This window comes from Gilliamella apicola (genome assembly GCF_003202915.1).
Classification (GTDB): domain Bacteria; phylum Pseudomonadota; class Gammaproteobacteria; order Enterobacterales; family Orbaceae; genus Gilliamella; species Gilliamella apicola_Q.
Genome location: NZ_QGLP01000005.1, coordinates 461,372 through 517,446, shown reverse-complemented (window position 1 = coordinate 517,446; position 56,075 = coordinate 461,372). Strand labels below are relative to the sequence as shown.

General features: G+C 35.3%; 71 protein-coding genes and 1 tRNA gene (2 of these 72 running past the window's edge). 44 read left to right on the top strand and 28 right to left on the bottom strand.

Annotated features, from left to right (window positions below; translation table 11 throughout):
• The 3 genes from DKK79_RS08605 to DKK79_RS08595 form a co-directional block, all read left to right on the top strand.
• A protein-coding gene (locus DKK79_RS08605; RefSeq protein ID WP_110423720.1) for a four-carbon acid sugar kinase family protein crosses the window boundary here: on the top strand, positions 1-1,295 show its 3' portion. It extends 4 nt beyond the left edge of the window; the window shows 1,295 of its 1,299 coding nt (coding positions 5-1,299); the start codon falls outside the window, past its left edge; the stop codon is at positions 1,293-1,295.
• A gap of 75 nt (positions 1,296-1,370) precedes the next feature.
• A complete protein-coding gene (gene pdxA, locus DKK79_RS08600; protein ID WP_065651908.1) occupies positions 1,371-2,372 on the top strand; it encodes a 4-hydroxythreonine-4-phosphate dehydrogenase PdxA in 1,002 nt (333 codons plus the stop codon).
• 205 nt (positions 2,373-2,577) lie between these two features.
• Positions 2,578-3,918, top strand: a complete 1,341-nt coding sequence (locus DKK79_RS08595; protein WP_375537977.1) for a GntP family permease — start codon at positions 2,578-2,580, stop codon at positions 3,916-3,918.
• A 51-nt stretch (positions 3,919-3,969) separates the two neighbouring features.
• Here DKK79_RS08595 and cmoM read toward each other — a convergent pair whose 3' ends face one another.
• Together cmoM and DKK79_RS08585 are read right to left on the bottom strand one after the other, a co-directional pair.
• On the bottom strand, positions 3,970-4,746 hold the full coding sequence (cmoM, locus tag DKK79_RS08590) for a tRNA uridine 5-oxyacetic acid(34) methyltransferase CmoM (protein ID WP_110423718.1): 777 nt from the start codon (positions 4,744-4,746) through the stop codon (positions 3,970-3,972).
• A 5-nt stretch (positions 4,747-4,751) separates the two neighbouring features.
• Complete coding sequence (locus DKK79_RS08585) at positions 4,752-5,480, bottom strand: 1-acylglycerol-3-phosphate O-acyltransferase (RefSeq protein WP_110423717.1); 729 nt, start codon at positions 5,478-5,480, stop codon at positions 4,752-4,754.
• 86 nt (positions 5,481-5,566) lie between these two features.
• Here DKK79_RS08585 and mnmD point away from each other — a divergent pair, with 86 nt between their 5' ends.
• Complete coding sequence (gene mnmD, locus DKK79_RS08580) at positions 5,567-6,280, top strand: tRNA (5-methylaminomethyl-2-thiouridine)(34)-methyltransferase MnmD (RefSeq protein ID WP_110423716.1); 714 nt, start codon at positions 5,567-5,569, stop codon at positions 6,278-6,280.
• A 42-nt stretch (positions 6,281-6,322) separates the two neighbouring features.
• On the opposite strand, the gene tamB is transcribed toward mnmD, so the two are convergent.
• The 6 genes from tamB to dapB all read right to left on the bottom strand — a co-directional run bounded on the left by tamB (position 6,323) and on the right by dapB (position 14,483).
• Complete coding sequence (tamB, locus tag DKK79_RS08575) at positions 6,323-10,126, bottom strand: autotransporter assembly complex protein TamB (protein ID WP_110423715.1); 3,804 nt, start codon at positions 10,124-10,126, stop codon at positions 6,323-6,325.
• Between the two features lies 1 nt (position 10,127).
• The gene (tamA, locus tag DKK79_RS08570; RefSeq protein WP_309146329.1) at positions 10,128-11,846 is read right to left on the bottom strand and encodes an autotransporter assembly complex protein TamA; all 1,719 of its coding nucleotides are present in this window, start codon (positions 11,844-11,846) and stop codon (positions 10,128-10,130) included.
• A 132-nt stretch (positions 11,847-11,978) separates the two neighbouring features.
• Entirely contained in the window at positions 11,979-12,431 is a 453-nt protein-coding gene (locus tag DKK79_RS08565) for a WapI family immunity protein (RefSeq protein WP_110423713.1), read from the bottom strand.
• Positions 12,432-12,481: 50 nt separating this feature from the next.
• Positions 12,482-13,021 carry a hypoxanthine phosphoribosyltransferase gene (gene hpt / locus DKK79_RS08560; protein ID WP_110423712.1) on the bottom strand — a complete coding sequence of 180 codons (540 nt, stop codon included), beginning with the start codon at positions 13,019-13,021 and terminating at the stop codon, positions 12,482-12,484.
• 133 nt (positions 13,022-13,154) lie between these two features.
• Entirely contained in the window at positions 13,155-13,652 is a 498-nt protein-coding gene (tadA, locus tag DKK79_RS08555; RefSeq protein ID WP_110423711.1) for a tRNA adenosine(34) deaminase TadA, read from the bottom strand.
• Between the two features lie 9 nt (positions 13,653-13,661).
• Positions 13,662-14,483 carry a 4-hydroxy-tetrahydrodipicolinate reductase gene (gene dapB, locus DKK79_RS08550; RefSeq protein ID WP_110423710.1) on the bottom strand — a complete coding sequence of 274 codons (822 nt, stop codon included), beginning with the start codon at positions 14,481-14,483 and terminating at the stop codon, positions 13,662-13,664.
• Between the two features lie 128 nt (positions 14,484-14,611).
• Here dapB and DKK79_RS08545 point away from each other — a divergent pair, with 128 nt between their 5' ends.
• A complete protein-coding gene (locus DKK79_RS08545; protein WP_220019123.1) occupies positions 14,612-15,805 on the top strand; it encodes an MFS transporter in 1,194 nt (397 codons plus the stop codon).
• Between the two features lie 36 nt (positions 15,806-15,841).
• Here the strand turns inward: DKK79_RS08545 and DKK79_RS08540 are convergent, their stop codons facing one another.
• On the bottom strand, positions 15,842-16,453 hold the full coding sequence (locus tag DKK79_RS08540; protein ID WP_110423709.1) for an FKBP-type peptidyl-prolyl cis-trans isomerase: 612 nt from the start codon (positions 16,451-16,453) through the stop codon (positions 15,842-15,844).
• 208 nt (positions 16,454-16,661) lie between these two features.
• On the opposite strand from DKK79_RS08540, the gene bamE reads away from it, so the two are divergent.
• A complete protein-coding gene (gene bamE / locus DKK79_RS08535; protein ID WP_110423708.1) occupies positions 16,662-17,081 on the top strand; it encodes an outer membrane protein assembly factor BamE in 420 nt (139 codons plus the stop codon).
• Between the two features lie 431 nt (positions 17,082-17,512).
• Positions 17,513-18,835, top strand: a complete 1,323-nt coding sequence (locus DKK79_RS08530; RefSeq protein WP_110423707.1) for an MBL fold metallo-hydrolase — start codon at positions 17,513-17,515, stop codon at positions 18,833-18,835.
• 221 nt (positions 18,836-19,056) lie between these two features.
• On the opposite strand, the gene DKK79_RS08525 is transcribed toward DKK79_RS08530, so the two are convergent.
• A complete protein-coding gene (locus DKK79_RS08525) occupies positions 19,057-19,356 on the bottom strand; it encodes a DUF5362 family protein (RefSeq protein ID WP_110423706.1) in 300 nt (99 codons plus the stop codon).
• 78 nt (positions 19,357-19,434) lie between these two features.
• On the opposite strand from DKK79_RS08525, the gene dusA reads away from it, so the two are divergent.
• The 4 genes from dusA to DKK79_RS08505 all read left to right on the top strand — a co-directional run bounded on the left by dusA (position 19,435) and on the right by DKK79_RS08505 (position 24,489).
• Positions 19,435-20,409, top strand: coding sequence for a tRNA dihydrouridine(20/20a) synthase DusA (gene dusA, locus DKK79_RS08520; RefSeq protein ID WP_258363441.1), 975 nt, complete (start codon positions 19,435-19,437; stop codon positions 20,407-20,409).
• Positions 20,410-20,506: 97 nt separating this feature from the next.
• On the top strand, positions 20,507-22,522 hold the full coding sequence (gene rep, locus DKK79_RS08515; RefSeq protein ID WP_110423705.1) for a DNA helicase Rep: 2,016 nt from the start codon (positions 20,507-20,509) through the stop codon (positions 22,520-22,522).
• Positions 22,523-23,074: 552 nt separating this feature from the next.
• Positions 23,075-23,151 (top strand) — tRNA-Arg (locus DKK79_RS08510).
• Positions 23,152-23,316: 165 nt separating this feature from the next.
• On the top strand, positions 23,317-24,489 hold the full coding sequence (locus DKK79_RS08505) for a tyrosine-type recombinase/integrase (protein ID WP_110423704.1): 1,173 nt from the start codon (positions 23,317-23,319) through the stop codon (positions 24,487-24,489).
• Here DKK79_RS08505 and DKK79_RS08500 read toward each other — a convergent pair.
• From DKK79_RS08500 to DKK79_RS08425, 16 genes are all read right to left on the bottom strand, one after another.
• Positions 24,478-24,696, bottom strand: a complete 219-nt coding sequence (locus tag DKK79_RS08500) for a helix-turn-helix transcriptional regulator (RefSeq protein WP_110423703.1) — start codon at positions 24,694-24,696, stop codon at positions 24,478-24,480. The genes DKK79_RS08505 and DKK79_RS08500 overlap by 12 nt on opposite strands.
• A 19-nt stretch (positions 24,697-24,715) precedes the next feature.
• Entirely contained in the window at positions 24,716-24,952 is a 237-nt protein-coding gene (locus DKK79_RS08495) for a hypothetical protein (RefSeq protein ID WP_110423702.1), read from the bottom strand.
• A 3-nt stretch (positions 24,953-24,955) separates the two neighbouring features.
• Positions 24,956-25,807: a phosphoadenosine phosphosulfate reductase domain-containing protein gene (locus DKK79_RS08490; RefSeq protein ID WP_110423701.1), complete on the bottom strand. Its 852-nt coding sequence runs from the start codon at positions 25,805-25,807 to the stop codon at positions 24,956-24,958.
• A gap of 32 nt (positions 25,808-25,839) precedes the next feature.
• A complete protein-coding gene (locus tag DKK79_RS08485; protein ID WP_146212010.1) occupies positions 25,840-26,046 on the bottom strand; it encodes a hypothetical protein in 207 nt (68 codons plus the stop codon).
• Positions 26,047-26,135: 89 nt separating this feature from the next.
• Positions 26,136-26,522: a single-stranded DNA-binding protein gene (locus DKK79_RS08480; RefSeq protein ID WP_110423699.1), complete on the bottom strand. Its 387-nt coding sequence runs from the start codon at positions 26,520-26,522 to the stop codon at positions 26,136-26,138.
• Positions 26,522-26,710, bottom strand: a complete 189-nt coding sequence (locus DKK79_RS08475) for a hypothetical protein (RefSeq protein WP_110423698.1) — start codon at positions 26,708-26,710, stop codon at positions 26,522-26,524. The genes DKK79_RS08480 and DKK79_RS08475 overlap by 1 nt, the downstream gene beginning before the upstream one ends.
• 304 nt (positions 26,711-27,014) lie before the next feature.
• Positions 27,015-27,182: a carbon storage regulator CsrA gene (gene csrA / locus DKK79_RS08470; RefSeq protein WP_110423697.1), complete on the bottom strand. Its 168-nt coding sequence runs from the start codon at positions 27,180-27,182 to the stop codon at positions 27,015-27,017.
• Between the two features lie 83 nt (positions 27,183-27,265).
• Complete coding sequence (locus tag DKK79_RS08465; protein ID WP_110423696.1) at positions 27,266-27,898, bottom strand: lambda exonuclease family protein; 633 nt, start codon at positions 27,896-27,898, stop codon at positions 27,266-27,268.
• The gene (bet, locus tag DKK79_RS14780; RefSeq protein WP_110423695.1) at positions 27,879-28,625 is read right to left on the bottom strand and encodes a phage recombination protein Bet; all 747 of its coding nucleotides are present in this window, start codon (positions 28,623-28,625) and stop codon (positions 27,879-27,881) included. Before bet ends, DKK79_RS08465 begins: the two co-directional genes overlap by 20 nt.
• A 10-nt stretch (positions 28,626-28,635) precedes the next feature.
• On the bottom strand, positions 28,636-29,409 hold the full coding sequence (locus DKK79_RS08455) for a hypothetical protein (protein ID WP_146212009.1): 774 nt from the start codon (positions 29,407-29,409) through the stop codon (positions 28,636-28,638).
• Positions 29,410-29,649: 240 nt separating this feature from the next.
• Complete coding sequence (locus tag DKK79_RS08450) at positions 29,650-29,922, bottom strand: hypothetical protein (RefSeq protein WP_110423693.1); 273 nt, start codon at positions 29,920-29,922, stop codon at positions 29,650-29,652.
• Positions 29,915-30,361, bottom strand: coding sequence for a pentapeptide repeat-containing protein (locus tag DKK79_RS08445; RefSeq protein WP_110423692.1), 447 nt, complete (start codon positions 30,359-30,361; stop codon positions 29,915-29,917). The genes DKK79_RS08450 and DKK79_RS08445 overlap by 8 nt, the downstream gene beginning before the upstream one ends.
• A 31-nt stretch (positions 30,362-30,392) precedes the next feature.
• A complete protein-coding gene (locus DKK79_RS08440) occupies positions 30,393-30,743 on the bottom strand; it encodes a hypothetical protein (RefSeq protein WP_110423691.1) in 351 nt (116 codons plus the stop codon).
• A gap of 148 nt (positions 30,744-30,891) precedes the next feature.
• Positions 30,892-31,206 (bottom strand): hypothetical protein, encoded by a 315-nt coding sequence (locus tag DKK79_RS08435; RefSeq protein ID WP_110423690.1) that lies wholly within the window; start codon positions 31,204-31,206, stop codon positions 30,892-30,894.
• A 488-nt stretch (positions 31,207-31,694) separates the two neighbouring features.
• A complete protein-coding gene (locus DKK79_RS08430) occupies positions 31,695-33,383 on the bottom strand; it encodes an AIPR family protein (RefSeq protein ID WP_110423689.1) in 1,689 nt (562 codons plus the stop codon).
• A 52-nt stretch (positions 33,384-33,435) separates the two neighbouring features.
• Positions 33,436-34,086 (bottom strand): XRE family transcriptional regulator, encoded by a 651-nt coding sequence (locus tag DKK79_RS08425; protein ID WP_110423688.1) that lies wholly within the window; start codon positions 34,084-34,086, stop codon positions 33,436-33,438.
• A 133-nt stretch (positions 34,087-34,219) separates the two neighbouring features.
• Here DKK79_RS08425 and DKK79_RS08420 point away from each other — a divergent pair, with 133 nt between their 5' ends.
• From DKK79_RS08420 to DKK79_RS08370, 12 genes are all read left to right on the top strand, one after another.
• Positions 34,220-34,438 (top strand): transcriptional regulator, encoded by a 219-nt coding sequence (locus DKK79_RS08420; protein ID WP_086365919.1) that lies wholly within the window; start codon positions 34,220-34,222, stop codon positions 34,436-34,438.
• 64 nt (positions 34,439-34,502) lie between these two features.
• On the top strand, positions 34,503-34,955 hold the full coding sequence (locus tag DKK79_RS08415; protein WP_110423687.1) for a YmfL family putative regulatory protein: 453 nt from the start codon (positions 34,503-34,505) through the stop codon (positions 34,953-34,955).
• Entirely contained in the window at positions 34,952-35,185 is a 234-nt protein-coding gene (locus tag DKK79_RS08410) for a helix-turn-helix domain-containing protein (RefSeq protein ID WP_110423686.1), read from the top strand. The genes DKK79_RS08415 and DKK79_RS08410 overlap by 4 nt, the downstream gene beginning before the upstream one ends.
• Positions 35,185-35,901, top strand: a complete 717-nt coding sequence (locus DKK79_RS08405; protein WP_110423685.1) for a replication protein — start codon at positions 35,185-35,187, stop codon at positions 35,899-35,901. Before DKK79_RS08410 ends, DKK79_RS08405 begins: the two co-directional genes overlap by 1 nt.
• Complete coding sequence (locus DKK79_RS08400) at positions 35,901-36,581, top strand: replication protein P (RefSeq protein WP_110423684.1); 681 nt, start codon at positions 35,901-35,903, stop codon at positions 36,579-36,581. Before DKK79_RS08405 ends, DKK79_RS08400 begins: the two co-directional genes overlap by 1 nt.
• Positions 36,582-36,939: 358 nt before the next feature.
• Complete coding sequence (locus tag DKK79_RS08390) at positions 36,940-37,200, top strand: DUF3310 domain-containing protein (protein WP_110423682.1); 261 nt, start codon at positions 36,940-36,942, stop codon at positions 37,198-37,200.
• 122 nt (positions 37,201-37,322) lie between these two features.
• Positions 37,323-37,769, top strand: coding sequence for a recombination protein NinB (locus tag DKK79_RS08385; protein WP_110423681.1), 447 nt, complete (start codon positions 37,323-37,325; stop codon positions 37,767-37,769).
• Positions 37,769-38,074, top strand: a complete 306-nt coding sequence (locus tag DKK79_RS08380; RefSeq protein WP_110423680.1) for a hypothetical protein — start codon at positions 37,769-37,771, stop codon at positions 38,072-38,074. Before DKK79_RS08385 ends, DKK79_RS08380 begins: the two co-directional genes overlap by 1 nt.
• A 10-nt stretch (positions 38,075-38,084) precedes the next feature.
• Complete coding sequence (locus DKK79_RS14505) at positions 38,085-38,255, top strand: hypothetical protein (protein ID WP_181415278.1); 171 nt, start codon at positions 38,085-38,087, stop codon at positions 38,253-38,255.
• A complete protein-coding gene (locus DKK79_RS14500; protein ID WP_181415277.1) occupies positions 38,218-38,397 on the top strand; it encodes a hypothetical protein in 180 nt (59 codons plus the stop codon). Before DKK79_RS14505 ends, DKK79_RS14500 begins: the two co-directional genes overlap by 38 nt.
• Positions 38,394-38,954 (top strand): recombination protein NinG, encoded by a 561-nt coding sequence (locus tag DKK79_RS08375; RefSeq protein WP_110423679.1) that lies wholly within the window; start codon positions 38,394-38,396, stop codon positions 38,952-38,954. Before DKK79_RS14500 ends, DKK79_RS08375 begins: the two co-directional genes overlap by 4 nt.
• Positions 38,954-39,307: an antiterminator Q family protein gene (locus DKK79_RS08370; RefSeq protein WP_110423678.1), complete on the top strand. Its 354-nt coding sequence runs from the start codon at positions 38,954-38,956 to the stop codon at positions 39,305-39,307. The genes DKK79_RS08375 and DKK79_RS08370 overlap by 1 nt, the downstream gene beginning before the upstream one ends.
• A 352-nt stretch (positions 39,308-39,659) precedes the next feature.
• Here the strand turns inward: DKK79_RS08370 and DKK79_RS08360 are convergent, their stop codons facing one another.
• The gene (locus DKK79_RS08360; protein WP_065602100.1) at positions 39,660-39,848 is read right to left on the bottom strand and encodes a hypothetical protein; all 189 of its coding nucleotides are present in this window, start codon (positions 39,846-39,848) and stop codon (positions 39,660-39,662) included.
• A gap of 276 nt (positions 39,849-40,124) precedes the next feature.
• Here DKK79_RS08360 and DKK79_RS08355 point away from each other — a divergent pair, with 276 nt between their 5' ends.
• The 6 genes from DKK79_RS08355 (at position 40,125) to DKK79_RS08330 (ending at position 44,043) form a co-directional block, all read left to right on the top strand.
• Positions 40,125-40,823, top strand: coding sequence for an endonuclease (locus tag DKK79_RS08355; RefSeq protein ID WP_110423676.1), 699 nt, complete (start codon positions 40,125-40,127; stop codon positions 40,821-40,823).
• Positions 40,824-40,930: 107 nt separating this feature from the next.
• Positions 40,931-42,094: a hypothetical protein gene (locus tag DKK79_RS08350; protein WP_086360141.1), complete on the top strand. Its 1,164-nt coding sequence runs from the start codon at positions 40,931-40,933 to the stop codon at positions 42,092-42,094.
• A gap of 29 nt (positions 42,095-42,123) precedes the next feature.
• The gene (locus tag DKK79_RS08345) at positions 42,124-42,639 is read left to right on the top strand and encodes a hypothetical protein (protein ID WP_110423675.1); all 516 of its coding nucleotides are present in this window, start codon (positions 42,124-42,126) and stop codon (positions 42,637-42,639) included.
• 179 nt (positions 42,640-42,818) lie between these two features.
• Positions 42,819-43,127, top strand: coding sequence for a phage holin family protein (locus tag DKK79_RS08340; RefSeq protein WP_220019119.1), 309 nt, complete (start codon positions 42,819-42,821; stop codon positions 43,125-43,127).
• On the top strand, positions 43,127-43,567 hold the full coding sequence (locus DKK79_RS08335; protein ID WP_110423674.1) for a D-Ala-D-Ala carboxypeptidase family metallohydrolase: 441 nt from the start codon (positions 43,127-43,129) through the stop codon (positions 43,565-43,567). The genes DKK79_RS08340 and DKK79_RS08335 overlap by 1 nt, the downstream gene beginning before the upstream one ends.
• Positions 43,567-44,043, top strand: a complete 477-nt coding sequence (locus tag DKK79_RS08330; protein WP_110423673.1) for a lysis system i-spanin subunit Rz — start codon at positions 43,567-43,569, stop codon at positions 44,041-44,043. Before DKK79_RS08335 ends, DKK79_RS08330 begins: the two co-directional genes overlap by 1 nt.
• Positions 44,044-44,071: 28 nt before the next feature.
• On the opposite strand, the gene DKK79_RS08325 is transcribed toward DKK79_RS08330, so the two are convergent.
• Positions 44,072-44,926 carry a hypothetical protein gene (locus DKK79_RS08325; RefSeq protein WP_110423672.1) on the bottom strand — a complete coding sequence of 285 codons (855 nt, stop codon included), beginning with the start codon at positions 44,924-44,926 and terminating at the stop codon, positions 44,072-44,074.
• A gap of 169 nt (positions 44,927-45,095) precedes the next feature.
• Between DKK79_RS08325 and DKK79_RS08320 the strand changes: the two genes are divergently transcribed.
• The 15 genes from DKK79_RS08320 to DKK79_RS08250 all read left to right on the top strand — a co-directional run.
• Positions 45,096-45,617 (top strand): terminase small subunit, encoded by a 522-nt coding sequence (locus tag DKK79_RS08320; RefSeq protein WP_110423671.1) that lies wholly within the window; start codon positions 45,096-45,098, stop codon positions 45,615-45,617.
• Positions 45,618-47,126 carry a terminase gene (locus tag DKK79_RS08315; RefSeq protein WP_110423670.1) on the top strand — a complete coding sequence of 503 codons (1,509 nt, stop codon included), beginning with the start codon at positions 45,618-45,620 and terminating at the stop codon, positions 47,124-47,126.
• A gap of 2 nt (positions 47,127-47,128) precedes the next feature.
• Positions 47,129-48,577, top strand: coding sequence for an anti-CBASS protein Acb1 family protein (locus DKK79_RS08310; protein WP_110423669.1), 1,449 nt, complete (start codon positions 47,129-47,131; stop codon positions 48,575-48,577).
• Entirely contained in the window at positions 48,519-50,165 is a 1,647-nt protein-coding gene (locus DKK79_RS08305) for a phage minor head protein (RefSeq protein WP_110423668.1), read from the top strand. The genes DKK79_RS08310 and DKK79_RS08305 overlap by 59 nt, the downstream gene beginning before the upstream one ends.
• A gap of 1 nt (position 50,166) precedes the next feature.
• Complete coding sequence (locus DKK79_RS08300; RefSeq protein ID WP_110423667.1) at positions 50,167-50,523, top strand: hypothetical protein; 357 nt, start codon at positions 50,167-50,169, stop codon at positions 50,521-50,523.
• Positions 50,524-50,598: 75 nt separating this feature from the next.
• Complete coding sequence (locus tag DKK79_RS08295; protein ID WP_110423666.1) at positions 50,599-51,768, top strand: DUF2213 domain-containing protein; 1,170 nt, start codon at positions 50,599-50,601, stop codon at positions 51,766-51,768.
• A complete protein-coding gene (locus DKK79_RS08290; protein ID WP_110423665.1) occupies positions 51,768-52,196 on the top strand; it encodes a hypothetical protein in 429 nt (142 codons plus the stop codon). The genes DKK79_RS08295 and DKK79_RS08290 overlap by 1 nt, the downstream gene beginning before the upstream one ends.
• Positions 52,197-52,205: 9 nt before the next feature.
• Positions 52,206-53,276 carry a major capsid protein gene (locus tag DKK79_RS08285; RefSeq protein ID WP_110423664.1) on the top strand — a complete coding sequence of 357 codons (1,071 nt, stop codon included), beginning with the start codon at positions 52,206-52,208 and terminating at the stop codon, positions 53,274-53,276.
• 3 nt (positions 53,277-53,279) lie between these two features.
• On the top strand, positions 53,280-53,624 hold the full coding sequence (locus DKK79_RS08280; protein ID WP_181415276.1) for a hypothetical protein: 345 nt from the start codon (positions 53,280-53,282) through the stop codon (positions 53,622-53,624).
• 3 nt (positions 53,625-53,627) lie between these two features.
• Positions 53,628-53,999, top strand: coding sequence for a DUF7370 family protein (locus tag DKK79_RS08275; RefSeq protein ID WP_110423662.1), 372 nt, complete (start codon positions 53,628-53,630; stop codon positions 53,997-53,999).
• On the top strand, positions 53,999-54,346 hold the full coding sequence (locus DKK79_RS08270; protein WP_110423661.1) for a hypothetical protein: 348 nt from the start codon (positions 53,999-54,001) through the stop codon (positions 54,344-54,346). The genes DKK79_RS08275 and DKK79_RS08270 overlap by 1 nt, the downstream gene beginning before the upstream one ends.
• Before the next feature lies 1 nt (position 54,347).
• The gene (locus tag DKK79_RS08265; RefSeq protein WP_110423660.1) at positions 54,348-54,749 is read left to right on the top strand and encodes a hypothetical protein; all 402 of its coding nucleotides are present in this window, start codon (positions 54,348-54,350) and stop codon (positions 54,747-54,749) included.
• Positions 54,746-55,129: a phage tail termination protein gene (locus DKK79_RS08260; RefSeq protein ID WP_110423659.1), complete on the top strand. Its 384-nt coding sequence runs from the start codon at positions 54,746-54,748 to the stop codon at positions 55,127-55,129. The genes DKK79_RS08265 and DKK79_RS08260 overlap by 4 nt, the downstream gene beginning before the upstream one ends.
• Before the next feature lie 11 nt (positions 55,130-55,140).
• Entirely contained in the window at positions 55,141-55,629 is a 489-nt protein-coding gene (locus DKK79_RS08255; RefSeq protein ID WP_110423658.1) for a phage tail tube protein, read from the top strand.
• A gap of 1 nt (position 55,630) precedes the next feature.
• Positions 55,631-56,075: the 5' portion of a DUF6246 family protein gene (locus DKK79_RS08250; RefSeq protein ID WP_110423657.1), read on the top strand. The gene runs 137 nt beyond the window's last position; 445 of the gene's 582 nt are visible here — the first part of the coding sequence; it begins with the start codon at positions 55,631-55,633; its stop codon lies off the right edge, out of view.

The following is a 56,075-nucleotide window of genomic DNA, read 5'->3' as shown; positions in this document are numbered from 1 at the left end:
AAGTTGCCGTTGTAGCTGATGATTTGACAGGTGCTAATGCCACCTGTGCTTTATTAAGCAAAAAAGGGTTTAATGCAATTACATGTTTGGAAAAATTCAATGAAGATCTTTCCAGATTTGATGTGATTTCATTTGCAACTGATTCACGTTCAATACCTTATAAAGAGGCATATTCACGGGTTGTCGATTGCATAAGCCAGTTTAGCAAATACCAACCTTTAATTAGCAAACGTATAGACTCAACGTTGCGAGGCAATCTAGGAGCAGAAGTTGATGCGGTTATAGACAATGATCCTAATCTAATGGCTTTAGTTGTGCCTGTGTATCCATCAAGTGATCGAATCTGTGTTGGTGGATCTTTATTAGTTAATGGTATCCCATTACAAAATACAGCTATGCGTAATGATCCTAAAAATCCGATGACGGAGTCTTCAATTTTAGAATTATTTCGTTGTCAATCACGCTATCCAGTCTCACATGTTGCTCTCAAGGATGTTTTAGAGGGTAAAGATAGAATTGAACGACGTTTAAAACAAATATATCAACAAGGTGGTCGTATTGTCATCTTTGATGCTACTACAGACACGGACATTAGTGTGATAGCGCAAGCAGCAAATAATGTTAATTTGCCTGTTTTTTGTGTTGATCCGGGGCCTTTTACTGCCCAATTTGCCGATCTGCGTTATTCATCAGAACGAAAGATGGCCAACAAAGTGTTTGTCGCAATAGGTAGTGTGTCTGATCTTACTCAAAGACAAATAAGGAAATTGAAATATGACCGAAAAGTTTGGTTAGAAACGATATTGGTTGATGAATTGATAGAAATTTCTAAAGACATCAAGAAAGCTAAACCAATTGTAGATAAATTACTGAAAAAAGTTGAGCAATTTGATGTGATCGGCATTGATACCGTTGAAATGCCCGAGCATGTTTGTGATTTAGCTAAGTTAGCAGCTAACAATAATATGAGTATGAGTGAAATTAGTAATACCTTGAATCAAGCTATTGCCGAAATAACAGCTCAAGTTTTATTCCATCCTGAATCTATTATTAGAGGTATTTATACCAGTGGTGGGGATGTCACGGTAAATGTTGTAAATCGATTAGGAAGTAGTGGTTTCTTACTTAAAGATGAAGTTGAACCATTAACGGTTTATGGACACCTTGTCGGTGGGAAATGTGATGGTTATTCGATAGTAACGAAAGGTGGATTTGTCGGTAACGATAATACGTTAGTCCATTGTATCGATTATTTGAGTACCAAGATTTCATCACATGAAAGCTTGAAGCATTAATACCTTATAACTAGTTCAACTTAGATAAAACAACCTAAGTTGAGCAAATTTTGAGTAATTTTAAAGGAGTAATAAATGAAACGTCGTTGTTTAATCGGAGTCCCTATGGGAGATCCTGCTGGTATAGGTCCTGAAATTGTCGTGAAAAGTATTGCAGCACCAGAAACCTATGAATATGGATGTGTACTGGTAACTGGCGATAAAAAGGTGTTAGCTGATGCGTGTAAGTTTTCAAAAGTAAACTTACAAATTAATGAAATTACCGATCTAACTCAAATACAAGATAAACCTAATGTATTAAATCTTATTCAGTGTGGCGAATTAAATTATGAAACGTTTAAAATTGGCCAAATTGAAGGACAATGTGGTCAAGCGGCATTCAATTATATTAAAGTTATCACTGAGCTTGCTATGGAAAAAAAACTTGATGCCATTGCAACAACACCTATCAATAAAGAATCCCTTAAAGCTGGTAATGTTAACTATATTGGTCATACCGAGATATTAGCAGATCTTACTGGTAGTCAAGACCCACTTACTATGTTTCAAGTTCGAGATTTAAGAGTGTTTTTCTTAACTCGTCATTTAGCATTGGTTAAAGCCATTGAATCATTAACACCAGAAAGAGTCTGTGATTATGCTATTCGTTGTAACGATGCATTGGTTAAATTAGGGATCAATAAACCGAGAATGACGGTTGCCGGCATCAATCCACATTGCGGAGAACATGGTCTTTTTGGTCATGAGGATGATGATGTCTTATTACCCGGTATTGAAATGGCTCGTAAACAAGGGATTGATATTAATGGCCCTAAACCAGCTGATAGTGTTTTCCATTTTGCTATGGGTGGTGGCTATGATGCTGTTTTATCTCCGTATCATGACCAAGGTCATATTGCAACGAAAATGGTTGATTTTCATCGTACCATTTCTATCACTAATGGAATGCCGATTCTTCGTACATCTGTTGACCATGGAACAGCAAATGATATTGCCGGAAAAGGAATCGCTAATCCAGTGAGTTTGATTGAGGCTATACGTTTAGCTGCGCTATACGCACCGAATTTCAAACGTTAATAAGTAGCTATTATTACTTATAACAATTTATTTTTCGGTAATGATTATGTCATTATCGAAGGAGGGTTTGCATATGTCTAAAAAAGAAAATAATAATAAATCACTTTATCCTTATGTCTTATTAAATGGCATTATTTTAGTGGTTGTCGGATTAATTGTTTTTTATCTAGGAAGTTTACATAGTATTGAGAAGAGCAGCTGGCGAATGGTTGCCGGCTTACTCGTTGCAATTACTTTGTTACTATTTATGATTTTAAAGACAAGAATTCAGGCATTTCCTGCATTGATTATATCCGCTTTAATTACTGGCTCACTGGGTGGTATGCCTGGTGAATTTATGATCGCAACGATTAGTAAAGGCTTTGGTAATACGCTCGGTAACATAGGGATCGTTATTGGTTTTGGCGTTATGATGGGGTCAGTTTTGCAGATGAGTGGTGCAGCACAAAAAATGGCTCAAGTTTTTATTAACCTTTTAGGAAAAGGCAGGGAAGAGTTAGCATTAGTCATTATCGGTTTATTAGTGAGTTTAGCTGTATTTTGTGATTCAGCATTTATCGTTCTATTACCATTAGTGAAAGCAATTTCACGTAGTACAGGTAAATCTGTGGTCGGACTTGGTTCAACATTGGCTATGGGGCTTGTTATTAGCCACAGTATGATTCCACCAGCGGTAGGACCATTTGGTGTAGTTTCACAATTTGGTATTGGCCTTGGTGAATATATGCTATGGGCAATGGTTGTTGCTATACCTATTACTATTGCTGGATTTATTTATACTCGCCATGTTGGTCGTAGTATTTATCAAATTCCAACTGAGGATGGTGAGAATTTTACCCGTGAACGTCTAACAGTTACTTCGCAAAATTTAGAAGATGATCAACAATTACCTAGTGCATTAGCATCTTTTGCACCAATTGTAACTCCGATTATTTTGATATTAACCGCTACTTTAGTAAATGAAATGAAATGGGATAGTTCGATTGCTATTATGTTAAAAACAATTGGACACCCAATTGTAGCTGTGGGCATTGGATTATTAATTGCTATCATGGCATTAACTAACTCATTTCCTCGAAAAGATGTTGTGCATCAAATGGAAAATTCAATTCGCTCTGCTGGTATTATACTGCTTGTTATTGGCGGTGGTGGCGCATTAGGAATGGTGTTACGTGACTCAGGAACAGGTCAAATTATTGCTGAATATATTGTTAAAATTGGTGTGCCTGGTATTTTGTTACCATTGACGATTTCAACTTTGATTCGCTTAATTCAAGGTTCTGGTGTCGTTGCCATGATTACCGCAGCGAGTATCACTGCACCAATGATTGGCACCTTAGGTGTAAATCCAATTATGGCCGGGTTAGGGTGCTCAATTGGTTCTTTTATGTTTTCTCACTTCAATGATGCTTATTTTTGGGTAGTTAATCGTTCATTAGGGGTAACAGAAGTTAAAGAACAAATTAAAGTTTGGAGTATTACTTCAACGGTATTATGGGTCGCAGGAACAGTGACATTATTAATTGTTAATGCCATTTTCTTCTAAGAAAATAGGGGTAGTGTAAAGGAATATGCTTCCCCTAATCTTTTCTCTAAATTAGTTATTATTAATTTTTGCGGTAACTAAAATATACCTTGCCAAACTGAGATAGGGTTCAGTTCGGCAATACTGTTTTTCGATTGCTAATAACTCTGCGAAATGTGTTTCTGCTTTTGACTTATTGGTTAAATAGTCGTGAAAAACCCGAATCCCAGTTTTATTGATGATCTCAAAATTTTGTTGGTTTAACCATTGATATACGTGATTTGGATCGCGGGGATAATCAGGTGATAAGGTTTTCTTTTTGCGTTTGGCCAGTCCCGATTGAGTGTAACCAAAATTGCCTAATGTCACGGTTTTGAATAATAGCCCGTGGTAGTTATAAAACATTAAAGATAAATAGCCATCTTGTTTAAGATGTTTCTTTAAAGATTGGATTATTTGGATTGGCTCAGCAACCCATTCTAAAACGGCATGACAGATCACAATATCAAATTGCGTTTTAATAAATTGTTCGAGATCTTGAATAGGGCAATGAATAAAATTTAAGTTTAGATTTTCTTGTGCGGCTTGCTTTTTTGCTAATTCTAGCATTTGCTCGGAAATATCACAAACAGTAATGTTATGACCTAATTTGGCTAGACGGCAGGCCATTTGACCTTGCCCACCACCAGCATCTAAAATAGTTAATGGTTTATTCGTTGGATAGCTAGCTAATATATTTTCTAGCTCTTGCCAAACGATAGCTTCGCGAATCTTGCCTTTGTTTGTGCCATAAATGTTTTTAGCAAACTTATGACTAATATCATCAAAATTACGATCGGTTTTAGTCATAATAATTATTGATTATTTAATTTCGTTATTTCTAAATTAATTTGCGCAATTTTTTCTGACATTTGTTGATGGCATTGTTCCATTAAAGTTCTTGCATCTTCTTTGCCTAAATCTTTTGTCTCAATCGGTGGCAGCATCTCGACAATCATATGACCATTATTAAGGCGATTTAACTTTATATTATTCGTATCTGATACACAGATAGGCACAATAGGTACCCCCGCGGCAATAGCGGCCTTAAATGCTCCGGTTTTAAATGGTAATAAACCTCGCCCACGACTACGAGTACCTTCTGGAAACATCCAAATTGATATTCCACGTCTTTTTATCTCTTTAACGACGAAATTAATCGTATCTCGGGCTTTTGATTTATTGTTACGGTCAATTAAAATATTGCCGGTAAGGTAATAAAGTTGCCCAAAGAAAGGGATTAGCGCTAGGCTTTTTTTGCCAACAGTGACGGTTTTCGGTTGTACAATATCAGCGGCCACAACCATATCATAATTATTTTGGTGATTGGCGATAAATACACAGCTACCTAACTTTTCAATTCCAGGATATTTACGAGTATTAACCTTTACCCCTAATAATGGTTTAAAGAAAAAACTAAAAAGATGGGCAAATCTAGCCACATTTTTGGGATTGCGAGGATTGAATAAGCAAAATATAACCCCTAGTACACAAGTTATAATGCCAATAAATAACACAAAGATTAAACGAAAAAGAAAAACCATAATTTACCTCACAAGTTAACTTGGCGTATTATATACGTAATCTATATGAATATACAGTTTGTTAAATATCGCGTTAAAGGGTGTTTATGCAAGAATCAATTATTATTTGGGATGATGAGCAAATCCCAATTTCTCGCTTTTTTAATGATGTTTATTTTAATACCAATGGTGCAATAGATGAAACTCGTTATGTTTTTATTGAAGGAAATCGTTTATTTGCGCGTTTTTTACAACATCAACAGGAGAGTTTTACTATAGGAGAAACCGGTTTTGGTTCAGGGTTAAGTTTTTTAATTGCTTGGCAGACCTTCAAACAATTTAGGCAGCAAAACCCCAATAGTGTGCTCAAACGATTAAATTTTTTTAGTGTCGAACGATATCCCTTATCAGAACTAGAAATGATAAAAATTCATAACAAAGTGATCAACAGTCATGATTCTTTAAGTTTTCTCGCACAAAAATTACGTGATTATTTACAAGGATCGGTCAATGAGACTTTAGATGATATTAATCTAGTTATTTGCTTTGATGATATCAGACATTTCCCAGACTTTTTACAACGACAAAATAGCTTAATTGATGTTTGGTTTTTTGACGGTTTTTCACCAGCAAAAAATCCAGATATGTGGTCAGCATCCCTATTTAAACAGTGTTATAACTTAACTAATAAAGACGGAACTTTTGCTACGTTTACCGCGGCAGGTTTTGTTCGTCGTAATTTAATTAGTGCTGGTTTTAAGGTGGAAAAGCGTAAAGGATTTGGGATCAAGCGAGAGATGCTCATAGGCGGTAAATCTTAATTTAGTCCGCCAATTTTGGCGAACTAAATCGAAGAGCAAAAATTAGTTGAACTCAAATTGATAAATAAAATCTAATGTTTGAGCTAAGCCGGAAGCGGCTTCCACATAGAAATTTGGTAATAATCTATATCGCAAGGTAAAAGTTGCTAATGAGTCGAAAATGCCGACCCCATATTTTAATTGTAAATGAGGTAAGATATAACCGCTCACGACTACTTTTGAATTATTGCCGGCACCTTGGGTATCTAACGTAAGGTTTTTGACGCCAAAAGCATTACCGATATCTCCAATGTATTTCCCGGTTTTTGCTGTTCCGATACCGACTAAAAAGGCGGTCATCATATCATTATCACTCTGATCGGTATTATCCAACCCTTGTCCACGGATCAAATAAGAGAGTGCTTCTTGCTGTGACATGGCTGGATCAGAGAAAATTTCAATTTTAGGATCTTGTGTTGATCCTTTGACGCGAATGCCGGCTGTAATATTATTATTATCCATTGAGTCAGGGTTTCTTATTGCTTCTATATCTAAGATGGCTTGGTCAGTCGGCCCGGAAAAAGTGACTACGCCTTTTTTAATGACTAAGTCCTGGCCATAAGCATGGAAGCGACCGTTTGGAATTAGAATTTCACCATGTAAATCTAATCCTTTATTGGTTTGGGTGGCGATTAATTTTCCTTTTAATGATGCGGTTAAACCAAATGCATCAACTGTGACCTTATCGCCAATATTGATTTCAATATGGCTATTAATCTTCATACCAAATTTTTGTGGTTGAATTTGTTTATAGTTCTTATCCAACATTACTTCATCAGACGACACGTCCACACTTGAAGCCGGCAGTGAATCCACAGTAATTTTTCCTTTTGGAATCGATACCTTACCCAGTAGGGTTAATTCATCTTGGGTTGCTTCAATCTTAATATCAGGAATGACTGACATGCTAATCATAGGTGGGACAGTAACTTCCATCGCAGCCCCATTTACATAGATATTAGCTTGCCATTTTTCAAAGTTATTCCAACTCGCTTGGCCATTAATATTGATATTTCCTGATTTAGTCGCTAATACGCCTTTTAAAGTTGATGATTTACCATTAAATTTAATATCGACCATAGCAGATTTAATATCAATTGGCAGTTGATAAGTTTTAATATCACTATGCCTTAAATTAATACCGCCATTTAAGATTGGGTCCATTAATGAACCAGAAAAATTTACATTGCCATTAATGGCGCCCTTGGCATATTCATCTTTACTGAGTAATGGATTAACAATGGCTAATGCTAAGTTATCAATGTTTAATTGACCGCTTAACACTTTGGTCGCGGTTGGATCTTTAACTAATAAATTACCAGTTATTTTTCCTAACTTATTTAAACTAAAATGCCAATCTAATTTAGCTTGTTGCTCATTAAATTCTGCATTGATATTAAACAAATTAAAAGGAATTGGTAAAGCTTGATTGGTGATCATCTGTTTAACAAAAACTTTATTGCTGGTTATATTAGCTTTAATGTTAGGAATTTTGCTGTTGTCATTAAGTTTAATATCAGCTTTGCCATTGATAAAACCATCAATTTTAGTTTCGCCATCATTGGGGATCGGTAGCTTAGCTAGATCAATATCTTTTAAACTAATTGAAGTCTCGTTATTTGGTGCAACAGCGAATGTTTCGTCTAAACAGATACTTGAATTATTACTACGCCAACAATGGGCACCAATAGTTGGTATCTGATTAACGATATTATAAGTGAGACTTATCGGTTTTGCTAACTGCCAATGACTATCATCACCTAGTGTTAATAAGGCATGTGGTATACTCGCTGTCCATTTAGTATGTTGTTTATCAAGTTCTCCGATTAAGGAGGTTGTCATGGAAACGGGACTACCATTAAAATTGATGGATAAATTGTGATGCGCTTCATTACCAGAAAGTTCAATATTAGCGTTTTTGACACTTTGAGTTGCAATATTAATATTTTGAGCAACTAATTTTAATTGACCACCGAGTTGATTGTTGTACTGAACTTTACCCGAAAAGTTAGCCTTGGCTACGGCAACATCTTCATAACTTAAGCCATTTATATTTAAATTGGTATCAATAACCGGTGCAGCGCTATTTCCTGTCATTTTTATATTACCGACGACATCACCATTGAGGTTATCAAGCAATAACGATAACGCGCTTAAATTTAGTTGGGCATTTAAATTGCCTTTATTGGTAGAACCATTGATATTAATTTGGTTTTTACCCCAAATCATAGCCAAATTGTTAGCTGATATTACATGGTTAGAATCGACAAATAGATTGCCATTTGCTGAAAAGTTAGCCTGCTTAATATTGCCAGTTAATTGCATGTCAGGAATATTCAATTGCCATGACTGGCCATCAGTGGAACCAGTGGTTTTTAATTGACCTGTTAAACGTATAGGATAGCTTGGCAACTCTTTGGTGAGATCAACATTATTGAGTTTAACACTCGTATCCCATTTGAGTGCTTTTTGCCAATCCAACTGCCCAGAGATATTAATATCACCTAGAGGGAATTTGATATTAGCATATTCAAAAGATGCAGATTGGTTAGTTCCATTGCCAACCATATTGAGAGTGGTCTCTGGCAAACCTTCACCTTTAACAGTCCCTTTGGCTAACACATTGTATTTTTCAACATTGCCATCTAAAGTGAAATCAAAATTGTCTAATTGATATTGTGGTTTTCCTTCAATTGGCCATTGAATATGTTTTCCATCCACTTTTGTCATCAATGGTAAATATTTTTCAATAAAATTAATTTGCCCTTCAACAGTAATCTGATTTAATCCGCTAAGATTGGTATAAGTGAATAATTGGCCTAATAATTTTCCCGAAAACTGTCCGTTAAGATGATTATTGTCGCTATCCGCTTTGATTAAAGCGAAAATTGGCCAATCATCGCCTAAAATTATCTGTCCAGATACTGAAGCATGGGCATTGAAATATGGCGTTATGGCATCAGTTTCGACTTGTTTTACAATTATATGATTATTAATCATATTCGTTTTAATATTAACTTGATTAAAACGATAATCTTGTCCACCAATATGCAGTAACCAATTGTTACCAGTCAAACTGCTGACATCAATATCTAATGGAATACTAACTTGCGGAAGTGATTTAATTAAGGGTTGATTAAGTAATTGATTAATCTTTTTATTTATCGGAACTTCATCGTTAGAAGTATTAGGTTTATTGGTATTAGCTTCAGTATCGGCAAATATTGCCTTCAGATCCATGGCAACTGAAGGATAGACATAAATCTTTTCATTTACCCATCTGGCTTTTCCGCTAAAGTCTGACATACCAAACTGCATATCATTCACTTTAACTGTGACATTAGTAATATGAGTTTCCTGAAGATCGATCGGCAGAGGGGTTTTAATCGTTGTTCTTTCCTCTGAAATTGGTTCATCAGGTGAAGATTTAGATTGTTCGGTATTAACGTTAACGCTCACACCATCGGCGTCAAATTTATCGACACAAATTTTGGTTTGGATCAAACATAAACCAGATAATTTTAATTTGGCATCTTTTATCTGAACATTGACACCGGGTAATTCAAGCGAAAGTCCTCGAATGTGTAAGTTATGAAAGGTACCGGTTACTTGTTCTATTTTTAGTTCGGGTAAAAATTTATTGAGTACATACGTTGTTAGCTTGACACCTAAACTGGTGTAGATCATTAAAATAATAAATGTGATAAGAAAAACAAAAATAGATAACACAGCAATGCTACGTTTTTTCCATTTTCGTATTCGCTTAATTTTTTCAGCCTTTTTTACACTATTTGGATTTTTTGCCATATTATAATTCGCTTCCCAAACCAATATATAGATGTATAGAGCCTTTATCTTTTCGGTTAAGAGGTGTGGCTAAATCAAACTTAATTGGACCAACCGGTGAAGCCCATCGAATACCTATGCCTGTGCCGGTATAAAATTTGGTGTTATCGACTTTATCTATCGCTTCCCCCGTATCAATAAATGCTGCTCCCCACCAAGAACCAGTGACATTATATTGATATTCAGCTGAACCAGTTATCAGTTTTGATGCCCCTTTTAGTTTGCCTTTTTTATCTTTTGGCGATATAGATTGGTAGCTATATCCTCGAATACTACGATCACCACCGGCAAAAAATCTAAAAGAGGGGGGAACCCGATCAAAGTTACTTGCTTGAATAATGCCAAAAGCACCTCGAGCTATAAAACGATGTGAATATTTAATTGAGCGAATCCAAGTTTGTTGAGTTTGAAAACGCACTAAATTAATATCTGATCCTATTGCACGAGTGGCACCTTCAACCGAATAACGTTGAGAATCCCCCCACATAGGTAATAAATTACCATCATTACGAATACGGGAAATACTAAGTGAAGGATAATATAAAAAAGTTTTGAAACTGGCATCACCTTGTGTAAAGTCATCGCGTAATAAATTAAAACCTAACGCGGTTTGCCAACCTTCAAAGTTATCCCAATTACGAAGCACACCTAAAGTATAGGATCGTGAATCAGTATCGTTATTATCGATTTTTTTATAACCGCTTTGGATGGTGTAATATTGTTCAATAGGGGCTTTTTTTAAGGGTATTTTATAACTCATGGTAATAATTTGTTCCGGCGATGAGAGCGACAGACTACTTTGAAAACTCTGGCCGCGACTATTAATCCAAGGTTTACTCCAGCCAATTTTACCATGCACCCCATTATCGGTAGAAAACCCCAAACCTAAGTCCATTGCATTTTTTTTGCGAGGGGTGGTCACCACTTCGATTGGTAATGCTTTGTCTTCGGTAAGATGAGGAAAATCTGGGGTAACTACAACAGAATTAAACCAGTTAGTTGAACTCAGACGACGATTTAATAGTGATAAATCATCAGCCGAATATTCATCCCCCTCTTTAAACGGCACAATATTTTGCAGATAATCTTTACGAATTTTTACATTCGGAAATTTAACTATACTAAATTTATAACGCTTACCGGTATTGAAGTCTATATTCCAAAAAGCTTGATGTACAAATTGAGCAACGGCTAATTGATGTAAAGGCATATCTGCATCAAAATATCCTTTTTTTAAGGATATATTTTCTAATCCTTTTTTAAAGTTCTCATAAATGCCATGATTTAAAATATCGCCAATTTTGGGTAACTGAGTGGTTAGTAATTCTTGAAAATCTTTATCTTGTTCACCTTCCCCATTGAGATTAATATTTAATTCTTTAATTCTAACGGGTTCACCTGGTAATACGGTTACGACTAACACTTTTGGATCTTTTTCATCATATTCAAAAGTAGGGGAATAATAACCTAATGCACGAAGTGCTTTTCCGGTTTCACTTTCAAAATAACGTTTGAAGTTTGGCGAAGTATTAATTTTATCTGGCGTAATCAAAGAAAGACGAGCGTCAACATTTTCAGCAAGTTCGCCTGACAATCCTTTAATGGATAACTTCATTTCTGCATAAGTTGATGCTGTTGTTACCATTAGAAGTAAGCATAATGAATGCGAAAATCGTGACACATACACCTCGATAATTTTTTAGAAATTGTTATGGGAGCGGTTATAGGTTTGTTATTGTTTGTAAATCTAACATATCTGCTCTTTTACCGTCTATGATACACTCTGTAAAATAACGTTAATTCTCATCGAATATTATTTTCGAGGAGGGAACTTTACCATCCATTGTTTTAGATTTTCTAGTATCGCTATTAAGTTAGATTTAGTTAACTCAAAAACGATTGTCCAATCATCGTGTAATTCATAGAGATCATCAAAACAAAAATCCGGTTTAAGTTCACAACTAAGTTTAATCGAAATTGTAACTTTTTGGTTTTTGTTAGCAATAAAAGCAAGTGAAAAGCAAGGCTCAGTAAACCATAACTCAGCATGACTGGGTAATCGGCTTTTCGATAAATCATCAAACCAATTATATAGTCTTTGTAAATCAGCGATCTCTAAAGCCGGATCGGTTTTTTCAAACCGATTACTATTTTGTTGAACGATGACTTTTAGCAAACACCAGTTATCTTTACAGTCAGGGAACTCATAACCGACGATAGCAAATTGTAAATTTACTGTATTAGTAATATCTGTTAACTCGATCATTTATTCGTCCTTACTCGCCATATGTTTTAAATTTATCAATAATCCTTTACTTAAGATTCAAGTAAAGTTACATGACCAATATAAGGTAAGTGACGATAGTGCTGCGCATAGTCAATACCATAACCTACTACAAACTCATCAGGAATTGAAAACCCAATATATTTTACGGGTACAGCTACTTCACGACGCGATGGCTTATCTAATAATGTACAAATTTCAATACTACGTGGATGACGCAATTTTAATATTGCCATCACTTTACTTAGTGTATTTCCGGTATCAATAATATCTTCGACAATTAATACATCTTTATCACGAATATCTTCATCTAAATCTTTTAATATCTTGACATCTCGATTGCTTACCACTGCATTACCATAACTTGATGCTGTCATAAAATCGACTTCGTGACCGACGGTAATAGAACGGCTTAGATCAGCCATAAAGATAAAGGAACCTCTTAACAAACCAACTAAAATAAGTTCATTTTGACTATCTGCATAATCTTGACTAATTTGTTGACCCAATGCCTTAATTCGGGTTTGGATATCCTCCGCCGATATCATGGTTTCTAATGTGTGCTTTTTCATTAATAATGCTCAATGTACTTTTTAAAAAACAAAGTGAGATTTTAGCAATTTTCATAATTAAAAAAAATAACTAAACTAAAACTTTATCAAATAATTAAGAAATGATTTAAAGAAGTTGTGTTTAAATATGAAATTAATCTTCAATAGCGTTAAGGATTGATTGTTTGTGTTGTTTTTTTTGTTGCCGACGCTTTTGAAAAAAATTGCTTAACATTGAACTACACTCATCAGACAAAATACCACCGGTGATTTGCGCAAAATGGTTAATCCCTGTTCTGGAAAGAATATCAATATAAGAACCTGCGGCACCAGTTTTATAATCTCTAGCACCATAGACAACACGTTGTATACGACTATGAATGATCGCCCCAGCACACATAATACAAGGTTCAAGGGTAACATACAAAGTTGTATTTACTAATCGGTAGTTGCGTATACATTGGCCAGCTTGTTCAATTGCCATAATTTCTGCATGAGCAGTTGGGTTATGTTGAATAATTGATTGATTATAACCTTCACCAATGATTTGGTTATTATCATCAACAATCACTGCACCTACGGGAATCTCACCTAGAGATTCCGCGTGTTTGGCCAACTTTAATGCATGACGCATCCAAACTTCATCTGACATGCTTTAAAATTATAGATTGTTTAAATTGAGCACATCACGCATATCATAAAGTCCAATTGGTTGTTTGGCAAGCCATAATGCAGCGCGAACAGCACCATTAGCAAAAGTCATTCGACTTGAGGCTTTATGGCTAATTTCGACTCTTTCACCAATGTCAGCAAAAATAGCAGTATGTTCACCAACGATATCACCGGCACGAATAGTTGCAAATCCAATAGCACCTTTAGGCCGTTCACCTGTATGCCCTTCACGACAATAAACAGCACGATCGTTTAAATCACAACCCAACGCATCAGCAATCGCTTCGCCCATTGCAAGTGCAGTACCCGAAGGGGCATCAACTTTATGATGATGATGTGCTTCGATAATTTCGATATCGGTATAATCACCCATTATTTTTGTTGCTTTTTCAAGTAACTTAAGTACTAAATTCACGCCAACACTAAAATTTGCGGCGAACACAATAGCAATTTGTTTCGCGGCAGTTGCAATAGCTTGTTTGCCGGTTTCGTCAAATCCGGTGGTACCAATAATCATCATTTTTTTATTTTCAATGCAAAAAGCTAAATGGTTAAGTGTGCCTTCAGGGCGGGTAAAATCGATTAAAACATCAAACTGATCTTTCGCCTGTTGTAAGTCAGTAGTAACTTTTATTCCACAGTGACCAATACCTGCAAGTTCACCAACATCACTACCAATCAATGATGATCCCTCTCGTTCAAATGCAGCACCTAAGGTAACGCCTTCAATTTGCGAGACAGATTGAATCAGTTGTCGTCCCATTTTTCCACCTGCGCCAGCAATAGCGATACGAATCATATTTGTAGACATATAACTTTCCTTAACTTTCTATTGTATATTTATTAATAATTATTATAGCGGAAAACTTTTAAGTTATATACCTAAACAAGATGATATACTTTTCAAATTGTTAATATTAAGACTAATAGGAAATTGAAGTGCATAGTCGATGGTATTTTGGCTGGAATATTGTCATAGCAGCCGCATTTTTAACCTTACTTTCTAGTGGGTTACGCATGAGTATGGGGGTATTTTTTCTCCCTATAGCTAACGATCTCCATTTCAGTCGAAGTGCCTTGTCGAGTATTATTGCTATAGGGATGCTATTTTCCGGTATAGCTATGCCGATAGCAGGATACTTAGTCAACAAATATAGCACTCGATTTGTATTACTGTTAGGTTCAATTATCATAATTATCTCAACTATTTGGGCAGCTAATGTAAACGGTTATTGGAACTTTTTCTTATCTTTCGGAATAGCTTTATCTTTTGGCACCTCATTTGTCGGCTCAGTCAGCTTTACTCCTATTGTGGTTCGTTGGTTTAGCAAACATAGAGGCCTGGCACTATTTATTCTTTCGAGTGGCAGTATGGCTGGTATTGCAGTTATGCTACCGGTGTTTGCTTATTTTATTCCGCTGTATGGATGGCAAACCACGTTAGTCGGATTTTCTCTGCTTTTTATGCTACTAGCATTACCTATCGCTATTTTTATTATGAAGGATAATCATATTGAGACAGCGACAACAGAAGTTCATGAAAATCTAAAAAATAATATAACTTTAAAACAGGTGTTAAAAACACGACCTTTCTGGTTGCTTAGTTTTGGCTTATTTACTTGTGGGTTTAGCATGAATTTACTAGGTACACATGGTGTTCCTATGTTAATTGATCACGGTTTCGACGCAATTACTAGTTCTTCTGGAATAGGTTTAATCGGATTAGTGGCAATTTTTAGTACCTTGGTGCTCGGTTTTATTTCCGATATAGTGCAACGAAAATTAGTATTAGCGATGATCTTTTTAGTTCGAGGACTTGGTTTTATCGGATTAGTCATTGCTTCAACTAAATGGCAACTCTATGGCATAGCATTAGTTGGTGGTTTAGTTTGGGCTGGGGCTTTATCATTATCAAGTGCCATTAGTGCTGATATTTATGGTGTAAAAATTGTAGGCCTACTTTCTGGATTAACTTACCTTGGACATCAAATTGGCGCAATGATTGGTTCATGGTTAGGAGGATGGGCATATGACAATTGGCATACACATTATATTGCTTTTGGCGCAGCTAGCGTTTTACTCCTAATGGCTGCCTTTGGCTCGTGTTTTTTACCGAAAATAAATAATGAGTAAACACGAAATAATGGACGCGAATGCGTCCATATATACTTATAGAACTTTTAATAATTCGACATCGAAGATCAGTGCACTATAAGGTGGAATAGAAGCGCCGGCTCCTTGTGAACCATAAGCGAGTTCTTGAGGAATGTATAAACGCCATTTTGAACCTTCCGGCATTAATTGTAATGCTTCAACCCAACCACGGATCACACCATTAACCGGGAATTCAGCTGGTTGACCACGTTCAACTGAACTATCAAACACCGTACCATCAATTAATTGTCCAGTATAATGAACTCGAACACGATCAGTTGCTTTAGGAAAAGCGCCATCGCCTTGTTTAATGACTTCATATTGCAGACCTGATTCAGTCGATTTTATGCCCCCTTTTTTTAGATTTTCAGCTAAAAACTCTTTACCTGCTTGGGCAATTTTTTCAGCTTGTTTGGCTTTTTGTTTAGCTGCTTCTTCATGAACATGACGAAGGGCATCGTGTAACTCTTGTAAAGGTAATGCGGGTTGATTACCGCTCAAAACATCTTCCATAGCTAGTTTTAATGCATTAAGCTCTAAATTATTTAAGCCAGATTCTTTTAATTGTTGGCCAATTTGCAGCCCAATTGCATAACTTGCTTTTTGTTCAATCGTTTCTAATTTCATTTTTTACCTGTCATTGCTTGAGAATAGATTTTTATTATAGAGTATTAAGATTAGATATAAGAAGTAATTTATTAAAATTTGATGATAATTGTCAGTATAACAATACTTTTTATAACACAATTCCTAAAGATTTTATTATTTTATCTAGCGCTTAGTGAAAATATCAGCGATAATATGTGTTATTATTATTTTAAATGGATAAATTTAGATGCAGTATCGTAAACTTATTCCGCTTATAATTGTGTCAGCTATGATATTAACTGGTTGTTCATTTACAGACCGCCTAGTTTATAGACCGGATATCAATCAAGGTAACTATATAACGCAAGAGGCCATTGAATTATTAAAAGTCGGTCAAACCAAAGATCAGGTAGCCTTCATCATGGGTTCACCAATGTTAACCTCCTCTTTTGGTGGTAACGTTTGGTACTATGTCTTCCGTCAACAACCACAACATGGCAAAGTAAGCCAAATTAATTATGCGATTTATTTTAATAACAAGGGCGTGGTGACTGATATCAAAACTTCAACTTTAGAGGGATCTTTATCATTGGAAGAGATGAACCAACAACGTATCTCAGATCCAATCAATACAGATTCCGATGATGATCAAGCTAATAACCCATAAACTCCTAAAACAAAACAGCCGAATATAATCTTTAAAAAACCTCGAATATAACGAGGTTTTTTTATATTTTTTATAGCGAATATTTAATTAAGCTCATTACTACTTTATATTGATTTTCAACCTTTCTAACTTATTACTTCATCTACTAATTTTAAATGTTACTATATGATTATTTGGGAAAATTTATTCAATAGGCAACTTATGGATTAGTATATTTGAATATTTTGATACATAACTTTGCGTTTTTATAAATATTATATTTACCCTAAATGTTATAAGATAAATCATTATTAATGAGATATTTTAAAAATTTAGTAATAAGATACCCAACTGTACTATAAATAATGCATTAAATTGATTGAGTAATGGATAAAATTATTTTAAATGACAATAATTAAACATTATTGTGATACTAAAAAGGTTTTGAGACAATGAAAATATCGTTAGAAAGAGTATTTCACCCAGTTGGACAAGGCGCTTTTTATTCAGAGCAAATTTATTCAGGCAGAAATGTCTTCGAAATGGTCTTTGACTGTGGTAATGAACGCGGACATAACAAAAAAAAACTTAAAGAATATAGCCCTGAATTATTTAATTATTTTGAAAATCGAATAAACAACAATAAAGATAAAGTTTGGAAAATAGATTTGCTATTTATATCTCATTTCCATGCAGATCATATTAGTTTTTTGATAACCTATAAAGGGCAATATCAAGTTAAAAATTTGATTATTCCTGTGCTGAGCGAGGAACAAAAAAGTTTATTATTGATAGATGTATTACTAAAAAAAATTGATATCGATTTTCAGGCTTATCATCAATTCTTGACAGATACCCAAAAATTTTTTGGTGAGAATTGTCATATTATTAAAATAAATACCGATGAATCAAATACCGATGAAGATAAAAATAAAAACAAAGATTTAGTTATAGTTACAAATGAGGGTAAAGTTGAAAGTAGAGGAGAACTGTTAAAAACATTTAATCCCATTTTCAAATTGCAATATAATGATAACAAATTGATTATTTATCATCCTGATCCTCAATCTCATTATTATTTTCCTATATGGTTATATATACCTTATGACTTTATAAAATATTTTTGCCGTTCGGATTATAAGGAAAAACTTTCTGATTTATTAGATAAAACGAAGTTTACGCCCCAGTGCTTAAAGGATGTTAAAGATATAACAGAAATACTTAAAGATAATACTAAGAATTCATTAAGCTGTTTGAAGGCGCTATATGAGGAAATTAATAGGGATTTAAATAAAATTTGTTTAGGTGTTTTTTCTGGTCCAATTCCCTTTCATTTATATTCTTACTTGCGAAATTTAGACTTAAAAAAATATAATAAAATTTTTAAGAAACAAAGTTGCCTATATACAGGAGATATTCCTTTTAAAGCAACTAAAGAGATAAATTGTGTAGAAGAAGTTAGAAAGCTTATTATCAAATCTTATGCATCATTGAGCAAACTTTATTTTGAATCTGAGGATTACGATTTTGAAAATAACTTTGATTGGCATATAGGAACCTTGCAGATACCTCATCATGGAAGTGGTAGAAATTATTCTGACGATTTTTTTAAACTAAAATTTATCAATGCGGTTATCTGTTTTGGTTTAAACAATAAATATTCCCATCCTAATGGCGAATTATTGTTAAAACTACTAGAAAAAAATAAAATTATCAGAGATGTTAGTAATAATTATACTAAAAAGTATGCGAGGAGATTTAAAATTTACTATTGAGTGGATAGCGTTATCTATCTATTGAGCGGCGATATTTTGACATAAAAAGCCCCCCAGTAATTGGTTGTCCAACTATTGGGGGGCACTTCAATAACGAGTTTTTTTCTTTATGTCAATCTAAGTAAAATAGGCAGGTTGCTAACGATGAGCTGCACCAAAAATTATTACAGCTACAAATAAAATATAAAGCAGCAGAAAGAGTATTAAAACTATGTAACTAATTAATGTAAACTTCCAATACCCATGTAAATTATCGATAGCTTTGATATAGTCCTCTTCTCTATTAAGACCTGCGGCCAAACTAAATGCCCACCTGATTTAAAAAGCTTAACTCCAGCAATGATTAATGGAATACCTATAATTGCAGTTAAGATACCTAGGCAGAAAAATGAACCGCCAATAATATTTAATACCCCAAAGATCTGTTGCATGATCGCGATAAATTTCATTTTATCTTTTAATAATTCATTTGATTGTTCATTTGATATAGTTGAAATAATAGTTGTTTGATTGTTAAACATCCTCATTCCTTATACTATAAGATAGTTGTACTATAAAAAAATCAAAGCTAGAATATCACTTTATCAAGGTATGTCGAGGTGAATTTGTATACAAAATCCACATTAAACCGCTTTTCTATTGCCCCCATGCTCGATTGGACTGACAGACATTGTCGTTATTTTCATCGTATATTGACCAAACAAACCTTACTCTATACCGAAATGGTCACTACCGGTGCGATTTTGTATGGTAAAGGCGATTATCTTGCTTTTAATAGTCTGGAACAGCCGGTGAGTTTACAATTAGGTGGCAGTGATCCCATTGCATTGGCTAAATGCGCAAATTTAGCTGAGCAGCGAGGATATGCTGAGATTAATCTTAATGTGGGGTGTCCATCGGATCGTGTTCAAAATGGTATGTTTGGTGCTTGTTTAATGGCTAAAGCTGATTTAGTGGCAAATTGTGTTGAAGCTATGCAACAAGAGGTCAATATACCTGTGACGGTAAAAACACGCATTGGTATTGATAACCTAGATAGTTATGCATTTTTATGTGAATTTATTGAAAAAGTCATTCCATATACCTCAACATTTATTGTGCATGCTCGCAAAGCATGGCTTTCAGGACTCAGTCCCAAAGAGAATCGAGAAGTGCCACCTCTTGATTATGAACGAGTCTATCAGCTAAAGCGTGATTATCCGCAGTTAACTATTGCCATAAATGGTGGCATTAAAACCATTGAAGAGATCAAACAGCATTTAAATTATGTTGATGGTGTGATGGTAGGACGAGAAGCTTACCAAAATCCGATGCTCTTAACCCAGATTGATCAGCAAATCTTTGGCGATGATACGCCAATTATTGATCCGATTGCTGCAATACAATCACTTTATCCTTATATTGATACGCAACTTAGTCAAGGCGGACAGCTTAATCATATTATGCGACATACCCTAGGTATCTTTAATGGTAGAAAAGGGGCAAAACAGTGGCGACGTTACCTTAGTGAAAATGCACATAAACCAGGGGCAGGAATTGAAGTTGTTGAACAAGCGTTGACTTTCATTCAATAGAGCTCGAGTTTTTATTTTTAATGCATATACCTCAGATTGAACATGATGGATAAATCAGTATATACTAGCGAACAATTTTACTTAGGGTTCATTTTCTGTGCGTTTAAATTCAAGCCAACAACAAGCAGTGGAGTATGTCTCGGGGCCTTGCCTGGTATTGGCTGGTGCGGGTTCGGGCAAAACTCGGGTAATCATTAATAAAATTGCTTACCTCATTCGAGTTAAGGAGTATTTACCTCGACACATTGTTGCCGTGACTTTTACTAATAAAGCCGCGCGAGAAATGAAAGAACGTATTGCCCATTCGTTAAGCAAACAAGAGGCCAGAGGGCTGAAAATTTCCACTTTTCATACGTTAGGTTTAGATATTGTTCGCCGCGAATATAAACATCTGGGAATAAAATCTAATTTTTCACTATTTGATGATCATGACCAATTTGCTCTGCTTAAGGAGCTCACTCAACAATGGTTTGAAGGTGACAAAGACATTATTAACCAATTACGCGCTACCATCTCAAATTGGAAGAATGATATTATCGATTCAACCATAGCGATGGCTCGAGCACAAACCAATAAAGAAAAATTATTTGCCCACTGCTATCAACTTTACGAAAAACAACTTAAAGCTTGTAGTATTTTAGATTTTGATGATCTGATTTTATTACCCACCTTATTACTGAAAACCAATGAAGAAGTTAGAGAAAAATGGCAAAACCGTATTCGCTATCTACTCGTGGATGAATATCAAGATACCAATACCAGTCAGTATGAATTTATTAAATTATTGGTAGGAAGCCGAGCTAAATTTACGGTGGTTGGTGATGATGATCAGTCAATTTATTCTTGGCGGGGTGCCCGTCCCAAAAATTTAATCTTACTAAAACAGGACTTTCCGAAGCTAGAAGTGATTAAGTTAGAACAAAATTATCGCTCATCAGGAAGAATACTAAAAGTTGCCAATATCTTAATTGAAAACAACCCGCATATCTTTGAAAAAAAATTGTTTTCAGAGTTGGGTTATGGTGAACATTTAAAAGTGATCTCTGCCGATAACGAAGAGCACGAAGCTGAAAAGGTGGTTAACGATCTAATCGGCCATCGCTTTGCCAATAATAGCCAATATGGTCAATATGCTATTTTATATCGAGGAAATCACCAATCTCGCTTAATTGAAAAAATGCTTATGCAATATCGAATTCCTTATCGAATTTCTGGAGGAACATCATTCTTTGCGCGCATTGAAATTAAAGATCTAATGGCTTATCTCCGTTTATTAACCAATCCAGATGATGATAACGCGTTCATCCGCATTATCAATACGCCAAAACGCGAAATAGGGCCGGCTACTATCCAAAAATTAGGTGAATGGGCAAATCAGCGTGGAGTGAGCCTATATCATGCAAGCCATGATATGGGATTAACGGAATTACTCTCCGGTAAACGTTTAGAAACATTGCATACTTTTATTCACTGGTTCGATTCTCTTATTGAAAAATCACACACTGAACCAATGGACACTATTCATGAGCTACTACATGGTATGCACTATGAAAGTTGGATCTATGAAACGTCAACATCACCCACCGCTGGGCAGATGCGAATGCGAAACGTTGAACAATTAGTGACTTGGTTACAAGAAATGTTACAGGGTGATGAAATCGATGAAGCATTGACGCTAGAACAGGCTGTAGCCAGATTTACGTTACGCGATATGTTAGAACGTAATAAAACAGAAGAAGAGCTCGATCAGGTGCAATTAATGACCTTGCATGCTTCAAAAGGCCTTGAATTTCCGTATGTTTATCTGGTTGGCATGTCGGAAGGGTTATTGCCGCATCAAACAAGTATCGATGAAGATAACATTGAAGAGGAGCGACGACTTGCTTATGTCGGTATCACCCGGGCTCAACAAGAGTTAACCTTTTCATTTAGCCGCCAAAGGAAACAATTTGGTGAAACCGTTTATGTTGAACCAAGCCGCTTTTTACTCGAACTGCCACAAGATGATTTAGCTTGGCAAGATCAACGTAATGAGTTATCACCCGAGAAAAAAATGCAACAAGGCCAAAGCCGCTTAGCTATGCTAAAAGCTCAAATCGCTAACTCCAAATAACTTATCGGCATATTAAATATTATCAAGAGGGGATTTACTTACCCGACTAGGCCATAATTCAAAACAATCCAGGACCGAGGTTTTTAATATTATAAAAAATACTAAATTTATCTTAAAAAAACTATTAAAAGTGATAAATCGCATTCATTCTAATTTGTTTTACTTCATCTAAATCCAATTAAATTTAAATAAATAGAAAAAATTGACGAATGAGTTTTTTGCGGTTATGAAAAGCAGCAAATTTATTCTAAAAAAGATTATAAAAGTAATAAATCGTAAAATCGAATTTATTTCAATTTGTCTTATTCCTACTAAAAGTTATTTAATTCAAATTGCAAAAAAGTGGAAAAATAGGTGAGTTATGAGTTAAAAATAAATAATTTTTCATTATTAATTAGTATGGTATTTATGGTTATGAACTTTAATCTCAATTGATTATTTAGTTAAATTGATGATATTTTGTCTATATAAATGAATAAACCATTAAAAAGCATTGACGGATCAAAATAGCTTTATATAATACACAACGTTTATTTAATAAATCCAATCTTTGTCTCCTTAGCTCAGCTGGATAGAGCAACGGCCTTCTAAGCCGTAGGTCACAGGTTCGAATCCTGTAGGGGACGCCATTCCAATAACGACCCAACCCGATTGAAGACGATTAAACCATTATTGAATAAGGTTTTATGACGCAGTTAACACGACCGAAGGCGATCGAAAGCGATTGACAGCGACAATATCTTTGCGGTATTTTTACGGTATTTTTAATCAGAGTAACAAAAATACCGTAAGTTATGTTAACAATAAAAGCAATCGAAGCAGCCAAGCCAAAAGATAAGCCATATAAGCTACCGGATTTTGAAAGTTTATATTTATATATTACAACATCTGGTACTAAGTCTTGGCGATTTGATTATCAATTTAATGGTAAACGAAAAACATTAACAATTGGTAAATATCCGCATATAACGTTGCAAGAAGCCCGTAATGAAAAAGAGTTAGCTAAGCAACTGCTAGCACACGGCAAAGACCCGAGCTTTGAAAGAAAAAAAAGCGCGTTGCTTGCTAATATTGAAAGTGACAATACCTTTAAATCTATAGCTACAGAGTGGCATAACTCTAAAAAAACTACCTGGTCGAAAAAATACACCAATGAAGTTATTTCTATTTTTAATAGAGATATATTTCCATTTATCGGGAATGAAGCAATTAATAAAATAAAACCGCTTGAGATGTTAACAGTGTTAAAAGGAATTGAAAGTCGGGGAGCGTTGGAAATTGCTAAAAAAGCAAGGATGCGATGTAGTGAGGTTTTTAGATATGCAATTATTACTGGTAGGGCGGAAAACAACCCGGCGGCAGAATTATCGACGGCCCTTGCTAAGACCCAATCTAAAAATTTTCCATTTTTAGCGACTAATGCTGAAATGTCAGAATTCCTTAAAGCATTAAAAGGCTATTCTGGTAATATTTTAACACGGTATGCGACCATGCTTTTAATATATACCGTTCCCCGGACTGTTGAACTAATTACTTTGAAGTGGCCTAACGTTAATTTTGATGAAAAAATTGCGATAGTTGATGCTGATGTAGTGAAAAAAGACAGAACTCATTTAATACCGTTATCAAGACAGGCATTAGACATCTTAAAATTCTTGCACCCAATCACGGGGCATGGTGAGTATGTTTTCCCTAACAGGAATAACCCTGATAAACCTATGTCCAACGGGGCAATTCTTCATGTAATACGCAGGATAGGTTTTGCCAACCGTGCAACAGGGCACGGCTTTAGGCATCAGTTTTCAAGTGTGTTAAATGAGCATGGTTTTAATACAGATTGGATTGAAAAACAGTTAAATCATGAAGAGGGTAGTGTGCGAGGTATTTACAACCACGCACAATATTTGGAAGGTCGTAGAGAGATGATGCAATGGTATGCAGACTATATCGATGGGTTAACCACATAATTGTTGCTCAGCGTATTCTTGCTGTTTTGCATTGCTAAAATTGATTAGTGTTGATAGGCGCCATCTTGGGTGCCTACCAAGGTATAGGTCAGGTTTTGGAAATTTATTTTTTACAATCCATTTATCTAACGTAGATTCATCTACGCACACATAACCACAAACTTTAGTTTTGCTATAAAGTGGGTCTCCTATAAATGTATTATTCATAATTAATCTAACCCCCTATCTATACTAAAAAACTTTTTAATAAAAGCACTTGTGGGTTAGTCATATTTTTTTCCTTGATTTGTAAATGTCTTTTAATTCTAGACAATACCTCATACGCTGCCTTTTCTGTTAACGAATAATCAGCTTGCATTAATTGTAAAATTTCAGCATCGGATTTATGTTTTTCTATTAAATCAACAATAATTAAAATATCGTCCTTTAGTAGTTTGTAATCAACTAACAAATCAATAATCATTTTTCACCTCACATTAAAATCTAAATCTAACTGGCATGAGAATAGCTCACATGATTCAGAGCATGAGCCTGTGTCGTAACCGCCGCCACCACGTATTGTTGCTAAAATATCATCTCTAGAATGGTTTTGATACATAGCCATTATTGAAACCAGCGAGTTATTACCACGGTACATTATTTTGTTGGCTTGTTGTCCGCGTTCGACAACTCGAATATTCGGGTCTTCGATTAGATTAATAAAATCCTCTGCCATTTTAGGTTCATCTCGTGTAGCCAACGCGATTTTGTTAACACCTTTCTTAATGCAAAAAACGCAATTACCTAAATGCTCGGGTATCTCTAAATCAAATGGCTGACTTTTCCACCAGTTGATAATGTCCTGTTTATCAAAATCGGAAATATCCGCTAAATATTTATAACCCTCTTTCGGTTTTAACCGTCTCGGCTCGTCAGCACGAATACCTAGCCATGTTTGATAATTATTTTTACCATATTTATCATTAAAATATCTTGTAAATGGCTCTAGTTTCATTGTTCGAGTGCAAAACGCGCCGCCTAAATATGGCAACCCATATTTATAACAAACATCACGAAACGGTTGTAGGTCCTGCGTTAGCTCATCTAACGTTATTTCGCGATAGAAATTTGCATGTCCGAGTTCTGGGTTTACAACAACTCGCAAACACGTTAATTTTATCCCCCAGTGTTTAACTATGTTTTTGATAAACTCATAGGTTTTGGGGTGTTCAGCTCCTGTGTCCATGAATATAAAATCTGTATCAGGATGCAACCTCATTAGTTGATAAACCATATATGCAGACGAACGACCGCCGCTGAAACTGGCAATATTTTTCATATAAATCTCGATATTGATTAGGTTAGGGCGGGTTAGCCATTGTCCCGCACGGCTTTTGTTTTAACTAATTTAACACCCTCAACGTCAATCACGTATTTAGACTCACCATCACACAGTCTTACTGCACAATATTCTGTTGGTTCAGAACGTAACACTTTAGATTTTATGTAGAGATGATTCATATAGATAAATGAATCACCGCAATTTAATTCGCCAAACGCTATTGTTATATCGTACACGCTACTATCAATATTCATCGTTGCTTTCCTTATTATTTAGATAATAAAAAACCGCTACAAGAGCGGATATATTTAATTAAGCGCATGATTTAAAAAGGTATATCGTCCTCTAGTGGTTCTTCTTGAGCTTGCCCTTGCTCCTGTGTTTGTGGCTTAGTTTGAGTATCAAGCTTTTTTGTTGGCTGAATTTGATTTACTCGCAAGCAAGGTTTTAGATGTGTCACGCCGTCCTTAGTCCATTCTTCGACATAAAACTCACCACTAACTGCAAGCAAATCACCTTTTTTGATGCTTGGAGCATACGCTTCGGCTACTTTTCCCCAGAGCACACACTTAATCCACGATGTTTTTTGATTATCACCGAATCCTTGTTTTACTGGTAAATTAAATTCACCAACTGCCGTACCTTGTTGTAAGTAACGCAATTCAGCATTTGCACCCACATTACCTGTTACTGTCATTGTATTAATAGACATTATATTGTCTCCTTAAATTCAATCTCTTTAACATCAAGCCCTTGTTCATCATATGGCTCGCTACTTTTTAGATATTCAAACGGATCATCTTCAATCTTTTTACGCGCCTCTTCCTGATTATCTGCCTCAACTTCAAATTGATATGTGATTTCTACTAAATGCACAAACGTGCCTGTAAATTTAGCCATTTTCTAGCTCCTGTTTCTTGATGAATTCTTTTAAATACTTGAGAACACAATCATTGCAAATGATTGCGTCTGGCGACCACTCGTACGAAAAAATTATTTTCAGGCTTAATTTAATTGATGAATCTAAACTGTGGACGTTCAAAATATTTAAAATGTCTGAGGGAGCTTTGTTTGATTTTTTGTGACACACATCACATTGATATGTGATGTCGGTATGAGTGTGTATTGTCATTTCCGTACTCCAATTTTTAATTTATATAGGTTGTCACTCTGTCGCCGTCGGCGTGACTACAGACGAAATTGGTTATTTTTGTGCATCAATTTTGCGTTTAATTTCCTCTCTGTGCACAGACACATTTTTAGGTGCATCAATACCAATTCTGACTTGATTACCTTTCACGCCTAGAACAGTAATAACAATATCCTCACCAATAATTATTGATTCGCCCACTCTCCTAGTTAAAATTAACATTTGATCTCCTTATAATTCTGTTTATTAAGTTAATAAAAAACCGCCTATTTGGCGGTTATTGATTTTTAAACGGGTCGGGTTTGCTAATTAGCCTCAATCTTTTTAATCCGATCGTCCAGTTCCTGTAAAAATTTAATAACTTCCGTCTCAATTTCTTTTGTTAGTACATCATCATGATAAATTCGCACACATTTGAAACTTAAATTTTCAGGTAGACGATCATCATAGCTAACAAAATCACACCATTTTCGTCCTGTACAAATCATTTGCCATTGCATTTGTAATAGGTATTCACGTTTCGGCGTTAGAGATTGCATAAATTCTAAATGCGTCCATGTGTTAGGGCATTTAATTTCAATCAGACCGTCATCATTTACTAGCCCGTCTGGGCTAGCGCCTGCATTTTCGATTGTAGGATGAGGTACAAAACCCACCTCAGTTACTGTTACATCAAATTGATTTAGGATATATATTTCTCTGGCGACAGGTTCTAATTCCGTGCCTCGTTGCATTGCGGCATTAGAATAGGTTTCAGTTGGTGACTGGGTTAATCGTTCGCAGATTAATTGTGCCATGTAATTTTGGCGTGAGGCAGAATACCCGCTTTTAGTTTTTGCCATTACATCGCTTATTTTACTTGCAGTAACTTTGCCTAATCTTGCTGTAAACCACGCATCTGTACGTTGCTCAATTTCGTTAGAATGGGTTGTTGTCATCCTGTTTTACCTCTTTAAATTCTGCATCGACTGGACATAAGCTTTTAATTCTTTCTTTTTCATCGTTACCAATGATTTTTCTGTCGTGTTGATTGAGTGACATCCAAAATTCACCGAAAACCTCAAGCCCTTTCTGTGCGGCTTCTTCACACTGTTTTATCAATTTAGGTCTTCTGTCATCTGATTGTTTGCCTGTATTAACCTCTGTTGCTGAACCCTCAATGATTCTTTCGGCTTCATCTTGATCATAAATACCAGCAAAACCAAACGCTAACCTTGCACACTGAATCATTGTTTTATGGCGCAACATCCTTTTAGGGTGAGTTTTCCATGGCTGAGCACTATCTCTTTTGCATTCGGACATCCACTCAGTTACTGAAATAGGGTGTTTTCTATCTTTTCGATAGATTTTACATGTGCATTTTTCATCATCTTGATCGAACTCCATTCCGTCAAATTGTGGATTCTGATTAATTATTCGTGCCCAGCCATCAACACCAACAATTGGTACAATTCCATTCCGTGAATCAGGAAATGCATAGATTTCTTTTGTCCATGGATTTAATGAATATTGGTTAGCAACAATTAAAAGTGCAGTTAATTGATCATCGTTAGCATTACTTTTAAATGCCGTGTTCTTTAGTACATCAAGAAGCCCTTCAGGACTTCCTAACTCTAATTTTTTTGATAATGTGAGAGTTAATTCACTTAATTTATTTCCACTCATTTCTATATTCCTAATATTTAATAAAAACGTTTTTGACCTTACCGTCATCTATCATATTTACGATTTTTATTGCGGTATCTTTATCAATGCTATTTTCAAGTAAACATTTGAATGCTGAATATTTAACTTGCCTTTTATGTTCCACATCCGCAATCCGTCTAGCTTCTTCTTCCTGTGCTCGTTGAATTTCAGCCAGTCTTTCACGTTCTTTCCGCGCGGTTTCTTCGCGTTCACGCTGTAGAGCGAGTTCAGCCTCGCGGGCGCGGTTGTCCGCATCGAGTCGAGCTTTTTCAGCGGCTTCCTCAGCAATCCGCGCCTCTCTATCTCGCTGTTCTTTTTCTGCTCTTAGTCGCGACAGTTCTTCTTGTTCGGCTCTGCGTTGAGCCTCAATTTTCGCCTCCTCCTCCGCTTTAATTCGAGCCTGTTCGGCTTCATACTCGACTACTGGTCGTCTTATTTCGTCATACAATTCACCCAGTGAATCCCTGATTTTTTTTCGTGTAGCGTCAATTTTGCTCGGCTTGGCTTTTAATATAGAGACGATATCTTTGCCAGCGTTATCTATCTCCTTAATGTTTTTATTCAATTCCGCGGCTAAATCCTTAATAGCTTTTCGCCCAGCAGGTGTTTTGCCATCTGCTCCCTCGAATGTCAGTGAGGAATAGTATTTTGCTACTTCGTCAATCAGTGCTTGCGCCTCGTTATTTTCGTTTAAAAAAAATGCTTCACGGTCAGCATAACCTACTGGAATCATGCTTTTTATTTCGATAATATTTGTAGTCATTTCCATAAATCCTATATTTCTCAATATATATCAGTCTATTTCACAAAAAATCGTTATTAACTAGACGCCACATCTAACATCCAGCTAAACAATATAAATAAACTACCAAACAATAAAATTAGGGCAGAAAAAAGGGCGTACGCCTTGTCGCCCTTAGTTAATTTCTTGTGTCGGTTTGTAACGTTTGTACAACCGACATAATCAGTCGGTAATGTTTTCATGCATGCACCTCATTCCTTTTTATTGCATCAAAGAACCAGTTGGTGATGTTTTCATATCCATTTTTTCCACAATATGGTTGTAAGGAGCATGAAATACCCTACCTGCTGTTCTACAGCCAATTTCTAATAAATCTAATGCTTTAGGTATGAAATCAGTTGCTTTAACGCTCGTACGCCATTTTATCCCTGCATCGTCACATGCGCACAATAGTGTATAAGTTTCTGAATATGCATAACATTCAACATACCAATTGCCTTGCTTTAATCGCTCTATAACTTGTTCATTAGTCATTGTTTTGCTCCTTTAACCATTCAGGTCGCTCACCTTTACCACAATAAAAATCAATAATATCTAGTAGGCGAGGGTAAAATTTAAGAGAATTTTTACCGTCCATATCGAAAATGTCGCGTTTGCTAAATTGACGCCATTCATTAACTGAATGACACTGACAACCCGCTCTGACACAATAACCACATATTGAAATAAAATATTTTTCACCGAATATTATGAATGTTGAGTTAGGTAGGATAGTCCGAGCAAGGTTTGCACCTCTCAGATTAGCACCACTCAGGTCTGCATTTCTCAGGTATGCACCGCTTAGGTCTGTAGCTATCAGGTATGCATCCCTCAGGTCTGCACTACTCAGGTTTGCATTTCTCAGGTATGCCTGATTTCCTTCCTCACCGCCAGACGATAGCCAAATTTTATGCTGTTCCAATATTTTATCCATTGTCTATTCCTCATATTCTGTAAAAAAGCTCTTAACTAAGGGCTTTTTTACATCTTTCATCTGCTAATTCTTCAATCAGTTCAAATGTTTTAGTAAGTAATTTTTTTTCTTGTAATGAAAACGAATAATCATACATACAATAAATCCCATCCTCTCCATTTCCGAAAATAAATGACGCACTAGCGTTATAGTCACCTTTCTGAACATGGATGTGCATTACGTCGAGGTCATGATATAAATCTAATATATCGTTTAATGAACTCACAGAATTAAATAGCTCACCGTCGTAAATTTTGAATGAAAAACCTTGCTCTTTTAATTCGCAATAAAATGAGTTCAATATCTTTTCTTCGTTACACTTTGTTATTTCTAATCTGTTCATAATTTATTCCTCAATCCTGGGTGTGATTTTTTGAATATTCATGCTGTTTTATCAGCCAAATTAAAAGTTATAAATATTCTTGTTTCCATTCTGTGTAATTCATTGTTTTAGTCCTGTAAAAAAGCCCTCACAAAGAGGGCAAAGGATGTTAGAAATAAATAGCGCTTTTACGGCACGCGCCAAGCCGTGATTGATTTAGAATTAAATTTAGATATATTATTCTTTTAGCAAAAACTATTGCGCTATCTAGAACGCTCATGAAATCTGGTCGAATACTAATTTCTGCCTTTAATGAGTTTTTTAAATCCTTGAATTGTGTAGCACCCAGTTTAATTTTGATTGATGATATTAATTCAGAAAAATAATCTATGATGTAATCGTCATCATTTGATTGAATATTTTTAACAGCATCAGAGATTAATTTGTTAGTTAAATCATTAGCTTCTTTAATTTTTTTATCCATTTGAATAATTCCTCAAAAAAGCCCTCATAAAGAGGGCAAAGCGGATGTAGTAGTTGCTGTCTTTCCAGCTGTCAGTAATTTCAAACTCAAGCCCACTATTCAAATGGGCTTTGATTTGAATACTAATTAGCAATCTATTTACTAAAGAACTTGATGGCTAGTCGGTCTCTCTCGAGGCTAGGAGTGATTAAGTCGCTCACCCGATGCGTACAGCTGTGATTGCTATCAAACAAATTTAATTTTTAAAGGTTGATTTGTTTTGATGTGATTATTACAACATAAGTTGTTATTAATGGCAACACCTAAAGTTGTTAAAATGACATAAAAGTTGTTGATAGTTACAACTAAAGTTTTTATTTGTTTGATATAATTAGATTTTATAATTATTTGATTGATTATTTATTGTTCAAAAAGAGGAGGTTGATTATGGGATAAAAAAGCTGCTTTTAATAGCAGCTAGGATCAAATAGGATCAAATAGGATTGAATTTAGATTATATTTTGATAAATATTCTTGCATATAGAAAAATTTTTAAATAATGAACTTAGGATTTTACCTTGATAATAAGTCTCTATTTGTTCATCTAATTCATTTAAACTATCATTAAAAGCGTTTTCGATTTTATTTTCATCTATCATAAAGTTACTGGATTTAGCTAATTCGTTAATATTCAATTTACTAAAAGTTAATAAAGCTAACATTCTGTTACCATGCACAAGAATGCCATAATTTCTTCCACTTTTAGACTCTAATAACTTAATATTTTTCTTGATTAGTTTTTCCACAGCTCTTAGGCACATAACTGAGTTGAATATAAACTTACCAGTAGTTTCTTGATTAAATATTGATTTATAAATTGGTTTGTTCAAGTTTTCGTAAAATTTACCAATTTCTCTTTTTGCTTGAACCGCTAATGATGATTGTTTTGAAACACATGCCAGTGCTGTAGTTGCTTCTATTAAATCAAAAGATGATTCAGTGGGTTTAAATAATTCTGAACGCACAATGCAATATTCGATACCATCAATAGCAAGTTCGGTTCTTAATCGTATTTGTTGATCATCTAACGAAACGAAATCTCTATTTTCAATTCTATTTTGTCTATTATTATTTTTGGTGACATAGGATCCAAAATTTGGTTCGGTATTTTCAAGCGAGATAATTTTTATTGGAACTCTTACTTTTATCAATTTTTCTTTTTTGGATTCACTAGTACCACCAATTGAACTTACTGTTTGAGCGCCATTAACAACGCTTACATTACTTAATTGAAAAGAACCAATATCTTTAGCGTTACCGCCCGCCATAGATTTTTTTACTTTATCAGCAATTAATGTTATACCATTGTTGTAATACCAAAATTTATCTGGATGATTCTCAATAGTATTTTTGATTTCATCGTTAACATCAGTTGAGCCTAACATTTGTCTTATATTTTTAGAAAAAAGTTTATTCCCGTGTAATTTATACCATTCATATACTTCATCCCCAGATACAATTCCAAAAAAAGCCAAATAAGGATCCTCTATTTTTCCCCATTGGGATAACCCAACTTCTAATTTTATTGGTTCACCTTCGACGCCTTTAGCTAAGCTAGTATGAATTCGTGCCTGGTTTAATTGATGAAAAATTACAATATCATCACTTGAACCATCTCCAGCGTCATTTAGCTCCAATACTAAATCATCCATTATTCTTTGATTATGTTCACTAAGAAGTTTGTTACCTGTATGTACTAGAACTATATCAAATTTTGTATCAAAGGCAGTTAATGCTGCTTCAACCATATTACGCATTTTTTCAACTTTGGAATTAAATCTATCAAAGCTTAAACTTACTAAATCACTTACACCATCTTTAAATTTTCGGATATCTCCATTATCTGGTTCTCCAGTTCCTCTTATCGACCATTTAGATTGAACTAAAATCATTCTTTTTGTCGCAGGGGAGTAATAAATTGCATCAATACCATTATCATTTGCTCCATCTATTACTGAACTGGCTGCTTCGATTTCAGAAGATCCTCCTATACAAAAAACTGCATATGCTGCTAAGCATCTTGAAAGTTTTTTTAATTCATACTGAGAATCGGTTTTATTTAGGTCTGATGTATCGATTAAATCCCCAAAAAGCTCTTTAACTTTCGTTGCGATTTGATTTACATGAATGATACTCATTTCTTCAATCCTATTATTTGATTAATATCCAATATGTTAACTAAAATAAACCTTAAATTTCGTGTACATCCAAATACCTAGCTGATTTAACAATAGCCGAAACAAACATTATTTTGTCAACTTGGTTTTCATCAAGAGTAATCGGTGGATGATCTTGATTTATACTGGTAAACCTATATACACAATCTCTATGAAATTCTAATTTTTTTATCATATTACGCCCATCTTTAGTACGTACTAAAACTTCATCCCCCGAACAAGGAACTATATTCGGTTCAATAACAACAAATTCACCAGAATTAATACGAGGGAACATTGAATCACCTTTTACTTTTAATGCGAAAGCATGAGGGTCATCACTATGAAATTTTAAGCGTCCATTGAAGTCCTCATCCATCTGAAAGGCTCCATCTGTACCCATTATAGCTTCTCCTTTTACTATTATTGTTCCTTCTTTTATGTTCCCTATATACTCAATTTCATTTTTGGGCTGATTATTTTCCATTTCACCATCTCCACTGACCAACCAGTTCAGATTGATTTTCAAATAATCAGCAATTTCATATAGTTTTCTATTGCTTGAGGTTTTTCCGTTCATTAATTTCCAAATTGTTGTCTGAGAAACTCCAACGCCCTCACCTAAAGCAGCTTGAGAAATACCTTTTATTCTCATAGCTAAAGTTAATCTGTCTGCAAGGCTCATAATAAATCTCCGCCATTGTTGATTAAAACAAAATACAACCTAAGTTTTTAAAAGTAAAACACCATAAGTTGTTGACTGGTGTTTTGCCAAATGTTAAAGTTTAACAACTTATGGTGTTAAAGAGAGGTTTCAATTGGAAAACACAGCAATAAAAAAAGCCATTTCAATTGTTGGAAGCCAAGCCAAATTAGCGAAAGCGTGCGGAAAAACACAAACAAGCGTCTGGAAATGGGCTAATAACAAATCAGATGTTAGCCCTGAGATTGTCCCGCTAATTGTAGAAGCAACAAATGGTGTTGTTAAAGCTTATGAAATTAGACCTGATTTACCATTACTTTTCCCTCACGAGTAATTATTAGGTCTTAACTATACATAACAACTTTTTTAAAAGTAACCCAAACCAGAGGGTATGAAATATGGGTAACAAGAAAAAACTAATAAATGACCTATTGAATAGCATAGACGGAGGCGTCGAGGTAGCCGCTAGCTATCTAGGTTTATCAATATCAGCATTTAATGATCGACGTTACGAAAACAAAGGTACTAGATTTTTCAGCGGTGATGAACTGCTGGCTTTGCAAAATTTAAGTAAAACCGCGCTAGTTGCTGAGTTTTATGCCGAACAGGCTGGTTGTCTAGTTGTAACCAAAATGAAAGCGGAGCAGCTCGAAAATTTCGACCTATACATGATGAGTCTGGAGGCTGCCAAAGCAAATGGTGCTGTAGCAACAGCAATTCATGAGGCTATAGCAAACGATGGCGTTATCGATGAAAAAGAGGCTGAGGATATTAGGCATAAAACAGATATTGCCAACAAGATTAATAGAACGCTCACCGAAAACACAATTAATTTGCATAAGAAGCAATGAAAATGAATATGAATATGAAAACAAACAAAACACTGAGTCAATGCGAGAGGATATTAATGCATTTGCAGAGTGGTAAAACGATTAATCCGTTACAGGCGTTGAAATTATACGGCTGTTTTAGATTTGGTGCGCGTATTTACGACCTGAAACAGGCTGGTTTTGATATTGATAGCCGTTTAGTCCATGAGAATGGTGTTCAGTACGCTGAATATTCGATGAGAGGTGAGTAATGAGCCAGTTTATAGCTAATTCTTTTCAGGTTCCTAATGCTGTCGTTGATGAGTTAATGGCGAAAATGTCAGCCAATGCATTGCGATGTTATCTCCTAATAACTCGTAAAACTACTGGCTGGGGTAAAAATAGCGACAAAATCAGCGCGTCACAGTTTATGGATTATTTAGGAATCAAGGACAGACGAACTATTTACACGGCGCTAACTGAATTAGCTAATTTAGGGTTAATTAATGCCATTAAAAATAATGGTGGAATAACTGAATATTCACTGGTTTTAGAACCGTCCGAACCAGTAGCAAAAAATGTAGGTACAAAAAATGCTACCAGTGACAAAAAATGCATTGAACCAGAGACAAAAAATGTACCTGCCACCAGTAACAAAAAATGTCACTCTACAAAAGACACTATAAAAAACAATATTACAAAAAAAGGGGACAATGATTTTGACCCTATGACTGTTAAACCAAAAAACGTGAGTATTGACGTTTGGAAAAACTGGATTGATTACAGAAATTCGTTAGGTAAAAAACTGCAACCACAATCGTGGGTAAAACAATCTCAAATGCTGGAAGCGCAGGCAAATCCTGAATTGATAATTAACCAATCGATTATGAATGGTTGGCAGGGTCTGTTTCCTCTCAAGAATAACACTGCTGTTAGCAACTCAAGTGATACGTCATGGATAAACAACCTTGATGGAGAAATGTTCTGATGAAAAATATTGCCGAATTAGTCCCGCAAATTAACATCGTTAATGCCGTTGACAAGCCAAAAAAACAACAGCAGAAAGAACAGGTTGCGGAGGTTGTAAATAAATTATTTAGTCAACTTAGAGCCGCATGCCCAGCGATGTTCCACACTCTAAATCATAACGACGAGAATGCAATTAAACGGCAATGGATAATTGGTTTTATTGAAAATGGCATCAATCCAGCAATGATCAATGCAGGTATGCGTATAGCCAGACAACAAAGTAATCCATTTATGCCATCGGTAGGGCAATTTATCGGATGGTGTGAAAAAGGGTTAACAGAGCAATACGGGCTACCAACCGCTGAATGCTTGACTAAAGCCGTTATTGAATTCGGTAAATACAAAGGGTTTGATGATTTTTGCGATTACGATTACGGCAGTGATGCTAATTATTGGCTGATAAACGACCTCCACCGAATAATGCAAGATGAAAATTTAGGGATAGAAAAATTACAGTTAAGAGCGGAAAAAATGATTGCCGAAATGGCCAAAAAAATAATGAAAGGTTATGTCATTCCAACACCGAACAAGGCTTTACCTAAAAAAGTTGAAGAAAGACCGCTATCTAATGAGATACAGTTATCCAAGCTTGAAGAGATAAAACAAAAATTTGGTTTTGGTCATGTCACGTCGAGTTAATCACTGCTTGCTCGGTGAGCATCACATGCTAGACAAAATCGCATATGACTATGTGACAGAAATCAGAAAATGTGGCGCAAATGTAGCAAAAGTTAAATATTAGTTAGCAGAACGAGCAAAGAAATTTACTGATGAAGAAAGAGAAAAATTGAGAGGGTTAATACAAAAATGGCTAGAAAATATCAAATAAGTGCAGAAGTAAAAAAAGGGTTTCAGGAGTGGGGAACTGTTCTATTAAATCGTGATTCAAGAATGACTGAACGCGAGTTAATAAAACAAATGGCTACAGTGAAGGGGGTCTTCGGTAATTCTAAAATCGATGTACAAGTCCGCAATTTTAAGTGTGTGAGGGTTTAGTATGAGTTATGAAATGAATGTTATAAATCCAAAACATTATCAGTTATTTGAGGACGTGCAGGCAGTCGAAATTGTCGCGCGCATACTGACGGTTGAGCAATATAAGGGTTGGTGTCTAGGTAGTATTTTAGGATATCGCCTACGTGCGGGTAAAAAAGATGACGCGTTGCAGGATATAGCGAAGGCAAATCAATTCGAAATACTGTTTAAAAAATATCGCCACTTATGCTGGGATTATAAAGATGGAATGTTTGATGAGTGATCAAATAATAACTTTAGTCATTATAGCTTTTGCGGCTTACGGTTTCTTTATTTTCTCATATCAGCTTTGGCGTTGCGCACTAGGTTTGTTTTGTAAAAAAAGAAAGTTATCAGGTGAAAACAATGGATGATCTTTGTCTACACGAAACCAATATTAAATCGATTTTTAACACGTTATTGGAATTAGCTAAAAGCGGAAAACGATACAGACTGATTATAAAAATTTGGAAAGATAAGCGCACTATCGATCAGAACTCATTATCACATATGTGGTATGACGATTTAGCAAAACAGGCTAACGCCAGAACGAAAACAAATAACTACACTACAGAAAGCGTCAAACTTGATTTAAAAGAAATGTTTTTAGGCTATGAAGATGTCGAGCACACAAACCTATTAACAGGTGAAAAAACAGTAACTCAACAACTACGAAAAACATCAAAACTTGATATAGGGGAAATGCACTTTTATTTGCAACAAATTGAAGTTTGGGCTAGTCAGAACGGGTTTAGATTGAGAATACCAAGTGACAGCGAATATCAAAAATTAAAAATGCAACAGGTGGCATGATGGAAATTAGATTAACAGATAAACAGTTTGAGCAATTACAGACAAATTTGATTCAAGACGCGTTAAAAACGATGAGTAATGTTCCTAAATTTATTGATATTAAATCGGAATTTATAGCTATACATAAAACTAATGTGAATGCAAATCAAATATCAATACCGATAGATAAAATAACATCACTGATTAATTTTGAGCGTGAAAATGGATTTGTTACAGACATACATTTTCTGGGTGACCCAGTATTCAACATCGTTTCAGTTAATTTAACCATTGATGAAATAAAAAAAATGATAAGAGAAGCATAAGGTTAGCAAAATGAACGAGTTAGAACAATTAAAAACAATAGATGAACGAATTGCAGAGGCTGAGAGTTTATTAAAATTTTTACACGAACAGCGCAGAGAAATAATTAATCGAAATAATTTAAATAAAAAAAATGAGGCGCAGAATGCCGAGAAAACACAAAACACTGCCGACTGGATTTAAATGTCCTGAATGTGATGGCAAATGTGTCTACAACGTAGATTTAGGTTTATTTGTTTGTGCTAGACCGTTGATTACAGCCGATGGTCAGATAAAAGGCTCTTGCGGTAAATTCTATCTTGATAAAACGAAGTACAAACAATGAAAAAAGAAGCGCAGAAAACAATAAAACAGAAAAAGTGTAGAGTGTGCGGTGAGAAGTTCTTGCCGTTCAATTCACTGGCTTTTGCCTGTTCATTCGAATGTGCAATTAAATATGGTACAGAGAATCACAAACAGGAACGGATACAAAGAGCAATATTTAAAATAAAGAAAGAAAGGATTAAAACACGCTCAGAACATTTAAAAGATGCACAAACTGCATTTAATGCGTTTATTCGAGAACGAGATAAAAACGAGCCGTGCATCAGTTGTGGGCGTCATCATCAGGGACAGTACCACGCAGGGCATTATCGGAGTGTTGGCGCGTGTCCTGAACTGCGTTTTTGTGAGTTAAATGTACATAAACAATGCTCGGCGTGCAATAACCACAAGTCAGGCAACATAGTTGAGTATAGAATCAATTTAGTGAAAAAAATCGGTGTAGAGGATGTCGAATGGTTGGAGGGGAAACATGAGCCGAAAAAATACACTATTGAGCAAATAAAAGCAATTCAGACTGAGTATAAAAATAAATTACGAGAATTAAAACGAGGTGCATAGTGAGAGAAACTAAAGACATTCTGACAGCGTGGAAGAACACACGTATTTTGAAAAGAATAGGAACTGAGTATCCATCGAAATCTGCAGGAATTGAAGGTGCGCCTAGGGATTTTGATTACCGTCAGTATTTAACCGAAGAAGAAGCGCAAATTGTTGATAATGCGGTGTTAACCCTTAAAGCTGATAATTATTACCAGTGGATTGTATTAACTGCGTACTATTTGCGTGATGTTTCGTGTAATGCTCAAGCTAAAGCTGTAGGCAAAAGACCTCACGATATTATTAATTTATTAAACCAAGCCGAGATGTTTATAAGAGGCAATATTTACGATTTTTTCAAAAAAGCAGCATAAAGTTCAAAAAAGCGTTATTAAAATGCTGGACTTTGCGCAAATGCGCATATATAATTGGTATAAGATGCGGTTTAAAGCGCATAAATTACAAGTCCACTGAAATAGTTGGGCTTTTTGCTATCCATATGTGAATAATTTTATGAGAACACGAGCATATAGACGACATCAAGTTAAGCGATGTCTAGATAATAGAAAGCACGATTTTTATTCTGGTGATTCTAGAAAATCGCTAAAAAGGCATGTAACAACACCAACAGCTTGCTCTTGTTGGATGTGTGGTAACCCAAGAAAACATCTTAATGAAATTACTCTACAAGAACAACGTGCAATACTGAATTACAAAGAAAGCCTCTTATGAGGCTTTTTTATTGTCTTTAAAGAACTTAATAGCTTCTACTACAAGCTTGGCTTCTGACATATTAAAGTCTATAGCGGTTTGTTTAATCATTGCTATATCATCTACATTTAATTTAAAACCTTTATTTTTTATACCACGTTTTTCATTACTACGTTGGTTTATCTCAGCTCTTGTTAGTGCCATATAATCACCTTGATTTTTAAATAAACAGTTGTTATATTTAAGGTCATCGGAGAGGTTTCCCTCTCCTTTGAACTACTTTAGAATGCTGGCGAGCTTATCAAAAGTAGCAGAATTAAAATGAGTATTTTAGATTTCATTTTACTTCTCCTTAAGCCTCCGTCCTAGGTCGGGGGTTTACCTTATCAACTCCCTGTTGATGTTTATCATTGTAGGGAATCCTACTATAAAAGTCAATCTTTTTATCCAAAAATTTAAATATATTTGGTTGTTAATGAAATGGAATTCTTAAAAAAATTTATTCTTCTATCTTTTTGTTTAATCTCTACACCAGCATTCGCGGCTCAGCAAAATTTCAATAATGCAAAAAATCATTTAGTTAAAATCTACACAGCAAATCCGGAGCAAACTACTTTTTATTGCGGGTGTGAGTTTTCATTTGACGGTAAAAAAGGCTCGGTAGATTTCAGCAAATGCGGCTATACACCGAGGAAAAATGAGCAAAGAGCATCTAGAATTGAGTGGGAGCATGTCATGCCCGCCGAAAACTTTGGTAGACACTTGCAATGTTGGCGTGATGGCGGTCGCAATGAGTGTAAAAAAGATGCGAAATTCAATGCAATGGAAGGTGACCTGCACAATTTGCAACCAGCAATTGGAGAAGTAAATGGCGACCGCTCTAATTATCGCTACTCACAATTTACAAAAGAATTTACTCAGTACGGGCAATGTCAATCAGCTGTCGATTTTAAAGAGCGAAAATTTCAACCTCGTGACGAAATTCGAGGCATGATTGCACGCGCATATTTTTATATGCGTGATAAATATAATATCAATTTATCAGATTCTGAAAGTAAGTTGATGACAGCGTGGAATGAGATGTACCCGCCCGAAGGCTGGGAATGTGATAGAAATCGACAAATAGAACGAATTCAGGGTAATGACAACAAGTTTATTACCGAAAAGTGCATGAATTAAATTTTAATCATTAGTATTGTGACATTTATCAGATTTAAAAAACTATGAAAATTATTTGTAAAATATATAATATATATAAATATGCATATATATTTTAGGATTCTTGAATGTCAATAAAACCTAATGAAAAAGGGTATGTAACACTTTATAACGTTATAGACAGTGGATTTGTTCCATTTGGATCTGACCCATTATCACCTAGTTTTGAAACAATCAATTTAAATGATATTTTAGATAAATTATATGATTGGTTAAAAGATTCAGAAAGAGATTTTCAAAACACATCCCCTTTAGATAAAACAGACGGTCGTTTGGACTCGATAACATATTGTAAAAGCTTATATAAATGCCCAGAAACAAAAGATTTATTTTTTGTCTTATGGAAGTCTGTAACTGACGGTAATGGTAATATCCAAGGTGTTAAACCTGATTCTAGCGTTAATGATGAAACTAATAATACAATTTTGTTAAATGAGAAGGATGCGGACAAAAAATTAATATGGGGTTTGCCTTCATATTATTGGTATATATCTGAATTAAATGTTTTTGCAACAATAAAATTTCCTCATTCTTGTACAGATAAATCACTTTTTGAGCGATATATAAGAGATTTTGTTTTGTTCCGAATGACGTCATTACCTGGTAGAAAAGAATTTTTGTACGACAGAGAGAGCATAAATAAACGTGATTATAAGTATTATCAGGTCACTTTTGGTGATGACTTAGGTCGATTTCGTTTTAAAATAGAGTCAAAGCAGTTAATTAAACAATCAGGTAAAGATTATTTTTCTCAATTGATAGGAAATAAGTATAACTATGTGGTTATTAGAGATAGGATTAGCGCTATAGACTCTAACAATGAACAATGCTGGTTTAATTCTCTTGTAAATCCACTAAAGAAAAAAAAACCAAATATTAAAACTAAAGATATTGAAGTTATCATGCCATCAGATCTAGAAAGCGTTACGCTTGAAGATATTTATGAGTACTATGATGCAAGAAATATGGGAACTTCTGAGTGGAGTAATATAGGGTTTAGGGAGAAAAGAGAATCTGCAACTAAATGGTGTGAAGAGTTTATAGCAAGAGATTTTATTAGTTGCGATTTAGGGGATAAGGCTACGGATAATCATTTATCTGCTTTAAAACTCTGTGCAATAATTAATTCAAATCGAACAATGTTACTCCACAATGTACTTGAATCAAAAAATAAGCAACTTGAAGAAATAGCTTTTGAGAAAAAAAACAAGCAAAAAACTAAGGCATCATAAAAATATTTTAAATTTGATGAGATAACAATATGAAAAAGTTACATTGGCTTCTGATAAAACTACTACTAGCACTAGCAATATCGCTAGTAGTAGGGTATATTTTTTCTGAATATACAACTTTTTCAAAACTAGATAATATTATATCAGCGCTTCAAAATACTTCAGCAATGGTGTTTGCGATTTCAGGGATATGGTTAGCGTATTTATATCCAGAGGCTATCGCAGGGCTTGTTAAGGGTGAAAATGTAAACTTAGAAAATGACCGAGCGAAAGCTAGAAAGATAGAATCTATTGTAGGAATAGTTATTGTATCTGCAGTGGTGATGATAGGTATAATTGTTTTCTATATTGCAAGCGCTTTTTTGATAAATACTAATTTATACATTAATAATAAAGCACTTTTTAAAATAATTTCAGTTACATATATCAATTTTTTAGCAATAAATCAAATTTATTGTGTTTATTTAGTAATTAAAAGAAGTGTAAGCTTCATTAATCATTTATATAAACAAATAAGTGACAAAAAAACAGAAAAACTTTTATGAGTAATTTTTATTAACATTAAATTAACCCAGTATTTATTACTGGGTTTTTTATTGTCTTTTTTATCAAATCCTCAGTTCTGAGGCTTCTACAGTATAGACAGCAACACTAGACACGCACACGATTAAATATCATTAGCTAGCACGCTGTCATTTCTATTAACTAACATGAAGATTTAATCATGCCTATTAAAGATCCAAACAATATGAATTGGACGGTTATCGTCTATTTATTTTTTATCACTCTATTAGGTTCACTCGCTAGCTATTGTTACCACATTATGAACGGCGATACGTTCCGCATTGGTACGTTATTGGCGCAAATAGCGGTATCGACATTTGCGGGAGCATTAGTCGTGCTAGGTGCTAGCTATTTTAATTTAGATTTTGAATTAGCAGGCGGTGTGGCGGGTCTAGCCGGTTGGTCGGGCGCAACACTAATTAAAGCGCTGGAAGAACGGTTAATCAAAAAGGCGCGAGGAGATAACTAATGCAACTAACAGAGCATTTTACATTAGACGAATTCACACGCTCAACAATAGCTAGTCGATTGAAAATAGATAATTCTGTACCTGATGATTTAATTCCAAATGTCAAATTAACCGCTACTAAACTGGAATTAGTCAGAAAAGTGTTGGGCAAACCTATTATCATTACGTCTGGTTATCGTTGTCCGTTATTAAATGCACGAGTAGGCGGTGTATCGACTAGCGCTCACACAAAAGGTTTAGCCGTTGATTTCCACTGTGACTATGGCAATCCCAAACAAATTTGCCAACGTTTAATCGATGCAGGCGTTCAGTTTGATAAGCTCATTCAAGAACATAACCAGTGGGTTCATATTGGATTTAGTCCGAGTAATAACCGCCAAATCGTGTTAACTGCGGTAAAACAGGGCGGTAAAACAGTTTACGTCAATGGGTTAGTCTGATGGATAAATTAAAACTACTTTATAAGCTGTCTCCGATAATATTATTAATTATTGTTATTTTTAGCATTTATTTTGCATATAGGTGTTATCAAGATGAAAAAATTGCCAAAGCTTATTTGGATAAACTCCAATCTGAATTTGTTCAATATAAAAACAGCAACAACAATATCAAAAAACTAGAATCTAATATCATAGAGGCTATAAAGCATGGTCAAACTAATACGGATAATCTTCGCAATGATATTGATAATGGTCTTGTCGAGTTGCGCGTCAAAGTCGAATCTGTCGAACGAGGTAGTGCCACCGCCAGCAATACTGCTCAGCAAGCCCTACGACTTGCAAAATCTTCTCAACAAGATTATTACAATCTCACCAACGCCATCAACTACAACAGAACAATAATTGATGGCTGGCAAAAGTATTATTGTCAAGAGATAGCGCCAAAGAATAGCACTGAGTTTATGTGTATAAATTAAAGAAAACCATTATTTTCAGATTTATGGATCATAATGTTGAGCCTAATTTAACTGTAACATTTTGTTTTTCTAGATATTCATCAAGTTTTTTTATTATTAAATTTCTATGAATACCAATTATTTCATTAGTGTTCTTATGATGTTCAATTCCTATGCCAATAAAATGAGCATTGTAGTTATTCTTGTCACCAAATAAAATATATCTATCATGTAAAGGGAAATACATTGCACCTCCGCTCATCCCATTTAACTTAGGTCCTTTTCGTTTAGTTCCGTTATGATTACTTACATTATTTTGATCATACAAACCAACAATTTTTTCAGAGTTAATTTCTTTCAACTTTGATCTTAAATGGAAATATCTTATTGTTTTCATTTTAATTGAGTCGGAATTATATTCTATAAATCTATCCACAGTAGCTTTTGGTGATTTTTTTCCCGATATTGCTCCTTTCGAACGGGAACTCGGGTAACCAATCCAGTGAAAACATTTTGAATTAATTAATGATTCATCAAAATTATTGATATTAAGGTCAAAATATAATTTTCCATCATATAATTCAAAGACATGTATTATAGCAAGGTCAACGTCAGGAATGAATTCAACATTACTGAGTGGATTTGAAAGAATGGGATTGAAACGACCATCGGTCAATAAGAAATAAAGACTTTTTCTTAAGTCTTTAATATTTTCAAGCGCATGTTTTGCTGTTAGTAGGACATAATTATTTCGGTATGTTACTAGTGTTAACGTGGCAATATAATCAAATTGATTTCTATCATGATCTTTGACATATAATGGGAGGATAGCTTTTTGCAAATAATGCCCGTATTCTTTTGATTTTGCTTCTGCTTTTTCATTATCAATCATATTATCAATCATATTAACAATCCTTTTTTATAAAAAATTAATTGATTTCATAGATATTGATGCTAATGATGAATTTATCAATATATGATTTAGAATTTTTATCAATTGAGACTTTAACTACACTAGTATTCTATTTAATCCATTTATCACTTTTTCACACTAAATTAACAAAGGCATAAATATGACAAAGCTCACAGACAAACAGGAGCTGTTTTGTCGTGAGTATTTAATAGATCTCAATGCGACACAAGCAGCAATAAGGGCTGGATACAGCAAAAACACAGCAAGTGAACAAGGCGCCAGATTGTTCGCAAATGTTAAGGTTCAAGGCTATATCCAGGAACTCAAAAAACAGCGCAATGAACGTAACAAAATCGATGCTGACTATGTGCTAAAGCGATTAGTTGAAATAGACCAGATGGATATAGCGGATATTCTCACTCCATCAGGCGACTTCCTCCCTATAAAAGAATGGCCGAGAACATGGCGGATTACATTATCAGGATTGGATATTGCCATTATTGGAAGCGGAGACACTGAAGCGATTATGAAAAAAATTAAGTGGCCAGATAAAACAAAGAATCTTGAATTGCTTGGTAAACATGTGAGCATTCAGGCATTTAAAGAGAAAACAGAAACTACAATTAATATGGCTGATGAAATGGCGTCACTAATGAAGGAGATATCCGACGAGGCAAATTAAATGGCAGAATCGAAACAATACTTTGATGAATTAAAAAAGAACCTCAAAGATAGATTCTGGCGATTAAACCATCTGTATTACATAACAGATAAAACAGGTAAGAAAATTAAATTTAAAATGACACCTGAGCAGCTTGAGTACTTCGAGGGCATGCATACAAGGAATATCATTTTAAAAGCTCGCCAACTGGGTTTTACTACCGAAGTATGTATTATTCAGTTAGACGCCGCATTATTTCAATCTGATAAATGCGCGTTAATTGCTCACAATCTCGAAGATGCTAAAAGGCTATTTAGAGAAAAGGTTAAATATGCTTACGACAATCTACCCGAAATAATCAAACAAGCCAACCCTGCTAAAAATGATGCCGCGCGTGAATTGGTTTTTAATAATGGCGGCTCTGTTTATGTAAACACTTCATTTCGTGGTGGTACATTAAAATATTTACATGTTTCTGAGTTCGGTAAAATCTGCGCTAAATTTCCCGATAAAGCAAGAGAGATTGTTACAGGGGCATTTGAGGCTGTAGCAACAAATTGCTTCATTACTATTGAAAGTACGGCAGAGGGTAAAGCCGGTTATTTCTATGATTACTGTAACACTGCGGAAAAGGCGTTCATTTTAAGCAAGTCTTTATCTGCGCTTGACTGGAAATTCTTTTTCTTTTCGTGGTGGAAAAATCCTTTATATGCAATCAAGCCTGTTGAAAAACTGCCGCAAAGGTTAGTTGATTATTTCGACAAACTTAAATCAAAACACAACATTAATTTAACAGAAGAGCAAAAAGCTTGGTATCACGCTAAAGAGAAAACACTGGGTGATGATATGAAGCGTGAATATCCATCAATACCAAGTGAGGCATTTGAACAATCAATTGAGGGCGCTTATTACGCAAGCCAATTCAGACAATTATATAGTCAAAATCGCATCACAACATTACCCGATAATAGTCATTTGGATGTTTATACATACTGGGATTTAGGTGTGGGTGACTCAACAGCTATTTGGTTTGTGCGTAAGATTGGTGATGAATTTCATATCATTGATTACTATGAAAATAGTGGCGAAGGACTAAGACATTACATGAAGGTGCTTAAGAGCAAAGCGGAAGAGTTTGGCTATCAGTATGCAGAGCATTGGGCGCCTCATGATATTGATAACCGTGAGTTGTCAGGTGATGGTAAAAGCCGAAAACAAATTGCTAAAGAAGGTTATGAAATTGATGGAGAAAAATACAGCATTAACTTTAAAGTCGTTCCCAAAAACAGCGTTGATGATGGTATCGAATCAGTTCGTGAGTTATTACCAATATGTGCATTTGATTCAGACAGATGTGCGCAAGGTATTGCTAGTTTAGAAGCGTATCGTAAAGCGTGGGACGATAAAAATGGTTGTTGGCGAGATAAGCCGCTACATGACCATACATCACACGCCGCTGACGCATTCCGTTATTTTGCTGTCGCTAACCGTAATAGACGAAAACGAACCGCAGGGTTATTTATGAGGTAATAATGAATTATTCAACATTTACAGATGAGCAGCTAATGGCGTCTGTTCAATTTGCTATTAACAGCAGTCAAGACATTAGTAGACAAAGATTAGCATATGCATCATCAGGGTTAGTTAATAATACAAAGCGAGCATTTATCGACCGTGAATTTGGTTATCCTGAACATCTAACATTTAGTGATTTTTATAATGTATATAAAAGAACAGGTGGCGCTCGTGGATTTGTGGATAGGTTAACAGATATTTGTTGGTTAGATTACCCTAAGTTCATTGACGGTGATATTCGAGAGCAAGACTCAAAACTAACAAAGTGGGAAAAAATTGTAACGGATCTATTTAATGATAAATTGTGGCTATCAATAGTTGAGGCTGACAAACGAGGTATTGTTGGTCGTTATTCTGCATTAATTATTCAGTTACGAGACGGTCAAACATGGGATAAGCCTGTTGATACCGAAGTTATAAACCTATTATCACCTCAAGATGCTATTGTTAAGTTAATTCCTGCATGGGAATGTCAATTAAAACCATACGAATGGAATCAAGACGAGACTGACGCAAATTATGGTCAAGTTACGATGTACCAGTTTGACGAGTCGTCAATCAATAATCAATCTGGTAAACCTCAAATATCACGCAAAATCCATCCCGACAGAGTATTTATACTAAATGAAACATCAGTAATTAATTCAATTGACGATGGAGAATCTCAATTAGAGGTTGGCTATAACGATTTATTGGACATGATGAAATATTCAGGTGGTGGCGCTGAAGGGTTCCTCAAAAATGCTAGCCGACAGGTTCATGTTAATTATGATGCCGACACTGACATGGAAGAACTTGAGAGAGAATTACGTAGGCGTGGTTTTGAACAACCAGCGGATGCGTTAAATAAACAAATCTCCTTGCTAAATTCAGGTACCGATAGCGCATTAATCACATCAGGTGCTACAGCAAACATATTATCAGTTGCACCAGCAGACCCAAGTTCTGGGTGGACAGTTTCAGCAAACAGCTTTGCTGCGTCAGTCAGAATGCCATTTACTATTATTTTTGGTCAACAAACTGGTCGATTAGCTTCTGACGAGGATAAGGAAGATTACGCCAAGCGTGGTATTTCCAGGCGCAATAATTTTCTAACACCTTTGATTAAAGACCTTGTTAATAAACTAATTCAATTAAGAGTTATTGAGCCTCTACATAATGACACACTCACCCTTAAATGGTCAGATTTATTAGCCCCTAGTCAAGCGGAACGAATAGAAATCATGCTGAAAATGTCTGATGTCAACGTTAAAGCACAGCAATCTATGGGTATTCCTGTATTTACGCCAAATGAAATACGAGAGGCAGGAGGCTATGAGCCTGACCCTGATTTAGAGGATATCGATATTGAAGAAACCGAAACTGATACAACCGATACCAAAGAATCCAATATTACCGAGAAGTAAAACCAATCCCACCTTATCAAACAAACAAATCCTCCAAATGCGTAGCGAGATTAAAAGACGCTACAAAACAATAAAACAAGCAACCATTGAATATGTTCAGCAAAGCTTAACTGGTTTTGTTCAAGAGCCTACAAAGTCAGCGGTATTTATAAAAGATACGTTATATGTGGTTAATGCTGATTATCGTTATTTAATTGATGGAAATCAGTTAGCCAGAGTACTAACTCGTATTCAAGAGATTGTTGATGAAAGTTTGGTTGATGGAGGGATTGAGAAGTTTTGGGCTGGTAAGTTTGTTGTTGACATGTATAAAACCGGTATTAACCGGACATTTCATAATTTATCGGCTCAATCACCAGTTTATACACAAGCTACCTCATTGGAATCACTATTATTTAGTGATGCATATATTCGCAGGATTGGACTTGCCTATACAGCAACATTTAATGACTGGAAAAGCGTTGCTGATGATTTAAAGGGAGATTTAGGCAACGTTCTAAGTAACGTTGTAGCAAGAGGGATTAACCCAAGAGAAACCGCCGATATTATCAGTAAACGAATTGATGTCTCATATAGTAAAGCTAAGGCTATTGCTCAAACCGAACAAGTAGGCGCATTACGTCAAGCTACATGCGATGAAACTAAACGAGTTCAGGAGGAGCTAGGATTAAAAACAGGCTTGCTTCATCTATCTGCGTTAAAACCCAATTCCAGAGCTACTCATGTTGATAGGCACGGTAAAGTTTATACTGTTGAGCAGGTCCAGGAGTGGTATGACGAAAATGGTAATCGATTTAATTGCTATTGTGCGCAAGTAGCTGTCCTTCTCAATGATAAAGGGGAGCCTTATAACAAGGCATATATTGAGCGTCTTCAAAATGACGTTAATGAATGGAAAAGTCAAAATGATAAAGGTGTTATCAATCCTGATTTTGCTTCTGTTGAGGAGATAAATAAATGGGCTTCAGGTAAACTCACACAAATATGTAAAATACCATCTAATGTAGACTTTGATGAGTTGACTCAATGTATTAAATTGGTTTCTGAACTTCAAAAAAGGTTTAACTTACCTAAATTTAGGTATATTGGTTCGTTAACTGCAGATGTTTATACTTATCAGCAAGATGAGAAAATGATAGCTGCCTTCGCACCTGAAGTTAATTCATTACTTATTACCCCAAGAAGCCTAAGTCGTAAAGATATTTTAAATGATGATATAATAAGCAGAACGGCTAATTACAAAGCGTTAAGCCTTAATGTTGCGGAATATGCTAATCATAAAACATTAAAAAATATTATAAATCAAATGGAATATTTACCTTGGCATGCCGTACCAACACCTAGAGGTGTTTATGCGCATGAGATGGGGCATGTTTTACACAAAAAATATGGCATCCAACTTGAAGAAATAGCTAGAGAGGGGTGGTATGATGGGTGGGCATTTGTCTTAAGCAAATATAGCCAAAAAGAAATTGACGAATTTATAGCTGAATCATTTTCATTATTTATTGAAGATAAGCTTGAAGCCAAAAAACGATTATATCCACCATTATTTGAGTTTTTTAACTTAATCGATAAGGCAAAATAATATGAGCAAAGAGCAAGAATTAATAAAACAAGCTGAAAAACTCGCTTTACTCCCTTCTTCTGAAAATCCCGTTGAAAGGCTTAAGGAATTACTAAAAAATGAGGCTGATTATCATATGGGGGCAAGAGTTGCTGCATTTTTTTATATAGCCGTTGAAGAAAACCTGTTTGGTAAAGAGAAAAATAAATTAATCAATCAAGGTAAACGACTTATTAATACTTATCCGCTTCCAGATGATGCCGAAGAACAGTTGGATGAACTTATAAGTCTTGCTAGTAGCGATATTGAAAAGCTCGAATTGGAAGGTATTAGTAATATATTATTTCGTAAGCGAAATAATGTTGTTAAAAAATATTAAGAAGTAAAAACATGATAAACCAACGAACCGCCCTCTGGCGGTTTTTTTATATCTAAAATCCACATGAGGTAAAGCATGACACTCAAGAGTGTAAATGTTTTATCTGTCGTCAATAGTAAATCCAAAATATCTACACAAATCATCGACGGTAAAGAACACATTGTTATCAATGATGTGGTCCCTATTGTCGATGATATTGTCATGAATGGAATTTTCTATCCGTCAGATGAAATCAACAAATCGTACATGACATTGAATGACAATTTAATGCCATTGGATCACCCCCGTATAAATAATGAAAATGTTTCAGCACTAAATCCACAAGCCATTAATAACTATTACATAGGTGCATGGGGACGCAATGTCCGCAAAGTAGGCGATAAGGTCCTAATGGACGCCTATATCGACAGAAAGTTTGCAGAAAGCACAGAAAAAGGACGGATGCTAGTTAATCGGCTTGATGACATGATGAGTGGAAAAAACACTACACCTATTCATGTATCAACAGGGTTGACTTATCAAGCAGATCACCAATCAGGCACATCTAAAGGCAAACGGTATTCATCAATAGCAAGAAATATGAAGTTTGACCATGTTGCAATCCTGACCGACAAACAAGGTGCAGCAACACCAGAGGATGGTGTAGGTATTTTCGTTAATTCAAATGGAGAAAAAACACCACTTGAAACTGTGAGTCTTGCTGATTGCACGGAAGAACCGCTAACCAATGTCATTAAACAAACAATTAAAGATGTTTTTAAAACATTTCAATTTAATAAAAAAGAGGAATACGACCCAATGAAAGAAAAAATCTTACTAGCACTGAATGCAGCAGGCGTGAAAACTGATGGTTTATCAGATGAACAACTCCTTGCTGCTTATAACGAGCAAACAGCTAAAAAGGCAATTGATGAAAAGAAAGCTGCTGATGATGAAGAAAAGAAGAAAAAGGCAGATGAAGAGCAGAAAAATGCAACTAATGCTCAAGCACCTGACTGGGCTAAATCATTGCTAGCAGACGTTGCCGCATTGAAAACCGCAATAAACACAAGCACTGAAAAAGAATTATCGGTTAAACGTGACGCTGTTAAGACTAAATTTAACATGTCTCAAACTGCTGTAAATGCATTATCTGGTGAACCACTAGATGCACTTTATGCTCAATGTGTTTCTACTGCGCCTATTAACGGTGGCTTTGCTAATAACAGTAACAATTCATTATTAAACATGGAGGCTCCAGAGTAATGATTAGATTTAAAACCGTGATTGGTGGTCCAGCACGTAAAAATGACCCACAAACAATTGACCTTTTAACAGGTGAAGCCATTACTCCTTGTTCTTTGGTTGCTGTAGTTGACAATAAATTAATGAAACATTCGTCAGCAGGTGAGCAAACACAAGCGTTAATCATCACAAACGATTACTTAGGTGGTCATGACATCCGCCATGATGTACCGGCTGACACTTCAGGAATTGCGTTTATTTGTGAAGATGATGTTACCTACCATGTTTTAGTAAAAGCAGGTGAGGCATTAACTGTTGGTGACAAATTAACATCAAATGGTGATGGAACACTTAAAAAAGCAAGTGGTGGTGACGCTGTTATTTTCTATGCTTTTGAAAATTACACAGTAGGCGCAACCGCTGAACAAGTTCGAGTTCGTAAAGCTTAAGGAGCAATAATGAAGAACGAAAAGATTATTTTTAATAAAAAATTAATTACAAATAGCACACAAGTGGCAATCGCATGGCAACAACTAAATGCTAACCGTCAGATTTTTAATAACGGTCAAAACCAATTAAGTGCAATGCATGGCAGTGCAATAAAGGCTAACCAAGCAGCAGTCATAACAGAAGAGTATTGGCGTGAGGTCGATAATATTACTACTCGTGTTATTCGTGATGATGAAGGCGCGCCTTTATTAGATGATTTATTATCGCTAGGCTCGCCTATCTCAATCGGTAAAACGGTTGCGTTATATCGCGTATCGAGCGATGCAGGTCATGTTAATCGCTCAATGTCAGGGCAAGAGCCAGAAACACTGGATAAAGTCGTATACGACCATTATGGCGATCCCATTCCAATTTTCTCAACTGGTTATTCTCGTGAATGGCGAGAGTGGTTAGGTTTGCAAACTGAAAATATTGACGCAATGGCAGACGACCAAGAGGCAACAACATCCGCCATTCGTCGAGACATGGCGCAATACATCTTAAATGGTGATGATAAAATCAAAGTCCAAAACTATCAAGCCAGAGGTATTACAAACCATGAGAACACTAATCAAATTGATTTGAGTGCATCAGGTTTTAATATCGATTTAACATCAGATGCTACTAGTAATGATGACATCATTAAATTCTTTACGAAGGATTTTGTGAAACCACTAGATGATAATCTTGTATCTGAACAATTAAAAATCTTCATTTCACCAGAAATTGACAGACGTTTAAATGTACCTTATTCAAATTCAAATGGGTTTAAGGAAGGAACAGTAAAAGATTATATTCTTAAGTATGCAACTCATATCGGCTCATTTACGAAAACATTTGAGTTAAAAGGCAATCACTTTATCGGTTACGTTCGCAACTCTCAATATATTAAAACTCGTATTGCCGCTCCAATCGGTTCGTTTATGAAACAACGTATTAATCCACACGATAATTACCAAACTCTTATTTGGTCAGCATTCGGCTTACAAATTAAGAGAGATTTTAATGGTAAGAGTAAAGTATTTAACGCTAAGGGGTAATTGATGAAATTAAGAGTAACGAAATGCGGCTGTTATGGCCGCATAGATGGTGAGATTGCAGAACTTCCTGTTGGTCATGAATTCACAGCTAAAGAGATACCTCCTGCTTTTGTTGGTCGGGTTATTGTTTTAGAGCAGGGAACAAAGCCTAATACTCCACCAAAAGTCCCTCTCATCGTTATAGTAAACGGCGAAGAAGTTAATTTAGCGAACATGAGTGGCAAAGATCTTGCTGAATTTGCGAAACAGCATGAATTAACATCTCAACAATCCAAAGAAACTGTCCCTAATTTTGCTAAACGACTCAAAGAAGAGTTTGAAGCCAAATCAAGCGGCACAGAGGAGTAATCTATGGCCCAGCTAATCAATAAAAGTGAAATTAAATCGTTTATAGACGAGCTGGGTTTTTCTATTCCTGACTCGATGTTAGAGCTATTAATACAGCAAGTGAGCAAGCATGAACCTTGTTTACTGCAGTACGGCGAAGTCACGGCGAAACTTCTGGCGTTATATTCGGTTGCTCGATTAGCGTCATTATCAGGAGCTAGGAAAATAGCATCTCAAAGCGCACCAAGTGGCGCTAGTCGATCATTCAACTACGATAGTAGTGGTACTGATTACTTGTTAACTCAAATTCGTGCTTGGGATAAAAATAACTGTTTATCTGATTTGCCATTGAGCGGTAAGAGAACTGGATTTTTTGCAGTAGTAAGGGGAACGTAATGAGTAGTGTTGCCCGTTGGACTTATACAGCTAAAGCTACAATTTGGCGTGTCGATGGTGAAAATGAATATGGTACTAAAACATTTCACCCACCAGAATATATCGATTGCAATTATGGGTTAGATTCGGCTATCGCAGAATCAGCAGGAGTGGGAAGGGGTTTTGTTGCTAAAAATACTTTTTGGACTGAGTATGCGAACGCTAATCAAGGTGATTACATTCTCATTAGTGAATCATCAGAGTTAGACCCAATCAAAGCCGGCGCTTCTGAAATCAAACATATCACACGCTATGCGGATACATTCGAACGACTAGCCGATGATTATGCGCTCATGACGGGAGTTTAGTATGGCGGTAAAAGGTGTTTCAGAAGTTAATAAAAACATTCGGAACAAACTAAATGAAATAGCTAACATCAGAAGCGCCAGAATCATACAACAAGTAATGATTACTGGCATGACGTTTGTATCTCCAATCACACCTATGGATATGTCTAATCTAATTAATTCACAGTATAGAGAACTCATACCAATACCTAAAGGTTGGAAGGGTAGAGTTGGCTACACAGCGAATTATGCTGCTTATGTAAATAATGCAAAAGGCACATCAAAAGGGAAAAAACGGACTGGGAAAAAATCTCAAGGTAATTATTGGGACCCACATGCAGAGCCTGATTTTATCAATAAAGGCTTTGAACGTGACGGGAAAGAAGCGATTAAACAGGTAATAAGGGATGGCTACAAGATATGATTTCAGATACATATAAATCAATTAAGGAGTGGCTAATTTCTCATGATTTGTTAGATGGATATACATTGCAATTTCTGAAGTGGGTCGAAGTCAAAAACACTAAGACTGCTAAGTATATTGTCATTATTCCTGCTGGAGGTGGTGACGCAAATGAGGCTTTAACTAGGGATTTTTTTAGGTTTGTAATCATTTCAGCAATTAACGATTCAAATATTGTCGCTGTTAATGATAGAGCGGATGAAATCAGACAATCAATGCTTGATGATTTTCAAATAAACAACGTTATTTCAATGACTCCGATCAGTGGAATAACACAATCAAACACAGAAGAGGGGCGGTTTGTTTTTGAATTTACTGCTCAATTAATTATATCAAGATAAAAGAGGTAAAAATGGCTAAAAGTAATGCAGGTACAGGTCGTAAGATTGCTGTTTATTATGTAATCGGAAACCCAGATACAAAACCAGCCGAAGCTGATTATAAACGGCTTGGGATGATTAGAGGAAAAACGAGAGGTGTTAACTGGAACACAATTGATATAACTGGCGATACGTCACCAGATAATACAACTGAATCTTTGGTAACAACTAAAGAAAAAACAGTATCGTTTGATGGTATATCACGAGGTGATGACATTCAAAATCAAGGTGCTTTGTTGGATCATGTTGAAACTCCTTCACAGGACACTGACGGACAACCTTACGCCTGGATTAAAATTGTCAATCCAATTATTAACAGAGTACTTGAAGGTTGTTATCTTCTGTCATCGTTAACGGAAGAATACCCGTACGATGATGTTTGTACGTGGTCAATCGAAGGCACAAGTGCAGGTGACATTACAAGAACAGTCATTACACCAGTAAACACGAGAAAATCTTAATATGAAACCAGTAATAACAGATGTGGGTCAATTTGCAATTCATGTTAACGAAGTTGATTACTTATTTACTCCCTCATTTCTTAACATGACAAAACTAGGTGATCCAGAAAAGATAGTTAAAATTTTTTCTACAATCTTCGGTGAGATAAATAACTTTAATCTCAATCAGGTTATGCAATATGTAGATAAAACACTTGAGGCTTGTTGTGAGACGGATTGCTCTGTTATTACTGGTTATATTAAAGGTGAAGATAAACTAATTAATATTGAGCCACTAATACCTGTTGAAGATAAGCTTGTACTTGCTCAGCATTTATTAAAGCATGGATTAATCGGCGAAATTCCTCCTAAGAAAAATAATGATGATACGGACTATAGCAATGAGTTCCATGCCAAAAAATTTGTTTATTTAGCTGTGGCACATTTAGGAATGAGAGAAAGTGATG

Excerpts from the sequence above, each read along its gene's own strand:
- pdxA (WP_065651908.1), top strand. The coding sequence starts at position 1,371 with ATGAAACGTCGTTGTTTAATCGGAGTCCCTATGGGAGATCCTGCTGGT.
- DKK79_RS08595 (WP_375537977.1), top strand. The coding sequence starts at position 2,578 with ATGGTTGCCGGCTTACTCGTTGCAATTACTTTGTTACTATTTATGATT.
- cmoM (WP_110423718.1), bottom strand. The coding sequence starts at position 4,746 with ATGACTAAAACCGATCGTAATTTTGATGATATTAGTCATAAGTTTGCT.
- DKK79_RS08585 (WP_110423717.1), bottom strand. The coding sequence starts at position 5,480 with ATGGTTTTTCTTTTTCGTTTAATCTTTGTGTTATTTATTGGCATTATA.
- mnmD (WP_110423716.1), top strand. The coding sequence starts at position 5,567 with ATGCAAGAATCAATTATTATTTGGGATGATGAGCAAATCCCAATTTCT.
- tamB (WP_110423715.1), bottom strand. The coding sequence starts at position 10,126 with ATGGCAAAAAATCCAAATAGTGTAAAAAAGGCTGAAAAAATTAAGCGA.
- DKK79_RS08565 (WP_110423713.1), bottom strand. The coding sequence starts at position 12,431 with ATGATCGAGTTAACAGATATTACTAATACAGTAAATTTACAATTTGCT.
- hpt (WP_110423712.1), bottom strand. The coding sequence starts at position 13,021 with ATGAAAAAGCACACATTAGAAACCATGATATCGGCGGAGGATATCCAA.
- tadA (WP_110423711.1), bottom strand. The coding sequence starts at position 13,652 with ATGTCAGATGAAGTTTGGATGCGTCATGCATTAAAGTTGGCCAAACAC.
- dapB (WP_110423710.1), bottom strand. The coding sequence starts at position 14,483 with ATGTCTACAAATATGATTCGTATCGCTATTGCTGGCGCAGGTGGAAAA.
- DKK79_RS08540 (WP_110423709.1), bottom strand. The coding sequence starts at position 16,453 with ATGAAATTAGAAACGATTGAACAAAAAGCAAGTTATGCAATTGGGCTG.
- bamE (WP_110423708.1), top strand. The coding sequence starts at position 16,662 with ATGCAGTATCGTAAACTTATTCCGCTTATAATTGTGTCAGCTATGATA.
- DKK79_RS08530 (WP_110423707.1), top strand. The coding sequence starts at position 17,513 with ATGAAAATATCGTTAGAAAGAGTATTTCACCCAGTTGGACAAGGCGCT.
- DKK79_RS08525 (WP_110423706.1), bottom strand. The coding sequence starts at position 19,356 with ATGTTTAACAATCAAACAACTATTATTTCAACTATATCAAATGAACAA.
- DKK79_RS08505 (WP_110423704.1), top strand. The coding sequence starts at position 23,317 with ATGTTAACAATAAAAGCAATCGAAGCAGCCAAGCCAAAAGATAAGCCA.
- DKK79_RS08500 (WP_110423703.1), bottom strand. The coding sequence starts at position 24,696 with ATGAATAATACATTTATAGGAGACCCACTTTATAGCAAAACTAAAGTT.
- DKK79_RS08495 (WP_110423702.1), bottom strand. The coding sequence starts at position 24,952 with ATGATTATTGATTTGTTAGTTGATTACAAACTACTAAAGGACGATATT.
- DKK79_RS08490 (WP_110423701.1), bottom strand. The coding sequence starts at position 25,807 with ATGAAAAATATTGCCAGTTTCAGCGGCGGTCGTTCGTCTGCATATATG.
- DKK79_RS08480 (WP_110423699.1), bottom strand. The coding sequence starts at position 26,522 with ATGTCTATTAATACAATGACAGTAACAGGTAATGTGGGTGCAAATGCT.
- DKK79_RS08475 (WP_110423698.1), bottom strand. The coding sequence starts at position 26,710 with ATGGCTAAATTTACAGGCACGTTTGTGCATTTAGTAGAAATCACATAT.
- csrA (WP_110423697.1), bottom strand. The coding sequence starts at position 27,182 with ATGTTAATTTTAACTAGGAGAGTGGGCGAATCAATAATTATTGGTGAG.
- DKK79_RS08465 (WP_110423696.1), bottom strand. The coding sequence starts at position 27,898 with ATGACAACAACCCATTCTAACGAAATTGAGCAACGTACAGATGCGTGG.
- bet (WP_110423695.1), bottom strand. The coding sequence starts at position 28,625 with ATGAGTGGAAATAAATTAAGTGAATTAACTCTCACATTATCAAAAAAA.
- DKK79_RS08455 (WP_146212009.1), bottom strand. The coding sequence starts at position 29,409 with ATGACTACAAATATTATCGAAATAAAAAGCATGATTCCAGTAGGTTAT.
- DKK79_RS08450 (WP_110423693.1), bottom strand. The coding sequence starts at position 29,922 with ATGACTAATGAACAAGTTATAGAGCGATTAAAGCAAGGCAATTGGTAT.
- DKK79_RS08445 (WP_110423692.1), bottom strand. The coding sequence starts at position 30,361 with ATGGATAAAATATTGGAACAGCATAAAATTTGGCTATCGTCTGGCGGT.
- DKK79_RS08440 (WP_110423691.1), bottom strand. The coding sequence starts at position 30,743 with ATGAACAGATTAGAAATAACAAAGTGTAACGAAGAAAAGATATTGAAC.
- DKK79_RS08435 (WP_110423690.1), bottom strand. The coding sequence starts at position 31,206 with ATGGATAAAAAAATTAAAGAAGCTAATGATTTAACTAACAAATTAATC.
- DKK79_RS08430 (WP_110423689.1), bottom strand. The coding sequence starts at position 33,383 with ATGAGTATCATTCATGTAAATCAAATCGCAACGAAAGTTAAAGAGCTT.
- DKK79_RS08425 (WP_110423688.1), bottom strand. The coding sequence starts at position 34,086 with ATGAGCCTTGCAGACAGATTAACTTTAGCTATGAGAATAAAAGGTATT.
- DKK79_RS08415 (WP_110423687.1), top strand. The coding sequence starts at position 34,503 with ATGGGTAACAAGAAAAAACTAATAAATGACCTATTGAATAGCATAGAC.
- DKK79_RS08410 (WP_110423686.1), top strand. The coding sequence starts at position 34,952 with ATGAAAATGAATATGAATATGAAAACAAACAAAACACTGAGTCAATGC.
- DKK79_RS08405 (WP_110423685.1), top strand. The coding sequence starts at position 35,185 with ATGAGCCAGTTTATAGCTAATTCTTTTCAGGTTCCTAATGCTGTCGTT.
- DKK79_RS08400 (WP_110423684.1), top strand. The coding sequence starts at position 35,901 with ATGAAAAATATTGCCGAATTAGTCCCGCAAATTAACATCGTTAATGCC.
- DKK79_RS08390 (WP_110423682.1), top strand. The coding sequence starts at position 36,940 with ATGAGTTATGAAATGAATGTTATAAATCCAAAACATTATCAGTTATTT.
- DKK79_RS08385 (WP_110423681.1), top strand. The coding sequence starts at position 37,323 with ATGGATGATCTTTGTCTACACGAAACCAATATTAAATCGATTTTTAAC.
- DKK79_RS08380 (WP_110423680.1), top strand. The coding sequence starts at position 37,769 with ATGGAAATTAGATTAACAGATAAACAGTTTGAGCAATTACAGACAAAT.
- DKK79_RS14505 (WP_181415278.1), top strand. The coding sequence starts at position 38,085 with ATGAACGAGTTAGAACAATTAAAAACAATAGATGAACGAATTGCAGAG.
- DKK79_RS14500 (WP_181415277.1), top strand. The coding sequence starts at position 38,218 with ATGCCGAGAAAACACAAAACACTGCCGACTGGATTTAAATGTCCTGAA.
- DKK79_RS08375 (WP_110423679.1), top strand. The coding sequence starts at position 38,394 with ATGAAAAAAGAAGCGCAGAAAACAATAAAACAGAAAAAGTGTAGAGTG.
- DKK79_RS08360 (WP_065602100.1), bottom strand. The coding sequence starts at position 39,848 with ATGGCACTAACAAGAGCTGAGATAAACCAACGTAGTAATGAAAAACGT.
- DKK79_RS08355 (WP_110423676.1), top strand. The coding sequence starts at position 40,125 with ATGGAATTCTTAAAAAAATTTATTCTTCTATCTTTTTGTTTAATCTCT.
- DKK79_RS08350 (WP_086360141.1), top strand. The coding sequence starts at position 40,931 with ATGTCAATAAAACCTAATGAAAAAGGGTATGTAACACTTTATAACGTT.
- DKK79_RS08345 (WP_110423675.1), top strand. The coding sequence starts at position 42,124 with ATGAAAAAGTTACATTGGCTTCTGATAAAACTACTACTAGCACTAGCA.
- DKK79_RS08340 (WP_220019119.1), top strand. The coding sequence starts at position 42,819 with ATGCCTATTAAAGATCCAAACAATATGAATTGGACGGTTATCGTCTAT.
- DKK79_RS08335 (WP_110423674.1), top strand. The coding sequence starts at position 43,127 with ATGCAACTAACAGAGCATTTTACATTAGACGAATTCACACGCTCAACA.
- DKK79_RS08330 (WP_110423673.1), top strand. The coding sequence starts at position 43,567 with ATGGATAAATTAAAACTACTTTATAAGCTGTCTCCGATAATATTATTA.
- DKK79_RS08325 (WP_110423672.1), bottom strand. The coding sequence starts at position 44,926 with ATGATTGATAATATGATTGATAATGAAAAAGCAGAAGCAAAATCAAAA.
- DKK79_RS08320 (WP_110423671.1), top strand. The coding sequence starts at position 45,096 with ATGACAAAGCTCACAGACAAACAGGAGCTGTTTTGTCGTGAGTATTTA.
- DKK79_RS08315 (WP_110423670.1), top strand. The coding sequence starts at position 45,618 with ATGGCAGAATCGAAACAATACTTTGATGAATTAAAAAAGAACCTCAAA.
- DKK79_RS08310 (WP_110423669.1), top strand. The coding sequence starts at position 47,129 with ATGAATTATTCAACATTTACAGATGAGCAGCTAATGGCGTCTGTTCAA.
- DKK79_RS08300 (WP_110423667.1), top strand. The coding sequence starts at position 50,167 with ATGAGCAAAGAGCAAGAATTAATAAAACAAGCTGAAAAACTCGCTTTA.
- DKK79_RS08295 (WP_110423666.1), top strand. The coding sequence starts at position 50,599 with ATGACACTCAAGAGTGTAAATGTTTTATCTGTCGTCAATAGTAAATCC.
- DKK79_RS08290 (WP_110423665.1), top strand. The coding sequence starts at position 51,768 with ATGATTAGATTTAAAACCGTGATTGGTGGTCCAGCACGTAAAAATGAC.
- DKK79_RS08285 (WP_110423664.1), top strand. The coding sequence starts at position 52,206 with ATGAAGAACGAAAAGATTATTTTTAATAAAAAATTAATTACAAATAGC.
- DKK79_RS08280 (WP_181415276.1), top strand. The coding sequence starts at position 53,280 with ATGAAATTAAGAGTAACGAAATGCGGCTGTTATGGCCGCATAGATGGT.
- DKK79_RS08275 (WP_110423662.1), top strand. The coding sequence starts at position 53,628 with ATGGCCCAGCTAATCAATAAAAGTGAAATTAAATCGTTTATAGACGAG.
- DKK79_RS08270 (WP_110423661.1), top strand. The coding sequence starts at position 53,999 with ATGAGTAGTGTTGCCCGTTGGACTTATACAGCTAAAGCTACAATTTGG.
- DKK79_RS08265 (WP_110423660.1), top strand. The coding sequence starts at position 54,348 with ATGGCGGTAAAAGGTGTTTCAGAAGTTAATAAAAACATTCGGAACAAA.
- DKK79_RS08260 (WP_110423659.1), top strand. The coding sequence starts at position 54,746 with ATGATTTCAGATACATATAAATCAATTAAGGAGTGGCTAATTTCTCAT.
- DKK79_RS08255 (WP_110423658.1), top strand. The coding sequence starts at position 55,141 with ATGGCTAAAAGTAATGCAGGTACAGGTCGTAAGATTGCTGTTTATTAT.